Here is a 55,386-nt window from a genome sequence, read left to right as displayed (position 1 = left end):
GTCGGCGACATCGCCAATATGGGATTCGCGCGGGCGGCGGCCGTGCCGGTGATCCTCGTCGGCGACATCGACCGCGGCGGCGTCATCGCGCAGATCGTCGGCACGCGCGCCGTCGTCGATCCGCTCGACGCGGCCATGGTGCGCGGCTTCATCGTCAACCGCTTCCGCGGCGACCCGACCCTCTTCGCCGACGGGATGACCGCCATCGAGCGGCTGAGCGGCTGGCCCTCGCTCGGCCTCGTGCCGCATCTGCCCGAGGCCGCCCACCTGCCCGCCGAGGACGCGCTCTCGCTCGGCGCCAAGGCGTCCGCGACGGAGGGCGAGGTCACCGTCGCGGCGATCGTCCTGCCCTCCATCGCCAATTTCGACGATCTCGACCCGCTGGAGGCCGAGCCCGGCCTGCGCCTCGTGCTCGTGCGCCCGGGCGAGGCGATCCCGCCGGAGGCGGCCCTCGTCGTCCTGCCGGGGTCGAAGACGACGATCGCCGACCTCGGCGCCCTGCACGCCGCGGGCCTCCATCACGACCTCGCCGTGCACCACCGGCGCGGCGGCGCGATCCTGGGCGTCTGCGGCGGCTACCAGATGCTGGGCACGCGCCTCCGCGACCCGCACGGGCTGGAAGGGCCGGCGGCAAGCGTCGATGGACTCGGCTTTCTCGACGTCGAGACCATTCTCACCGCGACGAAGAGCCTGGCGCCGGTGAGCGGCCTCACCCTTCCCGGCGGCATTCCCTATCGCGGCTACGAGATGCATGTCGGCGAGACCTCCGGCCCGGGGCGCGGGCGGCCCTTCGGGACCCTCTCGGACGGGCGCGCCGAAGGCGCACGCAGCGCGGACGGGCTCGTCGCCGGCACCTATGTGCACGGCCTCTTCACGGACGACCGGCAGCGCGCAGCGCTCCTCAGGGCGCTCGGTCTCGCCCCGTCCGCGCTCGCCTTCGAGCGGCGCATCGAGGACGCGCTCGACGCGCTTGCCGACCATCTGGAACGGCATGTCGATCTCGACCGGCTTCTGACGCTGGCGGCCTGACGCGCCAGAGCGCGCAGGACCATTCCCGGCCACGCGACCCGCTCGTCAGTTCATTTCGATTTCTGGGGAAGATTGGTCGGAGCGAGAGGATTCGAACCTCCGACCCCTTGGACCCCATCCAAGTGCGCTACCAGGCTGCGCTACGCTCCGACTGCGAGAACCCCTAGAGAAAACCGAGGCGCCGCGCAAGGGATTCGATGCGCATGGCCCAGGATACTGGCAGGCCGGGAAGCGGCGCGGCTCAGCGCACCTGATCGAGCAGGCGCTTGCATTCCAGAAGCTGCAGGATCACCCGGTCCAGCGCCTCGACGCTGTCGCGCGGCAGGGCGCGCCCGGCACTCTCGGAATTGCCCTGTGCCATCGGGGGTTCGCGCCGCATCAGTCCTGCCAGTCCCTTGCTCTTGTGGTCGCCCGCCGTCTCGGGGCGCTGGGGCGCCGAGGGCGGGACGGCGTTCGGCGAGAGGCCGACGATCCTGTCGAGCTCGTCGAACTCCGGTTCGGCCTCGCGATCCGCGCCCTCGTGGAAATCCTCCGGCTCGGGGACGAAGACCTCGGGCTCGTCCGGATGGGCGGGCGCCTGGGGCAGAGAAAGGCCGTCCTCGCCGCGCCCGAGCGCCATGACCGCGCGGTTGCCGTTCTCCTTCAGGATCTTCTGCACGCCCCGGATGGTGAAACCCTTGACGTAGAGGAGGTGGCGGATGCCCTTCAGGAGCTCGACATCGTCCGGCCGGTAGTAGCGGCGACCACCGGCCCGCTTCATCGGGCGGATCTGCTGGAAGCGCGTTTCCCAGAAGCGCAGCACATGCTGCGGCAGGTCGAGATCCTCCGCCACCTCGCTGATGGTGCGGAAGGCGTCGATGCTCTTGTCGTTCACGGGCGGGCCCGGCGCGCTGGACTGCGCACCGCTACTCGGCGGCCTTCAGGGCGGAGAACTCGCGCTGCGAGGACTGCCGCTCGACATGCGCCTGCAGGATGCGGTCCTTCATCACGTTGGACGGCTTGAACACGGCGACGCGGCGCGGCGAGATCGGCACTTCCTCGCCCGTCTTCGGGTTGCGGCCGACGCGTTCGTTCTTCTCGCGCACGAGGAAGGAACCGAAGGAGGAGATCTTCACGGACTCGCCCTTGGCGATCGTCGAACAGATCTCTTCCAGGACCATCTCGACGAGGTAGGCCGATTCCGTCCGCGAAAGCCCGATCTTGCGGAAGACGGCCTCCGTCAGGTCGGCCCTCGTCAGGGTCTTGTCACCCATCGATATCCCCTAAACCAGCTGGACCGGAGGCGCTCCCCAACGCCCGCCGATCGCTCGAACGAGCGCTACATTAACGAATTGCGCATGGCAATCAAGGGACTGGCCTCACCAGCGCACCAGGACCGCCCCCCAGGTGAAGCCGCCGCCCATCGCCTCGAGCAGGACAAGGTCGCCGCGCTTCACGCGTCCGTCCCGCACGGCCGTGTCGAGCGCGAGCGGAATGGAGGCCGCGGAGGTGTTGCCGTGCCGGTCGACGGTCACGACCACCTTCTCGGGCGAAATGCCGAGCTTGCGGGCGGAGGCGTCGATGATGCGCCGGTTGGCCTGGTGCGGCACGAACCAGTCGATGTCCCCGGCGCCGAGGCCCGTGGCAGCGAAACTGTCCTCGATCACGTCGGTGATCATGCCGACGGCGTGCTTGAAGACCTCGCGGCCCTCCATGCGCAGCTTGCCGACCGTGCCCGTGGAGGACGGACCGCCGTCGACATAGAGCTTCTCGCGATGGCGCCCGTCCGAGCGCAGCTTGGAGACGAGGATGCCGGGGCGCTCCGCCCCCTCCTCCGCCTCGAACCCCTCGAGCACGAGGGCGCCGGCCCCGTCGCCGAAGAGGACGCAGGTCGTGCGGTCGTTCCAGTCGAGAAGGCGCGAGAAGGTCTCGGCGCCGATGACGAGGACGCGCCGCGCCATGCCGCCGCGAATGTAGAGGTCGGCCGTGGTCAGCGCGTAGACGAAGCCCGAGCACACGGCCTGCACGTCGAAGGCGAAGCCCGTCGTGATACCCAGCCGCTCCTGGATCTGCACGGCGGAGGCGGGAAAGGTGTTGTCGGGCGTCGAGGTGGCGAGGATGATGAGGTCGATGTCGGTCGGCACGAGGCCGCTGGCCGCGAGCGCGCGGCGCGCGGCCTCCGTGCCGAGCGAGACCGTCGTCTCCCCCTCGCCCGCGATGTGGCGCTGCTCGATGCCGGTGCGCTGGCGGATCCACTCGTCGGACGTCTCCACGACGCCCTCGAAATCGGTGTTGCGCATGATGCGCTCGGGCAGGACGGAGCCGGTGCCGAGGACGCGCGAGGCGAGGATCGTCGTCATTGCGCGGCTCCCGGCAGGATGGTGGGCGCGGCGGGCTCGGGAGCCGCCTCGTCGGAGACGCGATGGTGGAAGGTCTGGAGGTCGGCTTCGATCTTGGCGAGCAGGCCGTCGCTCGCCATCGCGTAGGCGAGGTCCATCGCGGCCGCCACGCCCTCCGCGTCGGCGCTGCCATGGCTCTTGATGACGATGCCGTTGAGGCCGAGGAACACGCCGCCGTTCACCTTGTTGGGGTCCATCTTGTCGCGCAGCCGGTCGAAGGCGCTCTTGGCGAGGAGATAGCCGAGCTTGGCCATCCAGGTGCGCGTCATCGCGGCCTTGAGATAGCCGGCGATCTGGCGAGCCGTGCCCTCGGCCGTCTTCAGCGCGATGTTGCCGGTGAAGCCTTCCGTCACGACGACGTCCACCGTGCCCTTGCCGAGGTCGTTGCCCTCCACGAAGCCGTGATACTCGATGCCGGGCATCTCGGTCTCCTTGAGGAGACGGCCGGCCTCGCGGATCTCGTCCTGGCCCTTCACCTCCTCGACGCCGATATTGAGGAGGCCGACGGTCGGGCGCTCGAGCCGGAAGAGCGCGCGCGCCATGGCGCCGCCCATCATGGAGAAGTCGATCAGCTGCTGGGCGTCCGCGCCGATCGTGGCGCCGACGTCGAGGACGATGCTCTCGCCGCGCAGGGTCGGCCAGATCGCGGCGATCGCCGGGCGCTCGATATTGGCCATGGTGCGCAGGCAGAACTTTGCCATGGCCATCAGCGCGCCGGTATTGCCGGCCGAGACGGCGACATGCGCCTCGCCCGTCTTCACCGCCTCGATCGCGCGCCACATGGAGGAGCGGTAGCGCCCCTGGCGCAGCGCCTGGCTCGGCTTGTCGTCCATGCGGATCGACACGTCGCAATGATGGAAGGTCGAGACGGCCTTCAGCGCGGGATGGCGGTCGAGCACGGGCAGCACGGCGTCGCTCTCGCCGAACAGGACGAAGCGCGCGTCGGGATGGCGCTGCTGCGTGATCGCGACGCCGGCCAGCACCACAGCCGGGCCGTGGTCGCCGCCCATCGCGTCGACGGAGATTGTGATCGGGTCTGACTTGCTCAAATGCCGCTCGCCTGAACGCGCCATCCGGTGCGGCGCCGCGGGAACATAACCGTTCGGCTGGGAACGGCAATCGAATGCGCCGCTTTCACGAGCGGCCCTCGTCGTTGGCAGGCCCGATCGAACGCAGGATATCGAAGGCCGAGCGCGCAGGGTCGGCGTCGGGATCGTCCTCGACCACGGCCTCGAAGGCCTCGCCGCTGCGGCGGGGATAGGGATCGAGCCCGAGCGAGAGGATCTCGGCGAGATAGGGGCCGAGGTCGATGCGGTCGCCGGCGAAGGGCTCGGGACTGTCGTCGCCCTCCGGATCGATGAAGAGCTCGCCGCCCTCCATCTCGGGCGGCCGCGCCAGACGCGAATTCTGCGGCACGAAGACGAGATCGACGGGCTCGTCGACGCTCTGCGTCACCGGCTCGAGCGTTACCACCGATTCCTGCACCACGACGGCCGAGAGCGAGCCGCGCACCGAGATGCCGTCGGCCCGCCAGGCCTTGACGAGGAGGCCGGCGCGCAGGCGCTCCACCGCTAGGATGCCGAGCTGGTCGGCGAGGCCCTCGCGCTCCTGCGGGCCCGCCTCGAAGTCGATGGGCATGCCGGCCTTGGGCAGCTTGACCACCGAGGCCCAGAGCGACAGGGGATTCTTGCGGTTCTTCATGGCAGGTGCTTCGTCTTCAGCGCGCCGGCGAGGATGTCCTCGTCGGACGTGGCGTTCATCGCGTCCCGTGCCTCGATCATATAGGCGGCGAGCGCCCGCGCCGCATCACCGGCCGGGTCGGTGCCGGGCGGCAGGACGCGCCCCGGCAGGGCGGCGGCGAGCGCGGGCAGCGGCTCGGGCCCGTCATAGGCGGCGTCGTAGCCGGCCACGCGCTCGTAGAACATGCCGGCGAGCTTCTTCATGCGCTTGGGCACGGACTGGTCGCCGACGCCGAGCTCGCGGATCGAGGCGTCGAGATCGGTCATGAAACGGTCGAGCACGTCCTGCGACAGGGCCTTCAGCGCGGGGTCGCCCGCACAGCGCCGCAGGAGCAGGTGCACGTGGACGCCGAGCGCCTCGAAGCGGCCGAGCGGCGTGTCCGGCACGCCCATCCGGGCGTAGAGCGGCGGCTGGCGGGCCGCCTCCACCAGGGTCGCGAACAGCGCGTCGACGATCTCGCGGTTGCGCCGGCGCAGCTTGAAGGCTTTGAACATCAATGGGTCCGGTGCGGAAGCATACGCGCCGTGCGGTGCCACAGCGCCGCTTCGATTGCAACGCCGCGGCAGGTGCTTTACCAAGGCCGCCGAGCGCAGGCGTCGGGCCGAACGCGGCCGGCGGGAGGCCGGTCCCGCCTCGGCCGGCGCCCGGGTCCGGTCGGCGAACGCCGCCGCCGGCGCCAAGCGTTCCATGCTGTGTGAGGGGCAATGACAGAAACGACCCGCCTGATCCGCCTGTCCCGTCTGGCCGCGCTGGCGCTCGGCACCGCCGGCGCCCTGACGCTGCCGGCCTGCTCGACCCAGGAAGTGATGAACCAGGGCTACGTCGTCGACGACAAGACGATCGAGCTCGTGCCGACCGGCTCCAGCCGCGAACAGGTGCTGCTCGCGCTCGGCTCGCCCTCGACCAAGGCGACCTTCGACACGGAGGTCTTCTACTACATCTCGCAGAAGCGGGTGCGCCCCGTCGCTTTCATGAACCCGCGCCTCGTCGACCAGCGCATCCTGGCCGTCTACTTCAACGAGCAGGGCACGGTGGAGCGGTTGGCCAATTACGGCCTGCAGAACGGCGTGCCCTTCGACTTCATCTCGCGCACGACGCCCACGGGCGGCAAGGATGCGAGCTTCCTCGGCCAGATCCTGGCGCCGGGCGCCCCGCCGCGCGTCGGCTCGCAGCGCCCCGGCCCGCTCGGCCAGTAGGCGTCCGCCATCCGCCAGACGAACGGAAGGGCCCCGCGACCGGCGTCGCGGGGCCCTTCTTCGTTCGGCAGAGCGCGCCCGGCACGAAGGCGCCGGGCGAGGACCGCTCACTGATGCGCGAGGATCGCCAGCAGCAGCAGCGCCACGATATTGGTGATCTTGATCGCCGGGTTCACGGCCGGCCCCGCCGTGTCCTTGTAGGGATCGCCCACCGTGTCACCGGTGACGGAGGCCTTGTGCGCGTCCGAGCCCTTCATGTGGCGCACGCCGTTCTGATCGACGAAGCCGTCCTCGAAGCTCTTCTTGGCATTGTCCCAGGCCCCGCCCCCCGAGGTCATGGAGATGGCGACGAAGACGCCGGTGACGATCACGCCGAGCAGCATGGCGCCGACGGCCGAGAAGGCCTGGCTCTTGCCGGCGATGAGAAGCACCGCGAAATAGACGACGATGGGCGCGAGCACCGGCAGGAGCGAGGGCACGACCATCTCGCGGATGGCCGCGCGCGTCAGCATGTCGACGGCGCGCGCATAGTCCGGCCGCTCGGTGCCGGCCATGATGCCCGGCTTCTCCTTGAACTGGCGCCGGACCTCCTCCACGACCGAACTCGCCGCGCGGCCGACGGCCGTCATGGCGATGCCGCCGAAGAGGAAGGGGATGAGTCCACCGAGGAGGAGGCCGACGACGACGAAGGGGTTGGTGAGCGAGAAGTCCGGCGTCACGCCCTGGAAATAGGGGTAGCCCCGGCCCGCCGCCGCTTCCGCCACGAAATACTGGAGATCGTAGTTGTAGGCGGCGAAGAGGACGAGCGCGCCGAGCCCGGCCGAGCCGATGGCGTAGCCCTTGGTGACGGCCTTGGTCGTGTTGCCGACCGCGTCCAGCGCGTCGGTCGACTTGCGCACGTCCGGCGGCAGACCCGCCATCTCCGCGATGCCGCCGGCATTGTCGGTGACGGGGCCGAAGGCGTCGAGCGCCACGATCATGCCGGCGGTGCCGAGCATGGCGGTGACGGCGATGCCGGTGCCGTAGAGGCCGGCGAGCTGGAAGGTGGAGACGATGCCGCCGACGATGACGAGCGTCGGGAGGGCGGTGGATTCCAGCGAGACGGCGAGGCCCTGGATGACGTTGGTGCCGTGCCCGGTCACCGAGGCCTGGCTGATGGAGCGCACCGGGCGGAAGCCGATGCCGGTGTAGTACTCGGTGATCCAGACGATGAGCCCGGTCACCGCGAGGCCGATGACGCCGCAGACGAAGAGGTTGAGGCCGTTCAGCACCTCGCCCGAGGCCATGGCGCCGAGATCGCCGAAGCCGATGGTGGCCTGCGTGGCGACCGCCAGCCCGACGATCGACAGGAGCGTCGTCGCCCACAGGCCCTTGTAGAGCGCGCCCATGATCGAGCCGTTGGTGCCCAGGCGCACGAAGAACGTGCCGACGATCGAGGTGAGGATGCAGGCGCCGCAGATGGCGAGCGGATAGGCCATGACGGTGCCAACCATCGCCGTGCCGCCGAAGAAGATGGCGCCGAGCACCATCGTGGCCACGACCGTCACCGCGTAGGTCTCGAAGAGATCGGCCGCCATGCCCGCGCAGTCGCCGACATTGTCGCCCACATTGTCGGCGATGGTCGCCGGGTTGCGCGGGTCGTCCTCGGGGATTCCGGCCTCGACCTTGCCGACGAGATCGCCGCCGACGTCGGCGCCCTTGGTGAAGATGCCGCCGCCGAGACGCGCGAAGATCGAGATCAGCGAGGCGCCGAAGCCGAGCGAGACGAGCGCGTCGATGACCGTGCGGTCCGACGGCGCGAAGCCGAACTGCGAGGTGAGGACGAGGAAGTAGACGGTGACGCCGAGGAGCGCGAGGCCGGCGACGAGAAGGCCGGTGATGGCGCCCGACTTGAAGGCGATGTCGAGGCCGAGGCTCAGCGACTTGGAGGCCGCCTGCGCCGTGCGCACGTTCGCCCGCACCGAGACGTTCATGCCGATGAAGCCGGCAAGCCCCGACAGGACCGCACCGACGAGGAAGCCGACGGCGGCGAAGAGCGACAGGAGGCCCCAGGTGGCGAGGAAGACCACGGCGCCGACGATGGCGATGGTCGTGTACTGGCGGGCGAGATAGGCCTGCGCGCCCTCGCGGATGGCGCCCGCGATCTCCTGCATCCGTGCGTTGCCCTGGTCGGCGGCAAGCACGGAGCGGGTGGCGAAGGCCGCATAGACGATTGCGAGCACCCCGCAGAGTGCGACTGTCATCAGGATTGTCGGCATGTATTCCCCCCGCTGATCGGCCGATACGTTGCCGGCCGCCTCGTTATCCGGGCGCATGGGGGATGGATGCCCGCCGTCCCCCCACGCCAGGCAAGGGGAGGTTATCGAAGGGGCGGGGGACGTCAAGCGAGGGTTGACCGCAGGGGGCGCGAGCGGAGCGCGGGCGCGTCGCCTCCGAAGAGCACCGCGGGGCGGCGCGTTCAGGCGCCGGTGCCGCGCCCCTCGCCGCGCGTGCGGCGCGCGATACGGTCGAGCACGGCGTTCACGAGGCCCGGCTCGTCGGCATTGTAGAAGGCGCGCGCGACGTCGAGATATTCGGTGATGACGACGGCGACCGGCACGTCGCGGCGGTTGACCACCTCGTAGGCGCCCGCCCGCAGGATGGCGCGCAGCGTCGTGTCGAGGCGCGAGAGGGGCCAGTCGTCGGGCAGCGAGGTGTGGATCAGCGGGTCGAGCGCGGTCTGCCCGCGCACGACGCCCGAGACGACGTCCCGGAACCAGGCCGCATCCGCATCGCGATAGGTCTCGCCGTCGATCTCCTGCCCGAGCCGGAAGGACTCGTATTCGGCCACCGTCTCGAGCAGCGGCGTGCCGCCGACATCCATCTGGTAGAGCGCCTGCACGGCGGCGAGCCGTGCGGCGCCGCGCTTGTTGGCGGGCTTTACGGGACGCGTGTCGTTCTGCGGATCGGCCATGGGTTCAGCCCCCGAGCTTTTCGCGCAACGCGATCATGTGCAGCGCCGTGCGCGCCGCGCCCCCGCCCTTGTCCTTGCGGCGCATGTCGGCGCGCTCGATCGCCTGCTCCTCGTTCTCCACCGTCAGGATGCCGTTGCCGATGGCCAGTCCTTCCATGGAAAGCTGCAGGATGCCGCGGCAGGACTCGTTGGCGACGATGTCGAAATGGTAGGTCTCGCCGCGGATGACGCAGCCGAGGGCGACGTAGCCGTCGTAGTTGCGCCCGCCGTCCTCGGCGCCGGTCAGCGCGAAGGAGATGGTGGCGGGAATCTCCAGCGCGCCCGGCACGGTGACGACGTCGTAGGTCGCACCGGCCGCGTCCAGCGCGGCCTTGGCGCCCTCGAGCGCGAGGTCGGCGAGGTGGTCGTAGAAGCGTGCCTCGACGATCAGGAGATGCAGGGCCATGGCCGGACGATCCTTCTTCACAACGAATGCGGAACGCGCGGCGCGCTGCGTCGCATCGTCGAGCGGGATGCGACGGAGCGATGGGCGGGCGAGACGCGCGGGAAACTCACGATGCCCGGCCTACTGCGCCGATGCGGATCGCTGCGACCCGGCCGGCGCGCCGAACAGGCGCTCCGCATAGCGCGCAATCTGATCGACCTCAAGGTTCACGCGGTCTCGCGGCTGCCGCAGGCCCCAGGTCGTGACCTCCAGCGAGTGCCGGATGAGGAGGACGTCGAAGGCGTCGTCCTCGACGGCGTTCACCGTCAGCGACGTCCCGTCGAGGCAGACCGAGCCCTTGCGGGCGATGAAGCGGGCCTCCCCCGGACCGGCGCGGAGGCGGAAGCGCACCGCCTCCCCCTCCTCCCGCCGCGACAGGATCTCGGCCTGCCCGTCGACATGGCCGGAGACGAGATGGCCGCCGATCTCGTCCCCGATCCTCAGGGAGCGTTCGAGGTTGATCGCGGTGCCCTCGGCCCAGGTCGATGCGGTCGTCAGGCGCAGCGCCTCCTCCCAGGCCTCCACCTCGAACCAGCGCGTGCCGTCCTCGGGCAGGCGCGTGACGGTGAGGCAGACGCCGGAACAGGCGATCGAGGCGCCGATGGCGATCGTGGCGGGGTCGTAGGCGGTCTCGACGCGCAGGCGACGGCCGGCCTCCAGTTCCTCGACGCGGGCGATGCGCCCGACATCGGTGACGATACCCGTGAACATCCGGTCTTCCCGTGGCTTGTCCGCCGGCCCTCCCGCTCAGCGGCGGGGGCCGCGCAGATCGAATTCGTGCCAGAGGTCTTCGCCGAAGCGGTCGTGGCGGGCAAGGCGAAAACGCGTCTTCGCCTCAGGGAGCGTCACCGGCGCGTCGACGCCGTCCGCCCCGATCGTCACCGGCCCCTCGACGAGGATGAGGCGGTCGACCAGATCCTCGGCGAGGAAGCTGCGGGCGATGGTGGCGCCGCCCTCGACGAGGACGGTCATCGTGCCGGTGGCGCCCAGATCCTCGAGAAGCTCGGGGAGCGCGACGCGGCCGGTGCCGGGCACGGTCTCGCAGGCGAGGAAGCCGAAGCCCATCGCCTCGAGCGCCTGCCGGCGCATTCCGTCGACATTCGGCAGGACGGCCAGCTGCGTCGGTAGGGATTTCGCGCCGCGCGCGAAGGCCGAAGCCGGATCGAGGCGGAGCATGGGATCGAGCACGATGCGGCGCGGCGAGCGGGCGCCGAGCCCGGGCAGCCGGCAGTCGAGGCGCGGGTCGTCCTCGGCCACCGTGCCGATCCCGACGAGGATCGCGTCGCTCTGGGCGCGCACGAGATGGGTCTGCCGGTCGGCGACGGGCCCGGTGATCTTCACCTGTCCCCCGCCCCTGCGGCCGATCTTGCCGTCGCGCGAGACGGCGATCTTGAGCGTGACCTGCGGGCGGTTGCGGGCGTGCCGGGTGAGGTAGCCGGACAGGCGCTCGGCCGCCTCGCGGGCGAGGAGGCCGGGCACGACGGTGAGGCCCGCGGCGCGCAGGATCCCGTGGCCGCGCCCGTCCACCCGCACGTCCGGATCGGCGGAGGCCGAGACGACGCGCGCGATGCCGGCGGCCACGAGCGCCTCGGCGCAAGGGGGCGTGCGGCCGTGATGAGCGCAGGGCTCGAGCGTGACATAGGCGGTCGCGCCGATGGCCAGCGCGCCGGCCTCGGCCAGCGCCGCCGTCTCCGCATGCGGGCGGCCGCCGAGCGCTGTGACGCCGCGCCCGACGATCACCGGCCCGGCCCCGTCGTCGCGCACGACGAGCGTCGCGACCGAAGGGTTCGTCGCCGTCAGTCCGCGATGGCGCTCGGCGAAGCGGATGGCGGCGGCCATAAAGCGCCGGTCCTCTTCGGTCGCGACGGCCTCGGGAACGGGCATGGGAACTATCTCCGCTGGAGCCACGAGATCAGCCCTGCGGGTCCTGCCCGTCGCCATGCGCCTTGTCGGCCCGGGCGATCTCGTCGATGAGCTGCCCGAAATCGCGGGCGCCGTGGAAATTCCGGTAGACGGAGGCGAAGCGCACATAGGCGACGTCGTCGAGGCCCTTCAGCGCCTCCATCACGCGCTCGCCGATCGTGTCGGAAGCGATCTCCGCCTCGCCGGACTGTTCGAGCTGGCGCACGATGCCGGCGATCAGCCGCTCGACGCGCTCGGGATCGACCGGACGCTTGCGCAGCGCCGTCTCGACGGAGCGCGCGAGCTTGTCGCGGTCGAAGAGAACGCGGCGGCCGGACTTCTTCAGCACCATCAGCTCGCGCAGCTGCACGCGCTCGAAGGTGGTGAAGCGGCCGCTGCAGTCCGGGCAGATCCGACGCCGCCGGATCGCCCCGCCGTCCTCGGCGGGGCGCGAGTCCTTCACCTGGCTGTCCATCGAACCGCAATAGGGACAGCGCATATGTGTCGATCAGCCGAGGTTCGGGTAGATCGGGAAGCGGCCGGTGAGCTGCAGCACCTTGTCGTGCACGCGCTTCTCGACCGCCGAATTGTCGCCGCCGGGGCCGACGGAGACGAGCCCGTCGAGCACCTCGACGATCAGCTTGCCGACCTCGCGGAACTCGGCCGTGCCGAAGCCGCGGGTGGTGGCGGCCGGGGTGCCGAGGCGGATGCCGGAGGTGATGGTCGGCTTCTGCGGGTCGTTCGGCACGCCGTTCTTGTTGCAGGTGATGGCGGCGCGGCCGAGCGCGATCTCGGACTCCTTGCCCGTCAGGTTCTTCGGGCGCAGATCGACGAGCATGAGATGGGTGTCGGTGCCGCCGGAGACGATGTCGAACCCGCCCTCCTTCACCGTCTCGGCGAGAACCTTGGCGTTCTCGGCGACGGCCGTCATGTAGGCGCGGTACTGCGGCGTCAGCGCCTCGCCGAAGGCGGCCGCCTTGCCGGCGATGACATGCATGAGCGGGCCGCCCTGGAGGCCGGGGAAGATCGCCGAGTTGATCTTCTTGGCGATGGCCTCGTCATTGGTCAGGACGAGACCGCCGCGCGGCCCGCGCAGCGTCTTGTGCGTCGTCGAGGTCGCGACATGGGCGTGCGGGAACGGGCTCGGATGCTGGCCGCCGGCGACGAGGCCGGCGAAATGGGCCATGTCCACCCAGAGGATCGCGCCGACCTTGTCGGCGATGGCGCGGAACCGGGCGAAATCGATGCGGCGCGAATAGGCCGAGCCGCCCGCGACGATGATGGTGGGCTTCGATTCCTCGGCGAGGCGCTCCACCTGATCGTAGTCGATGAGGCCGGTGGCGAGATCCAGACCGTACTGGACGGCGTTGAACCACTTGCCCGAGAGGTTCGGCTTGGCGCCGTGCGTGAGATGGCCGCCCGCGTCGAGGCTCATGCCGAGCAGCGTGTCGCCGGGCTTGGCGAGCGCCAGGAGCACCGCCTGGTTGGCCTGGCTGCCCGAGTTCGGCTGCACGTTGGCATATTCGCAGGAGAAGAGCTTCTTGGCGCGGTCGATGGCCAGATCCTCGACCACGTCCACGAACGCGCAGCCGCCGTAGTAGCGCCGCCCCGGATAGCCCTCGGCATATTTGTTGGTGAGGATCGACCCCTGCGCCTCGAGCACCGCGCGCGAGACGATGTTCTCGGAGGCGATCAGCTCGATCTCGTTCTGCTGGCGGGCCAGTTCGTCCTTCATGGCGGCGTAGAGCGCGGGATCGCGGTCGCCGAGCATGCCGGTGAAGAAGGTCTCGGTCAGAGACGTGTCGTCGGCGCGGGTCGCCTGGCTCATCGCTAAAGTCCTCGAACTGATGGTTTCGATCTCGGATACGAAGCGGGCGGGCCTCGTCCAGCGCCCTTATCACAGGCGGCACGCGGCACCAACACGCGCGTTGCCGCGGCCCGGAACGGCAAGGGCCGGCGCCTCCCGGCGCCGGCCCATCCGGATCTGTCGGCGGGAGAGGCGCGAGGGCTCAGTAGCCCTCGTCGTCGCCGCGCGCGTAGGGGTTCTGCTGGTCGGCGGCGTAGGCCGTGGTCGTCAGCTCGCTCATCGCCAGCTGCTCGACGCCGTCGCGGTGGTAGATGTCGTCGCGGAACTGCACGACGGTCGGGTCCGTCGCCCAGGCGGTGACGTAGGTGAAGAAGACCGGCACCGGATGGGTGAGGTCGATGTCCTGGCGCTGGCGCGTGGCGATGACCTGCTCGATGCGCTGGCGGTCCCAGCCCGGCTCGTCGCGGGCGAGCCAGACGATGAGGTCGCGCACGTTCTGCACGCGCACGCAGCCCGAGGAGGCGAAGCGCATCAGCTCGGAGAACAGGCCCTGCTGCGGCGTGTCGTGCATGTAGACGGCATGCGGGTTCGGGAAGTTGATCTTCACCGAGGCCATCGCGTTGTTCTTGCCGGGATTCTGGCGGAACAGGTACTTCACCGCCTCCTCGGTCTGCCAGTTGATGGACTGCGGCGGGATCTCCGTGCCGTCGGCGGCGAAGATGTGGATCTCGTTCCGCTCCAGATAGGTCGGGTCCTTCTGCATCAGCGGAATGATGTCGCGCCGCACGATGGACGCCGGCGCGTGCCAGTAGGGATTGAGGTTCAGGTTGGTGATCTGCGAGTTCAGGATCGGCGACTGGCGGTCGATCTTGCCGACGACGGCCGTGTGGCGCTGCACGACGCGGCCGTTCTCCACCGCCTCGATGGAAGCGGCCGGGATGTTGACCATGACGAAGCGCGGCGCCGGGGCCTGCACCATCGGCTCGTTCTGCAGCCGGTTCATGTTCGTCATGAGCTGGCCGAGCCGAAGATCGGCCGGCACGTTCAGCGCCTTGTAGGTGTAGGTCGAGACGACGCCGTCCGCCGGCAGTCCGTGGCGGGCCTGGAAGCGCTTGGCGGCGGCGTCGACGAAACTGTCGAAGGCGCCGGACTGGACGCGGTCCTGCGCGAGGTCGCCGGACATGGCGAGGCGCTGGCGCAGCGCGGCGACGGCCGGGCCCTCGACGCCGAGCTTCATCGGCGCCTGGTCCGGCACCATCGGCCAGCCGCCCATGGCCACGATCTGCCGGTAGCTCTCGATGGCCGCCTGGGTGGATTGCAGCGTGCTCGTCGAGAAGACCGGCGAGTTCGAGGCCACCTGCTTCACGTTCGAGCCGCGCATGTCGAACTGGTCGTCCCAGTTGCCGCGACTGGGCGCCGAGAGAAGGTCGTCGATGGCGTTCTGCGCGAGCGCCGAACCCGCGAAGGCCGTGAGCCCTGCGCCCGCCGTTCCCAGAACGAAGGCGCGGCGCGTGAGCGCGGAAGCGGCGAGCGTGGTCTTCTTGGTCTTCATCGGTCCCCCGTCGACCGGATCGATGTCCGGCGGTCGAAACTAGCCGCGCATGCTTAACCGGAGGCTAACGAAGGCGTCGTCCGCCGCAGCGCGGCATGGGGCTCAGATGACGAGGAGGTAAGCCGCGACAATGCGGCCAAAGCGTGAAGCCGGGCACAATCCGGCGTGATGCGGGCGGCCGTCGCGACGGGTCCGGCCGGGATCGGGCGCATGGCGACCGGCCTCGCGAAGCCCCTGAAACGCCGAAACCCCGCCGGCCGTCATGGCCGCGGGGCGTCGGGCGGGCGCCGTCATGGGCCCTTGCGCGCGCCATCATGGCGGCGCCCGTCCGGTCCGGGTTCTCCCGGTCAGAGACGATAGGCGATCGTGTCGTTCCAGAAGCGGTCGAGCCGCTGCAGCGAGCGGTTGAGCTTCTGGAACTCCTGTTCGTCGAGGCCGCCCACCTTGTCGATGGAGCCGATATGGCGGTCGTAGAGATCGGCGACGACCGCGGCGACCTCGCGGCCCGCATCGGTCAGCGACACGCGCACGGCGCGCCGGTCGATGCGCGACTTCTGGTGGTTGATGAAGCCGAGCTCGACGAGCTTCTTCAGATTGTAGGAGACGTTCGAGCCGAGATAGAAGCCGCGGGTGCGCAGCTCGCCCGCCGTGAGCACGGAATCGCCGATGTTGAACAGGAGCAGCGCCTGCACGGCGTTGATATCGGTGCGCTCGTTGCGGTCGAACTCGTCCTTGATCACGTCCAGGAGCCGGCGGTGCAGCCGCTCGACCAGTTGCAAGGTCTCAAGATAGAGGGACTTCAGTTCAGTCTTCGGTTCCATGGGTTGAGCACTGTCGAGATTCGACTTGGCGTTCATGGGTCGGGCTCCGCTGTTGTGCGATGGATTTTTCGAGTCACTCCATCTTGAGGCCGACACTAGGCACCCCCTCTAAAATTCGACTTAAACCACAGACTTAACAGCACCTTGCGCGTGGCCGACACCGTTGCTTGATTAACGTGAAGTGTTTCGCGTCGCTTCTACAGGGCTTGGTAACCCTCGGCCGACGAACCGGCCGCGCGTGACTTGCAGCGGCCTTGATCCGACGCCCGCGACGCCCAGTCCGGGCAGTCGGACGCCCGATCAGTAGCCGCGGGCGCGGCGCTTCTCCCGCCAGCCGATGAGGCGCAGGATCAGGAGCATGGTGAGGCCGAAGAGGTGCAGGGCCGGCAGCACGAGGCCGGGGCCGAAGAGATGCGGGAAGCCCACATGCATCATCACCTCGGTCGTGGCGATCAGAACCCAGATCACGACGCCCCAGGTCGCCGGCAGCCAGAGCCCCATCGCGGCCACGGGATAGAGGACGGCGAGCGCGGGCGTGGCGATCTTCCACCAGACGGGCATCAGGTCGAAGCGCGAGAGCGGTCCGTCGAAGATGCCGACGAGGCGGATCCAGCAGCCGATACCGATCCAGAAGAGCGCGACCGAGAAGAGACGCAGGAGCCAGATCGTCAGACGGCGGTTCAGGCGCTCCTCCGATTCGGCGCCGATCGGCTTCAAGAGGCGCCTCCCCGCATCTGTCGTCCGGGCTTCGTGCGGGCGGAACCCGGGCGGCGGCGCGCGGCGTTGCGAAGGGCGGCACGGGCTGGGACGAGGGTGGGCACCCCCGTTCCGTAGAGCATTGCGGAAAGGATCGTCAATCTTGCGGGGGGCATCCGCAGGGCTTAGAGCATCGGACCCCCGCGCTTGCGCAGCCCCGCGAAAGGCCGCCTGCCATGACGAACTCCTCCTCGCGAAAGCCAGACGTCACCGCCCGCATCGACGATGCGACCGGCGGGCGCCGGATGCGGCGGCTGCGGCGGACGGACTGGGTGCGCCGGCTGGTGCGCGAGACGCGCCTCCTGCCCGACGATCTCATCTGGCCGATCTTCGTGCGCGAGGGCGGCGGCGAGCCCGTGCCCGTCGCCTCCATGCCCGGCGTCTTCCGCCTCTCGGTCGAGGGCTGCGTGGAGGCCGCGCTGCGGGCGCGCGATCTCGGCATCCCGGTCGTGGCGCTCTTTCCCTTCACCGGCACCGAGAAGCGCGACGAGTTCGGCACCGAGGCGCTGAACGCGCACAATCTCGTGTGCCGGGCGACGCGCGCCATCAAGAAGGCGGTGCCCGACATCGGCATTCTCTGCGACGTCGCGCTCGATCCCTATACGAGCCACGGCCACGACGGCATCCTGCGCGAGGGCCGCATCGTCAACGACGAGAGCGTGGAGATCCTGTGCCGGCAGGCGGTGGTGCAGGCGGAGGCGGGCTGCGACATCATCGGGCCCTCCGACATGATGGACGGTCGCGTCGCCTGCATCCGCGCCGCCCTCGACGAGGCCGGCCACGGCGACGCGCTCATCATGAGCTACGCCGCCAAATACGCCTCCGCCTTCTACGGCCCGTTCCGCGACGCGGTCGGCTCGAACACGCTGCTGAAGGGCGACAAGCGCACCTATCAGATGGACTACGGCAATGCCGAGGAGGCGGTCCGCGAGGCCGAGCAGGACATCGCGGAAGGGGCGGACATGATCATGGTCAAGCCCGGCCTGCCCTATCTCGACATCGTCTCGCGCCTCGCGCACGAATTCGCCATGCCGACTTTCGCCTACCAGACCTCCGGCGAATACGCGATGATCATGGCGGCGGCCGGCAACGGCTGGCTGGAGGAGGAACGCGCGATGATGGAGAGCCTGTCGGCCTTCAAGCGGGCCGGCGCGGCGGGCGTGCTCAGCTACTTCTCGCCGCGGGCCGCCGCGCTTCTCGCGCGCTGACGGCGTTGCAACGGGGCGCGCCGCTTCCCATGTCCTGATCGAACGGGCCGCACCGACGCGTCCCGTCAGATGCGAAGGAGACCGCGACGTGACGCAGCAGGCCGAGATGCCCCTTTCCGGAGCGCGCGCCTCCGCCCTCGACGCGCCGCGCCTCTACCGCAGCGTGCGCACGCGCCGCATGCTCTCCTTCGTCGCCGACTACACGATCGTGCTCGCGCTGAGCGTGCCGCTGGCCGTCCTCGTCTTCGTCCTCGGCATCCTCTCCTTCGGCCTCGCCTGGGGCCTCTACGCGATCCTCCTGCCGCTGGTCGCCATCCCCTATATCGGCCTCACGATGGGCGGGGCGAAACAGGCGACGCCGGGCATGCGGCTCGCGGGCCTTCGCGTCGCGCGGCTCGACGGCGGTCGGGTCGACCCGGCGCTCGCGGTCCTGCACGGCGTCCTGTTCTGGGCCTCGACGGCCGTGCTGACGCCCTTCGTCCTCCTCGTCGGCCTCGCCACCGCGCGCAAGCAGCTCCTGCACGATCTCCTCCTCGGCACCGTCGTCGTGCGCACGGACTGAAGGTCGCATCCGGCCGGCCGGAGCCCCCCGCGCCCGGGGCTCCGGCGCAGAATCGGCAAGGCTTGCGGGCCGCTCCGCCGAGACATGACTTCCGCCGGCCGCCCGTGTTGATTTATGCTCCGACGACGCCGGACCGCACGGCGCACCCGGCAGGACGCCCGACCCGATGACCATTCATCCGCAGACGCCGCAGTTCTTCCTGACCGCACCGTCTGCCTGCCCCTATCTCGCCGGCCAGGCCGAGCGGAAGGTCTTCACCCATCTCGTGGGAGACCGGGCGCCGGCCCTCCTCGACCTCCTCACGCAGGGCGGCTTCCGGCGCAGCCAGAACATCGCCTATCGCCCGGCCTGCGAGCGCTGCCGCGCCTGCATCTCCGTGCGCATCCTCGTCGACGAGTTCACGCCCTCGCGCACGATGCGGCGGGTGACCGCGCGCAACGCCGACCTCGTCGGGCGGATGAGCGACGCCGAGCCCTCCTCCGAACAGTACGCGCTGTTCCGGCGCTATCTGGAGACGCGCCACACCCATGGCGGCATGTCGGAGATGAGCGTCCTCGACTACGCGATGATGGTGGAGGACAGCCAGGTCGACACGCGGCTCATCCAGTATCGCCGCCGCGGCCCCGATTCCGCCTTCACGCAGCGCTCGGACGGCGAACTCCTCGGCGTCGCGCTCTCCGACGTGATGGGCGACGGGCTCTCCATGGTCTACTCGTTCTACGAGCCGGACGAGATGGCCCGCAGTCTCGGCACCTACATGATCCTCGACCATATCGAACGCGCCCGCTCGCTCGGCCTGCCCTATCTCTATCTCGGCTACTGGGTGCGCGGCTCGCGCAAGATGGACTACAAGATCCGCTATCAGCCGCAGGAGCACCTGATGCCCAAGGGCTGGGAGCGCTTCGAGGGCTGAGGCCGGCGCCGCGCGGGCGGCAGGTTCTGCACCGGCAGCGGCGAAATCGCTTGCGCCGCGCGCGCCCGGGCGCTTAACCCGGGACCCTCGCGCCCGGCACCGTCGCCCCCTTCCGCCGCGGCGCGGTGCCCGTCCCGTCGCCGCGAGCTCTCGTCCCATGGCCAGCCTTCCGTCCACCGCCGCCGATGCCGATGCCGGCGCCGTCTATGCCAGAGGGCTCGGCTTCGTGACGATGGGCGGGCTTCTCCTGTCGCTCGACATCCCGATGATCCGCCTGTCGGATTCGAGCTTCTGGTCGGCCGTCCTCATCCGCAGCTCGCTCGCCGTCCTCGCCGTCCTGGCGCTCTGGGCCTTCGAGCGGCGCGGCGGCAAGGCGCCGCCGCTCGTGGCGGGGCGCGCCGGGCTTCTGGTGACGGGGCTCTATACCTGCTCCTCGCTTGGCTTCGTCACGGCGATCTTCACGACGGACGCGGCCAATGTCGTGTTCATCCTGGCGCTCAACCCGCTCTTCGCCGCGATCCTCTCCTTCCTGCTCATCGGCGAGAGGCCGAGCCTTGCCACGGTTCTGGCCGTGCCGGTGACGCTGCTCGGCATCGCTCTCATCATCGGCTCCGGCCTCGAGAGCGGCAACTGGATGGGCGACCTCGCGGCGCTGGCGACCGCCCTTTGCATCGCGCTGGCGCTGACGTTGACGCGCCGCAGCGGGCGCGACATGCGCTACGCCTCGGCGCTCGGCATGCTCCCCTGCGCGCTCCTCGCCGCGCCCTTCGCCTTCGCAGAAGGGCTGCACTCCGAAAGCGTCGGCTGGCTCGTCGCCAATGGCGGCCTCGTCCTGCCGATCTCGCTCGTCTGCCTGTCGATCGCCCCGAGCTTCGTGCCCGCGCCCGTCGTCTCCATGGGCTACCTCCTGGAAACGGTGCTCGCACCGCTCTGGGTCTGGATGGTGTTCGACGAGGTGCCCCGCACCATGGCCCTCGTCGGCGGCGCGGTGGTGATCGCGGCCCTTGTCGGCCATTCCGCGATGGAACTCGCGCAGCGCCGGCGCCCGAAACAGGCACCGGCGGCCTGAGGACCAGACGATACGCCGGGGCGCCTCCGGCACCGTCGACCAGGCCCGCCGCCCTCGCCGCCGCGCCCGGCAGGCCTCAGCCGGCGAAGCGGTTGGTCTTGGGGAAGCCGTTCGGCACGAGGCGACCGGTCGTCGCGCGGTCTCCGAGCCAGCCGACGAGTTCGGCGGCCGAGCGGTTGAACTGGCGCCCGGCCGCGTCCGTCCAGACGAGCCCGCCGCCGATCTTGAAGATCTTCACGTCCGAGACGCCGCCGTCCTTGTAGCGCTGCAGGCGCATGCCCTTGCCGCGTCCCATCTGCGGCACCTGCGACAGCGGGAACACGAGGAGCTTGCGGTTCTCGCCGACGATCGCGACATGATCGCCGTCCTCCACCGGCACGGCCGCCACGAGACGCACCCTGGCCTCGACATTGAGCACCTGCTTGCCCTTGCGCGTGCCCGACAGGAGATCGGCCTCGCTCGCCACGAAGCCGTAGCCGTCGCTGGAGACCATGAGGCGGCGGCGTTCGGGATCGGCGACGAAGCCGAGCACCACGTCCTGGTCGTCCTCGAGCTCGAAGGCGAGGCGGATCGGATCGCCCTGCCCGCGCCCGCCCGGCAGCTTGTCGGCGCCGAGCGAGAAGGCGCGCCCGCCCGTCGAGAGGAAGACGAGGCGGTCGGTGGTCATGGCGTGGAAGAAGAGCTTGAGCCCGTCGCCCTCGCGGAAGGTCAGCGTGGAGACGTCGGCCATGTGCCCGCGCAGGGCCCGGAGGAAGCCCTTCTGCGAGAGCACGACGGTGATCGGCTCGCGCTCGATCAGGGCGCCCGCGATGTCGCCCTCGGCGCGCGCGGGCGCGTCGGCGAAGAGCGTGCGGCGCTTGCCGAGCTTGGTCTTCTTCGAGAAGGTCTCGCGGACCTCGCGGATCTCGCCGTCGATCGCCTTCCACTGCAGGGCGTCGGAGCCGAGCAGCGCCTCCTTCTCGGCCTTCTCCAGCGTCAGCCCCTCGTGCTCGCGGCGCAGTTCCATCTCCTCCAGCTTGCGCAGCGAGCGCAGGCGCATGTTGAGGATGGCCTCGGCCTGCACGTCCGTCAGCTCGAACGTGCGCATCAGCTCGGCCTTGGGCTCGTCCTCCTCGCGGATGATCCGGATCACCTCGTCGAGATTGAGGAAGGCGACGAGATAGCCCGCCACGATCTCCAGCCGCCGCTCGATCTGGCCGAGCCGGTTGCGCGTGCGCCGCTGCAGCACGTCGCGGCGATGGGCGAGCCATTCGAGCAGCACCTCGCGCAGCGACAGGACGCGCGGGACCTTGCCGCCGGAGAGCACGTTCATGTTGAGCGAGACGCGCGCCTCGAGATCGGTGAGGCGGAACATCGACTCCATCAGGAGCTCGGGATCGACGGTCCGGCTCTTGGGCTCGATGACGACCCGGATGTCCTCGGCCGATTCGTCGCGGATGTCGGCGAGGAGCGGCAGCTTGCGGGCCTGGAAGAGCTCGGCGATCTTCTCGATCAGGCGCGACTTCTGCACCTGATAGGGGATCTCCGTGACGACGACGACATAGCCGCCGCGCGCCAGTTCCTCCTTGTGCCAGCGCGCCCGCACGCGGAACGAGCCGCGCCCGGTCTCGTAGGCCTCGCGGATCTGCGGCTGCTTGTCGACGATGACGCCGCCGGTCGGAAAGTCCGGACCCTGGATGAAGCGCAGCAGCGCCTCGACGTCGGCCTCGGGCCGCTCGATGAGATGCAGCGCCGCGTCGCAGATCTCGGCGGCATTGTGCGGCGGGATCGAGGTGGCCATGCCGACGGCGATGCCGGACGAGCCGTTGGCGAGGAGGTTCGGGAAGGCGCCCGGCAGGACGACCGGTTCGTCCTCCTCCTCGTTATAGGTCGGCTTGAAGTCGACCGCGTCCTCGTCGATGCCGCGCAGGAGAAGCGTCGCGACATCGGTCATGCGCGCCTCGGTATAGCGCATGGCGGCCGGGCTATCGCCGTCGATATTGCCGAAATTGCCCTGTCCGTCGATCAGCGGGTAGCGGATCGAGAAGTCCTGCGCGAGGCGGGCGAGCGCGTCGTAGATCGAGGCGTCACCGTGCGGATGGAACTTGCCCATCACGTCGCCCACGATGCGCGCGCATTTCTTGTAGCCTTGGCCGGGGTCGAGCCGCAGAACCCGCATGGCGTGGACGATGCGGCGATGGACCGGCTTGAGGCCGTCGCGCACGTCCGGCAGGGCGCGGCCCATGATCGTCGACAGCGCATAGGCGAGATAGCGCTCCTCGAGCGCCGCCTTGAGGTCGATCGGTTCGATGTCGCCGCCATCGGAAGGCGGCGTGCTCGGTTTTCCCATGCGCGTCCTCTACTGGATGGCGCCCTCGTGAACAAGAGGAGAACAAACGTCCGCGACTCGCATCGGCCGCGGCGGCGTCCCGCGCTCCCGCCTCCTTTTGCCACATTCGTCCGCCTTCTGGCTTCCTTCTTCCGGCGCAAGGCTGCTTCGTCGTAAGGTCGAGGCCGAGCCGCTTCGCGGTCGGGCCCGGGCGGCCGGTCCGCAGCGCCTGTTTTTTCGAGACGAAAGGTCATCCCCATGGTTTTCAGGACCGGTCTGCGCGCCGCCGCCGGCGCGTCCCTCCTCGTCCTCCTGTCGTCGGCCAGCGCCTTGGCGGTGGACGCGCAGGCCTTCGGCGACCGGCTGAAGGCGATCGCCGGGAATGCCGGCGTGACGCTCGCCTACGACAGTGCCGAGGCGCAGGGCGAGACCGTCGTGCTGAAGGGCCTCTCGCTCGAGGGCAATACCGAGCAGAAGATCGCGCAGGCGACCTTCGAGGGCGTGACGGGCTCGGCGAGCGAGGGGTTCCTGGTCGAGCGGGTGCCGATCCAGAACATCGACGAGATGTCGGAGGGGAGCCGCGTGCAGGCCACGGGCATGGTGCTGGAAGGCCTGCGCATCGCCGGCACGGACACGACCAAGACGCCGGTGCCGGCGCTCCTCGCCTCGGACTTCTTCTTCGACAAGCTCGAACTCGGCTCGATGAGCGTCGAGCGCGACGGGCGCCGGATCCTGTCGGTGTCGGATGCCACCGTCGAGAACGAGGTCGGCGCCGATTCGGCCCTGTCGACCGATTTCGACGTCGCGTCCTTCGACGTCGACTTTTCCGGCGATCCCGCCGCCGGGCCGACCGCGATGCGCGACATCGGCTATTCCAGCCTCAAGGGCGCGCTGAACGGGGCGGCCAACTGGGAGCCGAAGGGCGGCACCCTGACGCTGGAACCCTTCAAGCTCGACGTGGAGAATGCCGGCAGCCTCTCCTTCACCTACGCCATCTCCGGCTACACGCCCGCCTTCATCACCTCGCTGCGCCAGATGCAGCAGCAGATGGCGGCCAACCCGCAGAACTCGCAAGGAGCGGGCATGGCGATGCTGGGGCTCATCTCGCAGCTCTACATCGACAAGGCCGACATCACCTACGTCGACGATTCGCTCACGGGCAAGCTCCTCGACTACTACGCCAAGCAGAACGGGCAGACGCGCGACCAGCTCGTCGAGGCGTTGAAGGGCATGGTGCCTGCGGTGCTGGCCTCGCTGCAGAACCCGGAGTTCCAGACCAAGGTGACGAGCGCGGTCTCGGCCTTCCTCGACGCGCCGGAATCCCTCTCCGTCAGCATCGCGCCCGAGCGGCCGATCCCGGCGACGCAGGTGATGGGCGCGGCCATGGGCGCGCCGCAGACGCTGCCGGCCGTGCTCGCGCTCGACGTCACGGCCAACGAGGCCGGCACGGACCAGTAGAGCGCCCGCCCGCGGATCGCAGGCCTTTCCGAGGGTCACGTAACGCGATCGTAAGTCGAACCTTCCTATGGTGCGGCACGACGAATCCCTCGGGCCGCATCATGCGCTTTGTCCATGTGAAACTCATAGGCCCGGCGGTCGCGGGCCTCGCGCTCGTGCTCGTCGCGACGGCGACGCTGCCCTTCTACGGCGCGGCCCAGATCGACACGGCCGCGCGGCTGCGCGAGGAGACGATCGTGGCCCGCAACGTCGCGCTGTGGATCGCGGATGTCGAGATCGCCCTCTCCTCCTGGACGATCTGGGACGAGCCGATCGCCAAGATCGACAACGAGCCCGACCTGGAATGGACCGAGCGCAATATCGGCCGCTCGGTCCTCGGCACGTCCGCCCACCGCTTCGTGGCCGTGATCGACGGATCGGACGGGCTGTTCTTCGCCATGTCCGATCCCTCGGTCGCCGGGCGCCCGTTCTTCGCGCGGGGCACGCAGGCCATCCTCGCCGATGCCTGGCCGATGCTCGAAAGCGTGCGCGGGCGCGAGAGGCGGCCGCAGGACGGCGGCATTCCCAAGGCCGTCGCCTCGAGCCGCATGGAGGTGGTCGGCAACGAGGCCGTGCTCATCACCGCCAGCCTCTTCCAGCCCGATTTCCGCACGGCCATGCCCGTGGGCAAGGCGCCGATCCTCCTCACGGTCATGCCGATCGAGGGCGGTCTCGTCGGCGTCTTCGGCGACCGCTTCCTGCTCGACGATCCGCGCCTGACAACGGGCGGGGCCGTGGCGCCAGGCCGGGCGAGCGTGCCGATCGCGCGGCGGCAGAACGGCGAGCCGATGCTCCTGTCCTGGCAGGCGCCACGGCCGGCCTCGGACATGGTGATGCGCTCGCTGCCGCTCATCGTCGTCTCGGTTCTCGCCTTCACGCTCGGCGCGGTCCTCACCCTGCGCATCTCGCGCATCACGGCGCGCACGCTGGTGAACCGCGAGCGGGAGATGCGCCAGGCGGCGACGCACGATTTCCTGACCGGCCTCCCCAACCGCAGCCTCTTCGAACCCCGCTTCGGCGCGGCGACGGCCAAGGGCCGGGCGGCCGTCGCCTGCCTCGATCTCGACGGCTTCAAGCCCATCAACGACACGCTCGGCCATGCCGCCGGCGACGAGGTCCTGTGCCAGGTGGCGCAGCGCCTGCGCGCGGCGGTGCGCGCGCAGGACACGGTCTTCCGCCTGGGCGGCGACGAATTCGCCATGCTCATGCCCGGCCTCGCGGACGCGGACGCTCAGGCCGCCTGCGAGCGCCTCGTGGAGACGATCGCCGCGCCGATGCAGCTGTCGCAGGCCGAGGTCCGGGTGAGCGCCTCGGTCGGCGTCGTCGGCATTCCCGGCGAGGGATGGCCGGCCCCGGTCGCGCTCGACCGGGCGGACGCGGCGCTCTACCGGGCGAAATCCGGTCCCGAAGGCAGCGTCGCCGTGGCCGCGCCGCAGGCCCTGCCGCCCGCGGCCCGCGAACCCGATGCGAACGGTCGCCGCGGGCTCGCCCTCGCGCGGCGCTCGGCATGAGCGAAGCCGCATCCGGGGAGGCCGCGCCCCTCATCGTGACGCTCGGCTTCGAGGCTGCGAGCTTCGCGCGGCTCGACGCCATGCGCCGCCGACACTTCCCGTCGGCGCGCAATCACATTCCCGCGCATCTGACGCTGTTCCACAAGCTGCCGGGCGAGGAGGCCGAGGCGGTGGCCGCGACGCTCGTGGAGGTCTCCCGCGCCACGCCGCAGCTCCGGCTCTCCGTGAAGGGCCTGCGCTTCCTCGGCTACGGCACGGCCTATTCCATCGCCTCGCCCTCCCTCGTCGCGCTGCGCGGAGAGCTCGCCGCGCGGTTCTCATCCTGGCTGACGCCGCAGGACGCCCAGCGCTTCCAGCCGCATGTGACGATCCAGAACAAGGCGCCGGCGCCGGTCGCCAAGGCGCTGTTCTCCGAGCTCGAGGCCGAGTTCGAGCCCTTCGACCTCTCGGCCACAGGGCTCCTCCTCTGGCACTATCGCGGCGGCCCTTGGGAAGCGGCCGGCGCCTTCCCCTTCGAGGGCGTGCGCGGCGAGGACTGACGGCCGCCCGCGCCGGCCGGTCGCTCAGACCTGATCGAACCCGCCGTCGCCGAAATCCTGGTCGCCGGCGTCGATGCCGGGATCCGTGCCGAGATCGGCGGACGCCTCCTGATAATAGTCCGCGTTGCCGGGCTGGAACTCGGCCTGCTGCAGGTCGGAGCCGGCATCGGCAGCAGGCGGGGCCGCGTCCGGCTGCTCCACGAAGACATTGTCGGTGATGGTCGTCACGTCCGCCGGCATCGCGCCAAGGCCGCTGCCGAGACCGCCGAACGGATGGTGCGCGCCGAAGAGACTGCCGAGCATGGAGCCCAGCATGACGCCTCCGGCGACACCCACGGCCGTCTGCGCGGCGCCCGCGAGAAAGCCGCCGCCCGGCGCCGCGACGGAGCTCGGCGCCGCATAGGGAGCGGGCGAAACGTAGGCCGCGGGCGCCGACGCCGGGCCCGGACGCGGTGCGGAGAGGCCGGCGGACGGAACGCCGGTGCCGACACGCCGCCCCCAGGGCGCGCCCGGTTCGGCGGGTTCCTCGCGGCCGAGAAGGCCCGACAGGAAGCCGCCGCGCGTCGGAGCCGACGGCGCGGACTCGCGCTCGTCCTCCAGCGCCGCCACCCGTGCCTCCAGCGCCTCGATACGGGTCCTGGCGGCTGCGAGCGCGTGGTCCTGCACGAGGATGGTCTGCGCCATGTAATAGGGCGCCGAGGGCAGGCGCCGCACGGCGTCGCGAATGGCCGCATCCGCCTCGATGTCCGGCGGCGGCGCCGTGCGGCTCGTCTCGCCGAGCCTTGCGAAGAGGCCCTCGATCAGGCGTTTCTCGTTGGCGTCCATATCCATCTCGCTCCGCAAAGCGCCTGCGCCGCCGATCGCGGCGCGCGGGTGATATGCGGAGCGGATTGGGCCGTTTCCATCACGCGAAGCTTCACGGCTGCGTGATGGAGCGGCCTCAGGCCTTCGGGGCGACGGGGGCGAGGCGCACGCCGAGTTCGCGCAGCTGCACCGGTGTCGCTTCCGCCGGCGCGCCCATCAGAAGGTCGAAGGCCTGCTGGTTCATCGGGAAGAGCGCGATCTCGCGCAGGTTCTTCACGCCGCAGAGCAGCATCACGATGCGGTCGACGCCGGCCGCCATGCCGCCATGGGGCGGCGCGCCGTACTGGAAGGCGCGGTAGAGGCCGCCGAAGCGATCCTCCACGTCCTGGCGCGTGTAGCCGGCGATCTCGAAGGCCTTGACCATCACCTCCGGCAGCTGGTTGCGGATGCCGCCGGAAGCGATCTCGAACCCGTTGCAGACGATGTCGTACTGATAGGCCTTGAGCGACAGCGGCTCCTGCGTCTCGAGCGCCTCCATGCCGCCCTGCGGCATCGAGAACGGGTTGTGGGCGAAGTCGACCTTCTTGTTGTCCTCGTCCCATTCGTAGAAGGGGAAGTCGATGATCCAGGCGAGCTCGAACCGCTCGCGGTCGACGAGGTTCAGGTCCTCGCCGACGCGGGTGCGGGCGAGACCGGCGAAGGCCGTGAACTTCTCCGGCTTGCCGGCCACGAAGAAGCAGGCGTCGCCGGCGCCCAGGCCGAGCTGGGCGGCGATGGCCGCGGTGCGCTCCTCGCCGATGTTCTTGGCGAGCGGGCCCATGCCAAGCCCTGATAGCGAATTCCAATCAGCCAAGGTTCCGACGGACGACAGGCTGGTGTCCTCTTTCCAATATATATACCCAAGCCCTGGCTGCCCCTCCCCCTGCGCCCAAGCATTCATCCGATCGCAAAACGCGCGACCGATAGGATCCTGTCTATCCTTACGCTTGGCCGGGATCGCCCAGACCTCCACCGCCGGGTCGTTCGCGATCATGGTGGCGAAGACCTTGAAGCCGGAGCCGGCGAAATGCTCGGTCACGGCCTGCATCTCGATCGGGTTGCGCAGGTCCGGCTTGTCGGTGCCGTATTTGCGCATCGACTCGGCATAGGGGATGCGGCGGAAGGTTTCGCTCACGGGCTTGCCGTCGGCGAACTCCTCGAAGATGCCGCGGATCACCGGCTCCATCGTCTGGAAGATGTCCTCCTGCTCGACGAAGCTCATCTCCACGTCGAGCTGGTAGAACTCGCCGTAGAAGCGGTCGGCGCGCGGGTCCTCGTCGCGGAAGCACGGCGCGATCTGGAAGTAGCGGTCGAAGCCCGACATCATCAGGAGCTGCTTGTACTGCTGCGGCGCCTGCGGCAGGGCGTAGAACTTGCCGTTGTGCAGGCGCGAGGGCACGAGGAAGTCGCGCGCGCCCTCGGGCGAGGAGGCCGTCAGGATCGGCGTCTGGAACTCGTTGAAGCCGATCTCGCCCATGCGGCGGCGCATGGCGGAGACGACCTGCGTGCGGCGCATGATGTTCTTGTGCAGCGTCTCGCGGCGCAGATCGAGGAAGCGGTACTTGAGGCGGATGTCTTCCGGATAGTCGGGCTCGCCGAAGACCGGCAGCGGCAGTTCCCTGGCCGGACCCAGCACCTCGATCTCGCGGGCGAAGAGCTCGATCTCGCCGGTCGGCAGGCGCGGGTTCACGGTCTCGGCCCCGCGCGCCTTCACCTCGCCGTCGACGCGGATCACCCATTCGCCGCGCACCGTCTCGGCCGTCCTGAAGGCCGGGGAATCGGGATCGACGACGATCTGCGTCAGCCCGTAATGGTCGCGCAGGTCGATGAAGAGCAGGCCGCCATGGTCGCGCACGCGATGCACCCAGCCGGAAAGGCGGACATTGGCGCCGACGTCGGTCTTGCGAAGGGCCGCGCAGGTGTGGCTGCGATAGCGGTGCATGGCTGTCTCTCTGGCTGTCCGGCGACGCAGCGCCCGAGGGCGCGCGCGACTGCCGCCCGAAACGCGTCGGGCGCAAGGCTCTTGAATGCGCGCGGAAAAGCGCATGGCGCCCCCCGTCTGTCAAGGATGGCCCGCCGCGGCGCAGATTTCCACACGGTGCCGTGCCGCGGGGTCTTTGACCGAGAACCTTACCGTCCTAGAAGGAGCCATGGAGATCATCACGACGACTGCCGCCCTGACCGAAGCCTGCGAGCGGCTGGCCCGCGCATCCTTCGTGACCGTGGACACCGAGTTCATCCGCGAGACGACCTTCTGGCCGGAGCTCTGCCTCCTGCAGATGGCCTCCGACGACCTCGCCGTCCTGGTCGACCCGATCGCCGGCGACCTCGACCTCACGCCCTTCTTCGCGCTGATGGCGGACCCGGACGTGGTGAAGGTCTTCCACGCCGCGCGCCAGGACCTCGAGATCGTCTGGAAGCTCGGCGAGGTCATCCCCGCCCCGCTCTTCGACACGCAGATCGCGGCCATGGTCTGCGGCTTCGGCGATTCGATCGCCTACGACCAGCTCGTGGCCCGCACGACCGACGGGCAGATCGACAAGACCTCGCGCTTCACCGACTGGCGCCGCCGGCCGCTGACGCAGGAGCAGCTCGACTACGCGCTCGCCGACGTCACGCATCTGCGCGACGTCTACCGCTTCCTCCTGTCGGAGCTGGAGCGGCGCGGGCGCGACACCTGGCTCGCCGAGGAGATGGCGGTCCTTTCCGACCCCGCGACCTACGACCTCCACCCGGACGACGCCTGGCGGCGCCTCAAGATGCGCGTGCGCAAGCCGATCGAATTGCAGGCGCTGAAGGAGCTGGCGGCCTGGCGCGAGCGCGAGGCGCGCGAGACGAACCGGCCGCGCGGGCGCATCCTGAAGGACGACGCGCTCTTCGAGATCGCCCAGCAGCAGCCGCGCGACGAGGAGGCGCTGTCGCGCCTGCGCACCATCCCCAAGGGCTTCGAGCGCAGCCAGGCCGGCCGCGGCATCCTCGCCGCCATCTCCCGCGCCCATGCCGTGCCCAAGGCCGAGCTGCCGCCCGTGCCCCGCCCGCCGCAGCTGCCCGAGGGCACCGCGGCGGCGGTGGACTTCCTGAAGGTACTGCTGCGCATCATCGTGGAGGAGGAGGGCGTCGCCGCCAAGATGATCGCGTCCGGCGACGACCTGGAGCGCCTCGCCGCCAAGGGCGAGGAGGCCGATATCCCCGCCCTCTCCGGCTGGCGCCGCGAGATCTTCGGCCAGCGCGCGCTCCAGCTCCTGGAAGGGCGCACCGCGCTCGTCTTCCGCGACCGCAAGGTGGAACTGGTCGACCTGCCGGGCTGAGGAACGCGAGCGGGCGGCCTGCGCTTGCGATAGCCCGCGGGCCCGCCCGCGGCGGGCCTCAGCGCACTTCGAGGCGCAGGGTCTTCTCGACCATCCGGGCGAACTGCTGCAGGCGGGAGACCGGCTTCTCGGCGACGAGGGCGCCGAGGGCCTGCGGCACGACGAGGGTGAAGCCGCCGCGCGGGTCCTGCGCCCAGCGCAGCTGTTCGAGAATGCCGGGCATGCCGGCCGTCATCGGGAAGGTGACGCGCATCAGCGCGGCCAGAAGCTTGGCGCGCTGGGTCAGCCCCGCGTCGAGCAAAGCCTCGAGCTCTGGAATGATGCCCGGCTCGAAGCCGCCCTCGTGGCGGTAGTAGTTGGTCAGGCCCATGAAGACGCGGCCGGGATGGTCGATGCCCTGCAGCGCGGCATGGGCGATCATCGAGAAGGACTGCCTGCCGCGATAGTCCGGATGGGCGCGCCAGCCGATATCGGCGAGGAGGCAGGCGGCGGTGCGCAGGCGCTCCTCGTTCTCGCTTTCCTCGACGCCGAGCGTGGCGAAGGTGCGCGAGACGAAGGCGACGAGTTCGTCCGAATGGGCCGGCGCGCGGGCGCGCAGCCAGGAGAATTCGCGCGCCGCCTCGATCAGCGGGTCGCGCGCGCGCTCCTCCTCGCCAAGGAGCCCGTGCAGATAGCCCTCGCGCACGCCGAGCGCGGAGAGGACGATCACCGAGGGCTTCAGGTGGCGGATGGTCGAGCGCAGCGCCACGGCGCCGAAGGACAGGAGCGGCCGGCGCGACTTCGACACGGCGGCGATGCCCGGCAGCTTCTCCACGTCGCCCTTGATGACGGCGCCGAGAAACGCGTCCATCACCGGCGTGGCGATCTCGTAGCCGTGCATCACGTGCAGCGGGTAGCCGACCTGCTCCATGTGGAGGCGGGCAAGGTTGCGCCAGGTTCCGCCGACGGCGTAGAAGGCCCGCCCCTCCGCCTGCCCGCCGAGGCCGCAGGCCCCGACATGGCTGTCGGCGACGCTCTGCGCCTTGGCGATGTCGCCGTCGGAGAGATCGCGCAGGCGAAGGCCGCCGAGCGGCAGCGTCAGCCCGTCGCGAAAGCCGCCGTCGCGGATGTCCACGAGTTCGAGACTGCCGCCGCCCAGATCCCCCGCGATCCCGTCCGGCCGGTGGAAGCCGGCGATGACGCCCTCGGCGGCGAAGCGCGCCTCGTCCTGGCCGGAAAGGATGACGATGGGCTGGCCGAGGGCGGCCTGCGCGGCGGCGACGAAGTCCGGCCCGTTGGTCGCCTCGCGCGCGGCGGCCGTGGCGATGGCGTGGATCGCCTCCACCCCGGCATGTTCGGCGAGCTGGCGGAAGCGGGCGAGCGCCTGCAGCGCGCTCTCCACCGCCTGCCCGTCCAGCCGGTTGGTGCGGGCGAGCCCCTTCCCGAGGCCGCTCAGGACCTTCTCGTTGAAGAGGACCGTCAGCGCCCGGCGATTGCCCTCGTAGATGACGAGGCGGATGGAGTTCGACCCGATGTCGATGACGGCGACCGGCTTCTCGCCGGGCAGCCGTCCCGCGGGGAGTGCGTCAGTCGAAGCGCGAATGTTCGGCCCTTTGGCGTGCGATGAGTTTGGGTGCATCCGACTTCAGGGCCTTTCCCCGCCCAGACAGGCTGGGATTCGTCATGAAGTACCGCTGCGCGTTGAAGGGCTGCTCGCCCGGCAGGGGCACGATCTGTCGCGAAGTTCCGTCGGCGGAGACCGACCAACTCTGCTGGTTGTCCAGAATGTTGCCGAGCATGATCTGCGACAGAACCTGGCTGTGAACGGTGGGCGTCGTGAGCGGCACGAGCGTCTCCACCCGACGATCCAGATTCCGCGGCATCATGTCCGCCGAGCCGATGTAGACGATGGCGTGTTCGGACGGAAGCCCGTGGCCGTTGCCGAAGCAGAAGATGCGGCTGTGCTCGAGGAAGCGTCCGACGATGGACTTGACGCGGATGTTCTCGGACAGGCCGGGTACGCGCGGCTTCAGGCAGCAGATGCCGCGCACCACGAGATCGATCTCCACGCCCGCCTGGCTCGCGCGGTAGAGCGCGTCGATGATCGTCGGGTCGACCAGCGAGTTCATCTTCAACCAGATCTGGCCGGGGCGCCCGGCCCGCACGTGCTCGGCCTCCTCCTCGATATGGCCGAGAATGCGCTTGCGCAGCGTCAGCGGCGAGACGGCCAGCTTCTTCAGCTCCGTCGGCTCGGCATAGCCGGTGATGTAGTTGAAGATATGCGAGACGTCGTGCGCGATATCCGGGTCTGTCGTGAAGTAGGACAGGTCCGTGTAGATCTTCGCGGTGATCGGATGGTAGTTGCCCGTGCCCACATGCACGAAGGAGACGATCTTTCCTTCCTCGCGGCGCACGACCAGCGAGAGCTTGGCGTGGGTCTTCTTCTCGATGAAGCCGAACACCACCTGCACGCCGGCGCGCTCCAGGTCGCGCGCCCACTTGATGTTGGCCTCCTCGTCGAAACGCGCCTTCAGTTCCACGAGCGCGGTGACGGACTTGCCGGCCTCGGCGGCGTCCACCAGGGCGCGCACGATCGGGCTGTCGTTCGAGGTGCGGTAGAGCGTCTGCTTGATGGCGACGACATTCGGGTCCTGCGCGGCCTGGCGCAGGAACTGCACCACGACGTCGAAGGACTCGTAGGGATGGTGGACGATGATGTCCTTCTCGCGGATGGCGGCGAAACAGTCGCCATTGTGCTCGCGGATGCGCTCGGGAAAGCGCGGGATGTAGGGCGCGAACTTCAGCTCCTCGCGCGGGATGCGGCAGATCTGCGAGACCGAATCGAGCGCCAGCATCCCGTCCATGACGGAAACGCGGTTCTCGGGCACTTCCAGCTCGCCGGCGACGAAGTTGCGCAGCGATTCGGGCATGACCGAATCGAACTCGATGCGGATCACCGAGCCGCGCCGCCGCCGTTTTAGTGCCGATTCGTAGTGGCGCACGAGGTCCTCGGCCTCCTCCTCCACCTCGATGTCGGAATCGCGGATGATGCGGAACGTGCCGGCGCCCTTCACCCGGTAGCCCGGGAAGAGCTTGCCGATGAAGAGCGCGACCACGCTTTCCAGCGGCACGAAACGGGCGAGGCCGGCCTCGTTGGTCGGCATCTCCACGAAGCGCTGGAGCGCCGTCGGCAGGCGCAGCAGCGCGTTCATGGCCTGCGAATCGCGCTCGCGCACGAGGGCGAGCGCGATGGAGAAGCCGAGATTGGGAATGAAGGGGAACGGGTGCGCCGGATCGATCGACAGCGGCGTCAGCACCGGGAAGATCTGCTCGGCGAAGGTCTTCTCGAGCCAGGCCCGGTCGTCCTTCCGGAGTTCGCCCGCGCCCACGATGTGGATGGAGGCCTGACGCAGCTCCTTCACGAGTTCGGCCAGCGAGGCCTGCTGCTCCTCCTGCAGGCGGCCGACCTCCTCGAGGATGCGGTCGAGCTGCTCCTGCGGCGTCAGGCCGTCGGCGCTGCGCACGGCGATGCGCGCGCGCACCTGACCGGCGAGGCCGGCGACGCGCACCATGAAGAACTCGTCGAGATTGCCCGCCGAGATCGACAGGAAGCGCACGCGCTCCAGGAGCGGATGGTTGACGTTCTGCGATTCCTCCAGCACGCGTCGGTTGAACTGCAGCCAGGAGATCTCGCGGTTCACGAAACGGTCGGCCGGCAGTTCGCTGGGGCTCGGATTGGCGGCCGCCGCCGCTTCCGCCACCTCGGCGGGCGTCGTCTCCAGGATGACCGAAGCCTCGCTCATGGTCGCCGTACCGTCGTCCGTCATCGCCGCGCTCTCCACCGCAACAGGCTCCACGACCAAGGCCGGCTCACCGGGCGCCGCTTTCACCAGGGCGCGTCGCGCCGGCGCCTTGCGCGGCCGGGGGACGCGCTCGGGCTTGGGGGAAGGTGCATCCATGGTCGTTCTCCTCGGTCGGCCCTAGAGCATGCTCACGACGTTCGTGTGACGTCCGCTTCCCCTTCCTCCTCGGCCTGGAGAATGCGGCGCACCAGACGGCGGGTGACGGCGCCGCGCGTGGCCAGAGCCTCCCTGTCGAGGCGCCCGACGATCGTTCGGGCGGCCTCCAGCGAGCGCTCCATGCGCGCGGCCAGATAGTGCACCACGCCGGGGTCCACCTCCAGCTGGCGATCGGCAAAAAGCTTCATCAGGACGCCGGACAGCAGGATGTCGTCGGGTGCGCCGAGCTCCACGACGCCCGCCGCCTTCAGCCGCGACTTGAGGTCCGGGAGCGCGAAGGGAATCGCCGCGGGCGGGACGCGCGACGTCGCCAGCACGAAGCCGCGCCCGGAGCGCGCCGCGTTGACGACGCCGAAGAGTTCGGCCTCGTCGTATCCCGGCCGGTCGATGTCGTCCACCACGACGCGAAAGCCCGGCTCGGCGCAAAGCTCGGTTCCCGGCCGGAAGGGCATCGCGCCGGCTTCGGCGACGAAGGCGCTGGCCAGATGCGTCTTGCCCGAGCCCGGCGGGCCGACCACGACGAGGACGGGATGGGGCCAGTCCGGCCAGGCATCCACCGCCTCCACCGCCATCCTGTTCGAGGGCGAGACGACGAGGTCGTCGCGGGCCTGCGAATCGAGATGCGGCAGGTCGAGGGGGATCTGGGCGGGTCCCGCCATGGGATCTCTCACCGCTCCTCGCCGCGCGGCCCGCTCTCGGTGATGACGAGGCCGGACGCCGTGAGCCGGGGCTCGGCCGGCGCCGGGGAGACGAGCCGGCCGGAATACATCTCGCTGTCGAGATATTGCCCGATCGCAAAGCGCATGAGGACGCCGATGGCCGCCGCCGCGGGCACCGCGATGAGGAGGCCGACAAAGCCGAAGAGCGCGCCGAAGGCGAAGAGCGCGAACATCAGCCAGACCGGATGCAGCCCGACCGAGGCGCCCACGAGCTTGGGCTGGAGGATGTTGCCCTCGATGAACTGGCCGACGAAGAAGACCGCCGCCGTCGCCAGGATCCACGGCCATTCCGGCCAGAACTGCACGAGCGCGATGCCGACCGAGAGGACCAGCCCCAGCGCCGAGCCGATATAGGGCACGAAGGAGATGAAGCCGGCGAAGAGGCCGATGAGGAGCCCGAAATTGAGCCCGACCAGCGTCAGGCCGATGCCGTAGAAGCTGCCGAGGATGAGGCAGAGCGAGCCCTGCCCCCGCACGAAGCCGGCCACCGCCCGGTCGATGTCGCGGGCGAGGCGCCGCACCGTGTGGACATGCTGGCGCGGCACCCAGGAATCGATGCGGTCGATCATCCGGTCCCAGTCGAGGAGCAGGTAGAAGGCGACCACCGGCGTCACCACGAAGAGCGACAGGAAGTTCACCACCGCCAGCGAAGAGGTCCAGAGCGAGGCGAGGAAGGACGTCACGAAGCCCGTGCCCTGGCTCACCATGTTGGCGAAGTCCTGGCGAAGGCTCGTCTCGTCCCCTGGGGGGAACATCCAGGCGAGCGGGCCCGTGCGCGCCTGCACCGCCAGTTCCTGCAGCCGGTTCAGATAGTCCGGCACGCGCTGGGCGAAGCTCGCGATCTGCGTGCCCACCACGGGCACGACGATGAGGACGGCCGCGGTGAAGACGAAAATGAAGAGGACGAGGATGAGGAGGGTCGCGGCCACGCGCGAGAGGCCGCGCCGCACCATCCAGTCGGCGACGGGGTCGAGGAAGTAGGCGATCACCATGCCCAGGACGAAGGGCAGGAGAATGCCGGAGAAGAGCCACAGGAGCAGCGCGAAGACGATGGCCGAACCGCTCCAGAAGAGGATCTGCCGGCGAAGGAGCGCGCTGCGATCGGACATCTCTTCAAGCTTCCCCATCGCGCGGGCCGGCCGAAGCCGCACCCCGATTGCGTCCGACGAGATAGGAAGCCGCGGCGCCCCCGGTCAAGGTCGGCCGGTCCATCCATCGCACGCGGCGGGCGGCTGAGACTTGCCGCGGGCGGTCCGTCGTGGCAGTTCGTCCGGGCAAAGGACAGGCGCTCCATGACCGATCGGCAGACCCCCCTCACCTACGCACAGGCAGGCGTCGACATCGACGCCGGCAACGAGCTCGTGCGCCGCATCAAGCCGCTGGTGCGCTCCACCGCGCGGCCGGGCGCCGACGGCGAGATCGGCGGCTTCGGCGGCCTCTTCGACCTGAAGGCCGCTGGCTTCAAGGATCCCGTGCTGGTGGCCGCCAATGACGGCGTCGGCACCAAGCTGCGCATCGCCATCGAGACCGGCATCCACGACACGATCGGTATCGACCTCGTGGCCATGTGCGTCAACGACCTCGTGGTGCAGGGCGCCGAGCCCCTGTTCTTCCTCGACTATTTCGCCACCGGCAAGCTCGATCCGGCCGAGGGCGAGGCGATCGTGAAGGGCATCGCGGAAGGCTGCCGGCAGGCGGGCTGCGCGCTGATCGGCGGCGAGACCGCGGAAATGCCCGGCCTCTACGCCGACAGGGACTACGATCTGGCGGGCTTCGCCGTGGGCGCGGCCGAGCGCGACCGCCTCCTGCCCTCCGCCGAGATCGCCAAGGGCGACATGATCCTCGGCCTCGCCTCCTCGGGCGTCCATTCCAACGGCTATTCGCTGGTTCGCCGCATCGTCGAGCTCTCCGGCCTCTCCTACGACGCGCCGGCGCCCTTCGACGCGTCCCGGAGCCTCGGCGCCGCGCTGATCGAGCCGACGCGCATCTACGTGCGCCCGCTGCTCGAAGCGATCCGCGCCAGTTCCGGCATCAAGGCGCTCGCCCACATCACCGGCGGCGGCTTCGTGGAGAACATCCCGCGCGTCCTGCCCGACACGCTGCGCGCCGATATCGACCTCTTCGCCGTCACCCCGCCGCCGGTCTTCGGCTGGCTGGCCAGGACCGGCGCCATCGAGCCTCTGGAGATGCTGCGCACCTTCAATTGCGGAATCGGCATGATCGTCGTCGTCTCGGAGGCGGAGGCGGCGAGCGTCGCGGCCCTCCTGCAGTCGCAGGGCGAGAGCGTCGTGCCGCTCGGCCGCATCCTCGACCGGCACGAGGCGGCCGTCACCTTCAACGGCGACCTCAAGCTTTGAGCGCACCGTCGAAGAAACGCGTCGCCGTCCTGCTTTCGGGGCGCGGTTCGAATATGTCGGCGCTCGTCGAGGCGGCGAAGGATCCCGCCTACCCGGCCGAGATCGTCGCCGTCCTCTCGAACCGGCCGGACGCCAAGGGGCTGGAGACGGCGCGGACCGAGGGGATCGAGACCGTCGGCATCGATCACAAGCGCTTTTCCTCGCGCGAGGCGCACGAGGCGGAGATGAATGCCGCGCTCGACCGTTTCGCGCCCGATATCCTCTGCCTCGCCGGCTACATGCGCCTTCTGACGCCCGGCTTCACCGAGCGCTGGAAGGGAAGGATGATCAACATCCACCCCTCCCTCCTGCCGCTCCTGCCGGGCCTGCACACGCATGAGCGGGCGATCGCGGCAGGGATGGCGGAGCACGGCTGCACCGTGCATTTCGTCACCGAGGTGATGGACGAGGGCCCGATCATCGCGCAGGCCAGCGTGCCGATCCTGCCCGGCGACACGCCGGACACGCTGTCCGCACGGGTCCTCGTCGCCGAGCACGGGCTCTACCCGCAGGCACTCGCCATGGTGGCGAGAGGCGAGGCGAAGGCGGAGTAATCCGTCGCGGAACCACCCGGAGCGCCGCGGCTTCTGCGATGGTCGATCGCCAGGAGTTCAGCGCCCATGACCATGCCAGGCCCCGCCACGAGCGACGAGATCCAGCGCCAGGTGGCGCGGACCCGGCGCCATCTCCACGACCATTGGAAGTCCTACGCCATCCAGGGCGCGGTGATGATCGTCGCGGGCGTCCTCGCGCTCGCCGTGCCCTTGGCCGCGACGCTCGCCTCCACGATCTTCTTCGGCTGGCTCATGCTTCTCGGGGGCGTCGTCGGCCTCGTCTCGGCCTTCCGGGCCCGCAACGCGCCCGGTTTCTGGTCGAACGTGGCGCTCGCCGCGCTCGCGGTGATTCTCGGCCTCGTCATCGTCGCCGACCCGTTCGCCGGGGCGATCACGCTCACCTGGGCGCTCGCGGCCTATTTCCTTCTGATCGGCTTCGTCACCTTCTCCATCGCCAACGCGGTGCGCGTGTCCAAGGGGCGCTTCGCGCTCCTCGTCCTGTCGGGCATCCTCAACATCGCGCTGGCGCTGCTCGTCGTCCTCGGCCTGCCCGGCACCGCCGTCTGGGCGATCGGCGTCTTCCTCGGCATCTCGCTCCTGTCCTCGGGGCTCAGCCTTCTTCTCTCCGCGCTCCAGGCCCGCGGCGACCCGCCGGCCCGCTGAGGCCGCGAGCTACCCTCAGGCGGCTCTGAGCCAGACGCGATTGTCGTGGAAGGCCGCGCCGCCGAAGGGCGCGACGGGATCGGCGCCGGTGAGGACGTTGATGCCCTCGCCGTCGAGGAAGTCGGCATTCGCCCAGAGCCCCTCGTGGATCACGACGCCCGGCCGCACCGTGTCGCTGACCTCGACCACGAGCCGCACCTCGCCGCGCCGGTTGCCGACCGAGACCACCGCCCCCGTCGCCAGCCTCTCGCGGGCGGCATCCTCGGGATGGACCAGCAGGGTCGGCTGCCCCTCGCGCTTGCGCGAGCCGTCCGTCTCGGCGAAGGTCGAATTGAGGAACTGGCGCGCCGGCGAGGTGGCGAGACGGTAGGGATGTTCGGCGTCCGCGCTCTCGATCAGCTCGACATGGTCGGGAAAGGAGGGAAGCGCCGCATGCGGCCCCTGCGGGCCCATCGATTCGGGCGGACGGTTCGGCGACATCGTGCCCGTCCAGTCCGGCCGGAACCGGAAGCGGCCGCCCGGATGGGCGAAGCCGGACAGGAAATGCGCCGCTTCGAAAGGAGGCTGGCGGTCCGACCAGCGGCCTTCCTTCAGCGCGTCGAAGCCGCCCTCGTAGCCCGAGCGCGCCAGCATGTCGTCGATGAGCGCGCGCTCGCTGAGGCCGAAGCCCGGCCTGTCGGCGACGCCGAGGCGTTGGGCCAGCCCCTCGATGACGGCATGGTTCGAGCGCGGGCCCTCCGGCGCCTCCACGACCTTCGGTCCGAGGATGACGTGGCTCTGCCCGCCGCCGCGATAGATGTCGTCGTGCTCCAGGAACATCGTGGCGGGCAGGACGAGGTCGGCGAGCAGCGCCGTGTCCGTCATGAACTGCTCGTGCACGCAGACGAAGAGATCCTCGCGCAGGAGCCCCGCCTTCACCAGCCGCTGCTCCGGGCAGACATTGGCCGGGTTGGTGTTCTGCAGGATCATCGCCGTCACCGGCGGCCCGTCCATCAGCGCCGCGCGGTCGCCGGTCAGGACGGCGCCGATGCGCGACTGGTCGAGATGGCGCACGGCCGGGTCGCGCGTCGCGCTGCCCATGACGAGGCTCTTGTCGAGGCCGAAAATGTCGGAGTTCGAATGGAAGGCGCCCCCGCCCTCCTCGCGCCAATGGCCGTAGACCGCGGGAACGCTGAGCGCGGCATGCATGGCGGGCGCGCCGTTGCGCTGGCGCGTGAAGCCGTAGCCGAGGCGGAAGAAGGTGCGCCTGCGCGCGCCGATCAGCGCCGCGAAGGCCTCGATCTCCTCGGCGCCGAGGCCGGTGATGGCGGCCGCCCAGTGCGGCGTCCGCGAGGCCAGATGCGCCTCGAGCCCGGCCGGGTCGTCGGTATAGCGGGCGAGATAGTCGCGGTCGGCCGTGCCGTCGCGGAAGGCGACGTGCATCAGCGCGCAGGCGAGCGCGCCGTCGGTTCCCGGGCGCAGCTTCAAGGCGAGGTCCGCCTGCTTCATCGTGGCGTTGTCGTAGATGTCGATGACGACGATCTTCGCGCCGCGGTCCTTCCGGGCCTTCACCGCATGGGTCATCACGTTGACCTGCGTCGCCACCGCGTTGGTGCCCCAGATCACCACGCAGTCGGATTTGGCCATCTCGCGCGGATCGGCGCCGCGCAGCGCGCCCGCGCCCGCCGCCCATCCCGCCCAGGCCATGTTGGTGCAGATCGAATCGAACTGGTTGGAGTAGCGCTTGGCGTGCCGCAGGCGGTGGATGCCGTCGCGCTGCACGAGGCCCATCGTGCCGGCATACTGGTAGGGCCAGACCGATTCCGAGCCGTACCGCGCCTCGGCCTTGACGAAGGCCTCCGCCACGAGATCGAGCGCGTCGTCGAAACCGATCTCGCGCCACTCGCCCGAGCCCTTCGGCCCGACGCGCTGAAGCGGCTTCAGGAGCCTGTCCTTGTGGTGGATTCGTTCGGCGTAGCGGGCCACCTTCGCGCAGATGACGCCCGCCGTGTAGTCGTTGTCCGCCGCCCCGCGCACGCGGCCGATGGTGCGCGCGTCGAGAATCTCGACATCCAGCGCGCAGGTGGAGGGGCAATCGTGCGGGCAGGCCGTGTGCCCGACGGTGGGTCTGATCATCTCGTTCATGCCGCGATCATAGACCGAGCGCCGCCCCGCCCGCCCATTCATTTTGCGAATGGACGCCATCGACGCGCGTCCCGTCCGGACAAGCGAAAGGGCCGGGCTCCCTTCGGAACCCGGCCCCTCGATCGTCATGCAATGGCGTCGCTCCGGAAAGCGTCAGGCCGCCTTGGCGTAGCGGGCCCGCTCCTCGACGCTCAGCTTGGGATAGTCCGTGTAGCCGTGCTCGTCGCCGCCGTAGAAGGTCTTCTGGTCCCACTCGGCCAGCGGGGCGCCGATCTCCATGCGCTCCACGAGGTCGGGATTGGAGATGAAGGGCTTGCCGAAACAGACGAGGTCGATCTCGCCCGCCTCCAGCCGCTTCTCGCCGAGCGCCTCGTCATAGCCGTTATTGGCCATGTAGACGCCGTCGTAGAGGGCGCGCAGGCGCTTGTAATCGAAGCCGTCCTTGTCGCGCGGACCGCCCGTCTGGCCCTCGATGACGTGGAGATAGGCGAGCTTGCGCTTGGAAAGCTCGGCCACATAGGCCTCGAACAGCGGCTGCGGATCGGAATCGGCGAGGTCGCCGGCGCTCGTCACCGGAGAGATGCGCACGCCGACGCGGTCCGAACCCCAGACCTTCACCACCGCGTCGATCACCTCGAGCGGAAAGCGCAGGCGGTTCTCGACGGAGCCGCCATAGGCGTCGGTGCGCTTGTTGGCGCCGTCGCGCAGGAACTGGTCGAGAAGGTAGCCGTTCGCCGAATGCACCTCGACACCGTCGAACCCGGCCTTCTTGGCGTTCTCGGCGGCATGGACGTAGTCGGCGACGACGCGCGGCAGCTCGTCGGTCTCGAGCGCGCGCGGCGTCACGTGGTCCTTCATGCCCTCCTCGGTGAAGGCCTGGCCCTTGGGCGTCACGGCCGAAGGCGCCACGGGCAGCTGGCCGTTTTCCTGGAGGTCGGGATGCGAGATACGCCCGACATGCCAGAACTGCAGGAAGATCTTGCCGCCGGCGGCGTGGACGCCGTCCGTGACCTTCTTCCAGGCCTCGACCTGCTCGTCGGTATAAATGCCCGGCGTGAAGGCGTAGCCGCGGCCCTCGACGCTGATATTGGTCGCCTCGTTGATGATGAGGCCGGCGCTGGCGCGCTGGGTGTAGTAGTCGACATGCATCTGGCGCGGCACCCCGTCGGGCGTCGCGCGCGAGCGCGTCAGCGGCGCCATGACGACGCGGTTGGCGAGGCGGTTGGGGCCGAGGTCGAAGGGCTCGAAGAGCTTGGAACTGGACATGCACGGACCTTTCGTGGAGGCGAGGCTGGGCCTCGTTCGTGCAGGGCGATATAGATCGTATCGCATCGCATCAAAGGGCGTGAACGCAGTGTTGCGCGCCCGGCGAACGATCACGGCCCCGGAGCGCTCCGCTTGAACTATCGCCACGCCTACCATGCCGGAAACTTCGCGGACGTGGTGAAACATGCGCTCCTGTCGCGGCTGATCGCTTACCTGAAACGCAAGGACAAGGCCTTCCGCGTCGTCGACACCCATGCCGGCCCCGGCCTCTACGATCTCTCGGGCGAGGAGGCGACGCGCACGCGCGAGAGCGCGGAGGGGATCGAGCGCCTCCTCGGCGACGACGGGCTCGGCACGGCGGAGATCGGGACCGATCCGCTCCTGCGCCCCTATCTCGACTGCGTCCTCGCCGATCTGACCGAGCGCCGCTATCCCGGCTCGCCGCTCATCGCGCGCCGGCTCCTGCGCCCGCAGGACAGGCTCTCGGCCTACGAGCTCCATCCGCAGGACGGCGCCCGGCTGAAGGCGCTGTTTTCCGGCGACATCCAGACGAAGACCTTCGCCCTCGACGGCTGGCTGGCGCTCGGCGCCCATCTTCCGCCGAAGGAGAAGCGCGGGCTGGTGCTGATCGACCCGCCCTTCGAGCGCCCCGACGAGATCGAGGCGATCCGCGCCGGGCTCGCCGCCGCGCTGCGGCGCTGGCCGGGCGGCACCTACGCGCTGTGGTACCCGCTGAAGCGACCGGCCGCGCGCGAGGCGCTCCTGGAGGCGCTGGCGACGCTCGGAGCGGGCGAGACGGTCGTGACCGAATTCTTCGTCGAGCCCTATTCGCCGGACGAGCGCTTCGTCGGCACGGGGCTGGCCGTTCTCAACCCGCCCTTCGTCTTCGCGCAGGAGGCGGGGGAGATCCTGAAAAAGCTCCGGGCGTTGCTGGGACGCAACCCCGGCGCAACATACGACGTGTTTCCATCCCTCGATGCGGCTCGGGCGGCAGACAAGCCGGCCCGCCGTGCTAGGGTCGGCGCATGACCGTCCGCGACGACGACTAAGGCTCGACCCATGCGCACGCTTGCGACCCTCCTCTCCGCCACCGCCGTGGCGCTCGCCGCCCTCGCCGGCGCGGCTTCCGCCGCCGACATGGGGACGGGCTACCGCTCCGCGCCGGTCTATCCGGGTGCCGCCGGCGTTCCGAGTTCCACCCTGCCCTATTGCGACGACGCCCGCGTCCTCGCGCAGGTCGAGGACCAGTTCGAATACGGCGCGCCGCGCGTCTTGCAGGTGCCGCTGCAGATCTTCGAATTCAGCGGCATGATCGAGAAGGCCTATTCTCCCAAGATGGAGGACAGTCCGATCGAGCGCCGCTACTGCGAGGCGCGCGCGCTCGTCTCCGACCAGAAGGTGCGGCCGATCTATTACGTGATCGAGTATCCGATGGGCTTTGCGGCGGCTGGCGGCCATGTCGGCCTCCTGTCGCGCTGGGGCTGGCGCGCGGAGGGCTGCGTGCTCGGCCTCGACGAGTGGCATGTCTACGGCGCCGAGTGCCAGTCGCTGCGCCGCTATCCGCCGACGACGCTGGTGACGAAATAAGGCCCGGGACGATGACAGCAGCCAGCCAGCCGATGCGCCTCTTCTACTCCGCGCCCTCGCCCTTCGCCGCCAAGGCCCGCATGGCAGCCGCCCTTTGCGGCATCGCGCTCGAGACCGTCGCCACCGATACGACCCAGGAGCCGGCGGACCTTCTCGCGGCCAATCCGCTCGGCAAGATCCCGGCCCTGGTGCTCGCGACCGGCGAGACCGTCTACGACAGCCGCGTGATCTGCGACTATCTCGACCGGCTGTCGGGCCACAGGCTCGTCCCGCAGGACATGGACGGGTGGCTCGCCGCCAAGAAGCTGGAGGCCGTCGCCGACGGCGTGACCGACGCGCTCATCCTCACCGTCTACGAGGTGCGCTACCGGCCGGAGGACAAGCGCCACCAGCCCTGGGTGGACAAGCAGACCCGCAAGGCCGAGCGGGGCCTCGCCCTCCTCGCCTCGATGGTGCCGACGCTGGCGCCGACGCCCGGCATCGGCCATCTCGCGCTCGCCGGCCTGATCGGCTGGATGGATGTGCGCTTCCCCGGCCGCATCGCCGCCGATCACCCGGCGCTCGCCGCCTGGCTCGAGACGTTCAAGGCGGAGAATCCGGCCCTCGCCGAGGCGCTGCCGAAGGCGGCCTGACGACGGAAGCCGGGCGGGCGGAGGCATCGCCGCCGTCCCGCCTTCGCGCGTCGCCGGGATCAGAACTTCAGCGCGACGCCGGCACGGATCGAGTGCTCGTCGAAGCCCGACGAGACGCTCGTGTTGCCGAGGTCGTAGGTTTCCTTGCCGAAGTCGGAATAGCGGTATTCGAGGCGGGAGGTCACCGAATCGGTGATCCTGGTCTCGACGCCGGCGCCGAGCGTGTAGCCGACGCTGGTCTTGGTGTCGGAGGCGCCGTCCAGCGAGAGTTCGCTCTGCGCCGCCGCCACGCCGCCCGTGGCGAAGACCAGGAACGGATCGACCGCCACGCCCACGCGCCCGCGCAGCGAGCCGAAGACGTTGGACTGCCCGTCGATGGACGAACCGTTGCGCCCGTCCACGCCCCTGGCATCGAAATCGCCGCCGCCGATATCGCCCTCGATGCCGTAGACCAGCGCGTCGGTCTGGAGGTTGTAGCCGGCATAGACGCCGCCGACGAAGCCGTTGCCGTCGAAGCTCGCGCCGCCCGCCCTGTCGAACTCCGTGGCGTTGTAGCCGACGAAGGCCCCCGCATAGGGTCCGGACCAGACATGGATCGGCATCTGCGGACTCGCCTCGTAGGCGGGCACGGGCGCCGGCATCGGCGCCTCGGTCACGGCGTCCGCGGCGAGCGCCGGCGTCTGCAGCAGCGCCAGGAGGCCGAGGCCTGCGAGGATACGGGTGGCGGTCATGGTCATCGATCCGTCTTCACGTCGGGGCGCGGGCCGCCCGCTGCGTCGTCGACAGCGGTCATCGCGCTAACGCGAGTTCAGGCAGAAAGGATGCCGAACTTGCGGCAGACAGGTGGCTTTTGCGAGAAGACCGTTCAAGACCCGCCGTCTGGCGCAGGCCTGCGGCCCTCCTGCCACAGCGGGCGCGGCGCCGTTTCCGGGCCGGCGGTCGCGGCGAAGTGAAGCCCCTCCCCAACGGGCGCCTGCGCGATCATATAGAGGCGCGAAGGAAGAAGGAGCCTCATGAGGAGATCCCGCCCGCAACGCCATTCGCGCCATTCCGGCCGCGCCCTGATGCCCCGCAATAGCGACGAAGACCTCGATTCCATGCCCAGCCAGACCGACCCGGAATTCGACGACACGCTCGAGGAGGATCTCGACGCGGACGAGGTGGAGGAAAACGGCGCGGGGTCAGCGAACGCGGCGCTCGTCGCGGCCATCGACTGGGACCATGGCGGCGAGGAGATCGGCGAGGGTCTCGTCGGGGCCGAGCTCATCGCCGCCTTCGTCCGCCGCCTGCCGAACGGTCCCGGCGTCTACCGCATGTTCGGCGCCGACAAGGAGGTCCTCTATGTCGGCAAGGCGCGCTCCCTGAAGAAGCGGGTGACGAGCTACACCCGGCTCGGCGGCCATACCCAGCGCATCGCGCGGATGATCCGCGAGACGCGGCACATGGAATTCGTGACGACGCGCACGGAGACCGAGGCGCTTCTCCTCGAAGCCAATCTCATCAAGCGCCTGAGACCGCGATTCAACGTGCTCATGCGCGACGACAAGTCGTTTCCCTACATTTTGGTGACGCAGGACCACGCGGCGCCCGCCATCGTGAAGCATCGGGGCGCGCGCTCGCGCAAGGGCGCCTATTTCGGCCCATTCGCCTCAGCCGGCGCGGTGGGGCGCACGCTGAACGCGCTGCAGCGCGCCTTCCTCCTGCGCACCTGCACCGATTCGGTCTACGAAACGCGCACGCGGCCCTGCCTCCTCTACCAGATCAAGCGCTGCTCCGGCCCCTGCACGAACGAGGTGTCGAACGAGGACTACGCCGCGCTCGTCGGCGAGGCGAAGGCCTTCCTCTCCGGGCGCTCGGGCCAGGTGAAGCAGCATCTCTCGAGCGCCATGCAGGAGGCCTCGCAGTCGCTCGATTTCGAGCGCGCCGCCCTCTACCGCGACCGCCTCGCGGCGCTTGCCCATGTGCAGGGCCACCAGGGCATCAACCCGGCCGGCGTGGAGGAGGCGGACGTCTTCGCCATCCACCAGGAAGGCGGGCTCACCTGCATCCAGGTCTTCTTCTTCCGCACCGGGCAGAACTGGGGCAACCGGCCCTATTTTCCGAAAGCCGATTCCTCGCTGGAGCCGCAGGAGGTGCTGGGCGCCTTTCTCGCGCAGTTCTACGACGACAAGCCGGTGCCGCGCCTCGTGCTCCTGTCGGTGAAGTTGGAGGAGGAAGCGCTCCTGGGCGAGGCGCTGTCGCTGAAGGCGGGCCACAAGGTGCAGGTGACGATGCCGGCGCGCGGCGAGAAGAAGGATCTCGTCGACCACGCCGCCGGCAATGCCCGCGAGGCGCTCGGCCGCCGGCTCGCCGAGACCTCCTCGCAGGCCCGGCTGCTCGCCGGCGTGAAGGAGACGTTCGGCCTCGCCCACACGCCGCGGCGCATCGAGGTCTTCGACAACTCGCACATTTCCGGCACGGCGGCGGTCGGCGCGATGATCGTGGCGGGGCCCGAGGGCTTCACCAAGAACCAGTACCGCAAGTTCAACATCAAGGGCACGGACATCACGCCGGGCGACGATTTCGGCATGATGAAGGAGGTGATGACGCGCCGCTTCTCGCGCCTCATCAAGGAGCATTCCGAGGGTCCGCAGGCTCCCGCCCCGGCCGATCCGCAGGCAGATGCGGAGGATCTGGCGGCCGACGACGCCGCCATGCCGGCCTGGCCGGACCTCGTCTTCATCGACGGCGGCAAGGGCCAGATGTCGGCGGTGCGCGGCATACTCGCCGAGCTCGGCATCGCCGACAAGGTGACGACGATCGGCATCGCCAAGGGCGTCGACCGCGATGCCGGCCGCGAGCGCTTCGTGATGGAGGGGCGCGAGCCCTTCTCGCTGCCGCCGCGCGATCCCGTCCTCTACTTCGTCCAGCGGCTGCGCGACGAGGCGCACCGCTTCGCCATCGGCACGCATCGCGCGCGCCGCAAGAAGGAGCTGGTGAAGAACCCGCTCGACGAGATCGGCGGCATCGGCCCCTCGCGCAAGCGCGCGCTCCTGCACCATTTCGGCACGGCCAAGGCCGTCTCGCGCGCCGCGCTCGCGGACCTTCGCGCCGTGGAGGGTATTTCCGAGACCATGGCCAAGTCGATCTACGACCACTTCCACGAACGTGGCTGAGCCGCATTTTCACGGCTTTGCGCAGGCGATTGGGGAACAAACGCCCTTCTGCGGTTGACGGCGACCCGTCGCGCGCGCTTCAAGATGCCGCCGGCCGATCGTGCGCGGCCGTGCCCGTTCGAGGACACGCCGCCGCGCGAGCGGCCCATCCTTCCCGGCGCGGGCGGGGCTTCGTGCCGCGCGCGCCTCATCCGTCCATCGACGAGAACGGACCGGACTGATCCATGGCCTCCAGGGCGTTCAACCTGCCGAACATTCTGACCTATGTGCGCATCGCCTGCGTGCCGCTCGTGGTCCTGTGCTTCTTCGTCGAGGGCAAGCTCTCGGGCTCGGACGCCGCGCGCTGGTGGGCGCTCGCCATCTTCATCGCCGCGAGCGTGACGGACTTCTTCGACGGCTATCTCGCCCGCGCCTGGCAGCAGACCTCGACCATCGGCCGCATGCTGGACCCGATCGCCGACAAGCTCCTCGTGGCCGCCGTCCTCCTTCTGCTCGCCGCCGACGGCACGATCGCCGGCTGGTCGCTCTGGGCGGCGATCGTCATCCTGTGCCGCGAGATCCTCGTCTCGGGCCTTCGCGAATATCTGGCGGAACTGAAGGTCAGCGTGCCCGTGACCAATCTCGCCAAGTGGAAGACGACGATGCAGATGGTCTCGGTCGGCTTCCTCCTCGCCGGGCCCGCCGCCGACAAAATGATGCCGGCGACGACCGAGATCGGCATCGCCCTCCTGTGGCTCTCGGCCATCGTGACGCTCTATACCGGCTACGACTACTTCCGCGCCGGCCTTCGCCATATCGAGGACTGAGGCGGCGCGCCCTTTACGCGCGAAGCGCTGCGCCCCACATCCGGCCGGCACGAGGAGGTGCGCGCCATGAAGCTCGTCTATTTCGCCTGGGTCCGCGAGCGGATCGGCCTGACGGAGGAAGAGGTCGAGCTGCCCGCCGGCATCGTGACCGTGGAGGACCTCCTGCACTGGCTGAAGGGCCGCGGCCCGAACTACGACGCCGCCCTGCAGGCGCCGGAAATCGTGCGCGTGGCCATCGACCAGGAGCACGGCGACCATTCCGAGCCGATCGCGGGGGCGCGCGAGATCGCGATCTTCCCGCCGATGACCGGGGGCTGAGGCGTGACCGCGACGCCTCTCGAACCGGCCTTCTCGCCCCGCGTGCGCGTGACGGCCGAGCGGATCGACATCGCCGCCGAGATCGACTCCATGGGCGGCGGCGGGGCGGCGGGCGCGCTCGTCACCTTCTGCGGCTATTGCCGGGACGAGGGCGGGCGGCTGAAGGCGCTGGAGCTCGAGCACTATCCGGGCATGGCCGAGCGCCAGATCGCGACCATCGCCGCGCGTGCGGCCGCGCGCTGGCCGCTCCTCGGCGCCCTCGCCATCCACCGTTACGGGCTCGTGGCGCCCGGCGAGGAGATCGTCTTCGTCGCCTGTTCCAGCGTCCACCGGGGCGCGGCCTTCGAGGCCGCTTCGTTCCTCATGGATTTCATGAAGACCAGGGCGCCCTTCTGGAAGCGCGAGCATCTCGTGGACGGCACGGTGGGCGGCTGGGTCGAGGCCAAGGATACCGACGAGGCGGCCAGCGACCGCTGGCACCGCCTCTAGACCCGCGACAGTTTCATCCCCGCGATCCGCGCCGGGCGCGGACGGCCGCTCTCAGGCGAGTTCGAGGACGGCCGCCGGCTGGGCCGGAACGGGCATGGCCGCCGGCTTCAGGCTGGCCGGAATGGGCGCCATCTCGGCGGCGCCGATGCGCGCGGTCAGCTGCGCCATCAGGTCGATCGCCTCGGCCTGCGCGCGGCGAAGGCCAGGGGCCTGTTCGTCGACCAGCGTGAAGATCGTGCCGCCATAGAGGAACGGCGCCTCGTAGGCGGCGCGCTGGCAAAGGCCCGCCGCAAGGCGCTCGGTCTGGCGCAGGGCGAGGCTCCCCTCCACGATGCGCGCGATGCGGCTCGGGATCTGCGTGATCGCGCTCGCCACGAAGGCGCGCGGCAGATCGGTCTCGGCCGGGGTCTCGGGCGCCACCAGCCTGTCCGTCGCCACGGCCGCGAAGGTCGAGAGCGGGGAGAAGCGCACGGGGATCAGCAGGAAATCGGCGACGCGGCGGCTGAAGCGCAGGATCTCCGGCTTGGAGCCGGCGTCGAGGAGAATCAGCGCCCCGGCGTCGCGCCCGGCGCGGATCGCCTGCTGCAGCTGGCCGCCGGTCTCGGGCGAGACGACGTCGAGACCGTCCGGCCGGCCGGGCTTGGCGGCCCAGACCGAGAGGTCGCGGTCGCGCGAGGCGTCGACCAGGAGAACCGGCACGCCGGCGGCCGCGGCGACGCTGGCGAGCGTCAGGGCCAGCGTCGTGGAACCGGCCGTCTTGAGGGAACCTATCGCGATGACCGGCACGGCGGCGTCTCCGAAGCTGGAAGTCCGTTTCGGGCGCAACCGCTGCACCCCTGATCCCCCGAACTCTAGGGCGGCATGGTTGCCCCAAGGTTAAGATGCGGCATCCGCATCAGCCCCGGGCAAGCGTACCGCGCCTTGCACGACGGAAACGCGCGGAAAGGTCTCACGAAAAAGGCGGCTTTCGCAAGCCGCCTTTCGCATGTCATCGCGAGGATGGAACGCCGGTCAGCCGACGATCTCGGTCTCGGAGAACCAGTAGGCGATCTCCTCCTTGGCGGTCTCGGGCGCGTCCGAGCCGTGCACGGAGTTCTCGCCGATCGACAGGGCGAAGGCCTTGCGGATCGTGCCCTCGGCGGCCTGGGTCGGGTTGGTGGCGCCCATGATCTCGCGGTTCTTGGCGATGGCGTTCTCGCCCTGCAGAACCTGGATCACCGTCGGGCCCGAGGACATGGACTCCACGAGCTCGCCGAAGAAGGGGCGATCCTTGTGCACGGCGTAGAAGCCCTCGGCCTCGCGCTTGCTCATCCAGACGCGGCGCGAAGCCACGACCTGCAGGCCGGCCTCTTCCATCATCTTGATGATCGCGCCGGTCAGGTTGCGGCGGGTCGCGTCGGGCTTGATCATGGAGAAGGTGCGTTCGAGCGCCATCATGCGTCCTTTGAAACGGTTCGGGGAAGGGTCGGCGCTCTATAGACGGGCGCCTTCGGCCCGGCAAGGCTCGGCGCCGGCGTCAGCCCGCCGCCGCCGGCAGGCTGCGCCCCTCGCCGCCGTAGAGATCGAGGCAGCGCTCGAACCAGGCATGGACCGGGTCGTCCCCGGCGAGGAGGGCGACGGGCGAGACGACGCGCATCCACTGGAAGGCGCCGAAGAGGATGTGGTCCGCGAAGAGCGGCGCTTCGCCGCCGAGAAAGGCTTGCCCGGCGAGAAGCGCGCGCACCGGTTCCAGCGAGGCGCGAAGGGCCGGCAGCCCGTCGCGGCCCTCCTGCGCCACCGCCTCGAGGCTCTTGCCGTAGCGCGCCTCGCGGTTCTGCCGGAAATAGGCCTGGTCCTGCGGCGCCAGCATCGCGTGGATGTCGAGGATGGCAAGGCCGACGATCGCGGGGTGGACGGTGCGGAAGGTCCACGACTCCACGAAGCGCGACAGGCGCCGGCCGCCCTCCCCGGCAAAGAGCGTCGGCGCGTCCGGGCGCGTCGCCTCCAGATGCTCGGCGATCGCGAAACTGTCGGCGACGAGCCGGTCCCCGTCGCGCAGGAGCGGGACGATCTTCGTCGCCCCGCCCTCGATTTCCGGCACCTGCGTGAAGGCCACCGGCACGGTCGCGAAGTCGAGGCCTTTGTGGCGCAGCGCGAGGCGCGCCTTCCAGCAATGCGGAGAGAAGGGCCGGCTGGCATCGGCGCCCACGAGTTCGTAGAGTTCGATCGGCATTCAGGGCCTCGCTTCGGGAAGACAGGCTGACGATGTATCACGAAACCTTTCTCGCCTTCGCCGCCTACAACGCCTGGGCCAACCGGCGCCTCTACGAGGCCGTTTCGGCGCTCCACCCATCGCGATTCAACGAGGATCGCGGCCTCTTCTTCGGCTCGCTCGGCAAGACGCTGAACCACCTTCTGGCGACGGACCGCATCTGGATGGCGCGCTTCACCGGCACGGGCGACGCGCCGGACCGGCTCGACGCCGTGCTCTTTCCGGAATTCGAGCCCCTGCGGGCGGCGCGGACCGCCGAGGACGCGCGCATCGCGGCATGGATCGAAAGCCGCCGGGAGGCCGATTTCGCCGTGCCCTTCACCTATCGTCCGATCACCGATCCGCGCGACGTCACGCAGAGACTGGCCCCGGCGCTCTTCCACCTCTTCAATCACCAGACGCATCATCGCGGCCAGTGCCACGCGGCCCTGACGGGCCTTGGCGCCTCGGCGCCGAGCCTCGACATGATCCTGTTCCAGAGGGAGGCGGGCCGGGACGTCCCGTGAGCGCCGCGGCGCCCACCGGTCGTTTCGGCGCCCGTTCGACGTTTTGGACGGCTTAATTCGGTCCGCCGACCGCGCCGCGTCACAGATGACTTTCTTCCGTCGTCTCGCCATGCCAGAAGTCGATCCATGCTGCAGATCACAGACCTTTCCGCGCGCGTCGCCGGGCGCCTTCTCATCGACCATGCGAACCTGTCGCTGCCGGCCGGCACGAAGGCGGGGCTCGTGGGGCGCAACGGCGCGGGCAAGTCGACGCTGTTCCGCGTGATCACCGGCGATCTCGCCTCGGAGACGGGCAGCGTCTCCTATCCGAAGAACACCCGGCTCGGGCAGGTGGCGCAGGAGGCGCCGGGCACCGAGCAGACGCTGCTCGAAGTGGTGCTGGCGGCGGATCTGGAGCGCGTCGCGCTGCTGGCGGAGGCCGAGACCGCCAAGGACCCCTCGCGCATCGCCGACATCCACACGCGGCTCGCCGACATCGAGAGCCATTCGGCCGAGGCGCGCGCCGCCTCGATCCTCGACGGCCTCGGCTTCGACGCGGCCGCGCAGGCGCGGCCCGTCTCGTCCTTCTCCGGCGGCTGGCGCATGCGCGTGGCGCTCGCGGCCGTCCTCTTCTCGCGGCCCGACCTCCTCCTCCTCGACGAGCCGACGAACTATCTCGACCTCGAAGGCACGCTCTGGCTGGAGAACTTCGTCTCCCGCTATCCCTATACCGTGCTCATCATCAGCCACGACCGCGACGTCCTGAACAACGCGGTCAACTCGATCATCCATCTCGACCAGAAGAAGCTCGTTTTCTACCGCGGCTCCTACGACAGTTTCGAGCGCCAGCGCGCCGAAAAGATGGAACTGCTGCAGAAGGCCGTCGTGAAGCAGACGGCCGAGCGCAAGCATATGGAAGCCTTCGTCGAGCGATTCCGCGCCAAGGCCTCCAAGGCCCGGCAGGCGCAGTCGCGCCTGAAGGCGCTGGAGCGCATGCAACCGATCACGGCGATCGTGGAAGAGAACGTCACGCCCTTCGTCTTCCCCAAGCCCGAGAAGGCGCTCGCCTCCCCCATCATCCGGATGGAGAACGTCTCGGTCGGCTACACGCCCGAACGCTCGATCCTGCGCGGGCTGAACCTTCGCATCGACGCCGACGACCGCATCGCGCTGCTCGGCGCCAACGGCAACGGCAAGTCGACCTTCGCCAAGCTCCTGGCCGAGCGGCTCTCCGAGCAGTCGGGCAGCGTCACGCGGGCGCCGGGCATCAAGATCGCCATGTTCGCCCAGCACCAGATCGACGACCTGCGCCCCAACGAGACGGCCGTGCAGCACGTGCGCCGCTTCATGCCGGACGCGCCGGAGGCCAAGGTGCGCGCACGCGTGGCGCAGATGGGCCTGCCGACGCAGAAGATGGACACGGTGGCCGACAGCCTCTCGGGCGGCGAGAAGGCGCGCCTCCTGATGGGGCTCGCCACGATCGACGCGCCGAACGTCCTCATCCTCGACGAGCCGACGAACCACCTGGACATCGAGGCCCGCGAGAGCCTCGTGCGCGCGCTCAACGACTATCCCGGCGCCGTCATCCTCATCAGCCACGACCGCCACATGGTGGAGGCGACGATGGACCGGCTGTGGATCGTCGGCGACGGCACGGTGTCGCGCTACGACGGCGACCTGGAAGACTACAAGAAGCTGATCCTTTCGGGCGCGCGGGCCGGCGGCGGCAACCAGGGCGAGGCGGTGACCGTCTACGATGCGGGACCGAATCTCTCGAAGGTGGACCAGCGCCGCGTGGCGGCCGAGCGGCGCGAGCAGCTGAAGCCGCTGAAGAAGAAGATCGGCCAGCTCGAGATCCAGATCACGCGGCTGCAGAAGACGATCGAGGGCCTGGACGAAAAGCTCGGCGACGCCGCGCTCTACACGCGAGATCCGGCCGCCGCCGCCGCCCTCAACAAGCAGCGGGCGGACGCGGCCAAGCTCCTGGAGCGCTGCGAGGCCGATTGGCTGGAGGCGACCGAGGAGCACGACATGGCGATGGCGGCCGAATAGACCTGTCGCAAGTTTAACGGCGAAAGGCGCCCCCTCGCCCTTGCCGGGCGCCCGCGCGCTGCTACCGTTCCGGGACGCGCCGTCCTTCGTGGTCGGCGCCGAACGGAGGCATGCGATGCGGCTGGCGGCGCTTCTCCTGGCGGTCCTCCTGCCCGGCACGGCGCTGGCCGAGCCGGCGATCCACCCGCATGTCCGCGGCTTCGCCCCGGTGAACGGGATCGCGCTGTTCTACGAGATCTACGGCGCGGGCCCGCCGCTCCTCCTCATCCATGGCGGCCTGTCCAACCACAGGGTCTGGCGCGGCGAGATCGAGCGGCTCGCCGAGAATCACACGGTCATCCTTGCCGACAGCCGCGGCCAGGGGCGCTCCTCGCGCACCGCCGAGCCCATCACCTACGACCTCATGGCCGCCGACTACCTCAAGCTGCTCGACGTCCTGAACGTGGCGAGCGTCTCGCTGGTCGGCTGGAGCGACGGGGGCATCATCGGTCTCGACATCGCCATCCACCATCCCGAGCGGCTCGACGCGCTCTTCGTGCAGGCGGCGAACGCGACGCCGGACGGCGCGCTGTCGAATCTCTCGGCCGCCCGCAGGGGAATCGAGCCGCCGCCGCTGCGCCATTACGACGATGTCGGCGAGGAGATCGAGGCGCTCTGGGCGAACGAGCCGAACTTCACGGCCGAGGAACTCGCCTCGATCCGCGTGCCGACGCAGATCGCCATCGGCGCCCATGACGAGGCGATCAGCCTCTCCCACACGATCGCGCTCGCCGCCGCCATTCCGGGCGCGCGCCTGACGATCCTGCCCGGCGTCGGCCATTCGGCCCCGCTCGAGGACCCGGACGGCTATGCCAGCGCCGTCCTCGCCTTTCTCGACAAGGAAGCCGCCGGCACGAGCGCCTCGCAGGCGCCGCGGGCGACGCTGCTGCCGTGAGCCGTCTCGCCCGGGCAGGGCGCGAAACGGGTTGCCCGACGGGTCCACGACGGTTTTTTGACAGCCCTGCGCATTGAGACCGCTCGCCTTTTCGGCCATTCAGGGCGCCCGTCGCTCCTATTCGGCGCGACGCCGCCGACCTGAAGGCCGCCTGTCTTGCCCCATGCAAACCCCAACAAGCCGCCGCTGTGGCGCCTTCCGTTCCGCGCCGCCGCGCTCGCCTGGAGGGAATTGCCGCCCGGCCGCATCGCGCGGTTCGTGGCGAGCGCCGCGCTCAGCGTGCTCATCGCGGCGGCCTGCGCCCAGCTCTTCGACTGGCTCGATCCGCACGACTACCCGCCCGAGAACGGGCCGCTGGAGCTCGGCCAGGCGATCGTCCTCGCCGTCACCTCGCTCCTCCTCCTCGTGGGGATCTGGCGCCTTCGCTTCGAGCAGCGCTTCTTCTGCGCCCTTCTCGGCTACGCGCTGATCTTCGCGATCCTGCGCGAGACGCCGCGCTGCGTCAGCGAATATTACGAGGGCGGCCTGTGCATCGACACCGACTGGAAACCGGCGATCATCGCCCTCTGGACGGCGCTCTT

Annotated in this window: 52 protein-coding genes, 1 tRNA gene and 1 pseudogene (2 of these 54 cut by a window edge); 24 read left to right on the top strand and 30 right to left on the bottom strand. The window is 69.7% G+C overall.

Annotated features, from left to right (window positions below; all coding sequences use genetic code 11):
* On the top strand, nucleotides 1-1,029 hold the 3' portion of the coding sequence (locus ASG48_RS03275) for a cobyric acid synthase (RefSeq protein ID WP_055845465.1). It extends 414 nt beyond the left edge of the window; the window shows 1,029 of its 1,443 coding nt (coding positions 415-1,443); its start codon lies off the left edge, out of view; its stop codon occupies nucleotides 1,027-1,029.
* A gap of 73 nt (nucleotides 1,030-1,102) precedes the next feature.
* Here the strand turns inward: ASG48_RS03275 and ASG48_RS03270 are convergent.
* From ASG48_RS03270 to ASG48_RS03240, 7 genes are all read right to left on the bottom strand, one after another.
* Nucleotides 1,103-1,179: transfer RNA gene (locus ASG48_RS03270), tRNA-Pro, on the bottom strand.
* Between the two features lie 91 nt (nucleotides 1,180-1,270).
* On the bottom strand, nucleotides 1,271-1,903 hold the full coding sequence (locus ASG48_RS03265) for a MerR family transcriptional regulator (RefSeq protein WP_055845039.1): 633 nt from the start codon (nucleotides 1,901-1,903) through the stop codon (nucleotides 1,271-1,273).
* 31 nt (nucleotides 1,904-1,934) lie between these two features.
* On the bottom strand, nucleotides 1,935-2,282 hold the full coding sequence (locus ASG48_RS03260) for an integration host factor subunit alpha (protein ID WP_055845034.1): 348 nt from the start codon (nucleotides 2,280-2,282) through the stop codon (nucleotides 1,935-1,937).
* A 105-nt stretch (nucleotides 2,283-2,387) separates the two neighbouring features.
* Nucleotides 2,388-3,359, bottom strand: a complete 972-nt coding sequence (locus tag ASG48_RS03255) for a beta-ketoacyl-ACP synthase III (RefSeq protein WP_055845462.1) — start codon at nucleotides 3,357-3,359, stop codon at nucleotides 2,388-2,390.
* Between the two features lie 5 nt (nucleotides 3,360-3,364).
* Entirely contained in the window at nucleotides 3,365-4,456 is a 1,092-nt protein-coding gene (plsX, locus tag ASG48_RS03250; protein ID WP_280137993.1) for a phosphate acyltransferase PlsX, read from the bottom strand.
* An 85-nt stretch (nucleotides 4,457-4,541) separates the two neighbouring features.
* Nucleotides 4,542-5,108, bottom strand: a complete 567-nt coding sequence (locus ASG48_RS03245; RefSeq protein WP_055845029.1) for a DUF177 domain-containing protein — start codon at nucleotides 5,106-5,108, stop codon at nucleotides 4,542-4,544.
* Nucleotides 5,105-5,641 (bottom strand): ubiquinol-cytochrome C chaperone family protein, encoded by a 537-nt coding sequence (locus tag ASG48_RS03240; RefSeq protein ID WP_082529193.1) that lies wholly within the window; start codon nucleotides 5,639-5,641, stop codon nucleotides 5,105-5,107. Before ASG48_RS03240 ends, ASG48_RS03245 begins: the two co-directional genes overlap by 4 nt.
* Nucleotides 5,642-5,851: 210 nt before the next feature.
* Between ASG48_RS03240 and ASG48_RS03235 the strand changes: the two genes are divergently transcribed.
* Complete coding sequence (locus ASG48_RS03235; RefSeq protein WP_055845025.1) at nucleotides 5,852-6,343, top strand: outer membrane protein assembly factor BamE; 492 nt, start codon at nucleotides 5,852-5,854, stop codon at nucleotides 6,341-6,343.
* Between the two features lie 107 nt (nucleotides 6,344-6,450).
* On the opposite strand, the gene ASG48_RS03230 is transcribed toward ASG48_RS03235, so the two are convergent.
* The 10 genes from ASG48_RS03230 to ASG48_RS03185 all read right to left on the bottom strand — a co-directional run bounded on the left by ASG48_RS03230 (nucleotide 6,451) and on the right by ASG48_RS03185 (nucleotide 16,579).
* Nucleotides 6,451-8,601 (bottom strand): sodium-translocating pyrophosphatase, encoded by a 2,151-nt coding sequence (locus ASG48_RS03230; protein ID WP_055845459.1) that lies wholly within the window; start codon nucleotides 8,599-8,601, stop codon nucleotides 6,451-6,453.
* A gap of 200 nt (nucleotides 8,602-8,801) precedes the next feature.
* The gene (nusB, locus tag ASG48_RS03225; RefSeq protein WP_055845023.1) at nucleotides 8,802-9,296 is read right to left on the bottom strand and encodes a transcription antitermination factor NusB; all 495 of its coding nucleotides are present in this window, start codon (nucleotides 9,294-9,296) and stop codon (nucleotides 8,802-8,804) included.
* A 4-nt stretch (nucleotides 9,297-9,300) separates the two neighbouring features.
* The gene (locus ASG48_RS03220; protein ID WP_055845020.1) at nucleotides 9,301-9,741 is read right to left on the bottom strand and encodes a 6,7-dimethyl-8-ribityllumazine synthase; all 441 of its coding nucleotides are present in this window, start codon (nucleotides 9,739-9,741) and stop codon (nucleotides 9,301-9,303) included.
* Between the two features lie 120 nt (nucleotides 9,742-9,861).
* A complete protein-coding gene (locus ASG48_RS03215) occupies nucleotides 9,862-10,491 on the bottom strand; it encodes a riboflavin synthase (protein ID WP_055845017.1) in 630 nt (209 codons plus the stop codon).
* Nucleotides 10,492-10,527: 36 nt separating this feature from the next.
* Nucleotides 10,528-11,664, bottom strand: coding sequence for a bifunctional diaminohydroxyphosphoribosylaminopyrimidine deaminase/5-amino-6-(5-phosphoribosylamino)uracil reductase RibD (ribD, locus tag ASG48_RS03210; RefSeq protein WP_055845014.1), 1,137 nt, complete (start codon nucleotides 11,662-11,664; stop codon nucleotides 10,528-10,530).
* Between the two features lie 28 nt (nucleotides 11,665-11,692).
* Nucleotides 11,693-12,181, bottom strand: a complete 489-nt coding sequence (nrdR, locus tag ASG48_RS03205; RefSeq protein WP_055845010.1) for a transcriptional regulator NrdR — start codon at nucleotides 12,179-12,181, stop codon at nucleotides 11,693-11,695.
* 9 nt (nucleotides 12,182-12,190) lie between these two features.
* Nucleotides 12,191-13,510, bottom strand: coding sequence for a serine hydroxymethyltransferase (gene glyA, locus ASG48_RS03200; RefSeq protein ID WP_055845007.1), 1,320 nt, complete (start codon nucleotides 13,508-13,510; stop codon nucleotides 12,191-12,193).
* A 181-nt stretch (nucleotides 13,511-13,691) separates the two neighbouring features.
* Nucleotides 13,692-15,041, bottom strand: a complete 1,350-nt coding sequence (locus ASG48_RS03195) for a L,D-transpeptidase family protein (RefSeq protein WP_055845004.1) — start codon at nucleotides 15,039-15,041, stop codon at nucleotides 13,692-13,694.
* Nucleotides 15,042-15,388: 347 nt separating this feature from the next.
* A complete protein-coding gene (locus ASG48_RS03190; protein WP_055845001.1) occupies nucleotides 15,389-15,898 on the bottom strand; it encodes a MarR family winged helix-turn-helix transcriptional regulator in 510 nt (169 codons plus the stop codon).
* Nucleotides 15,899-16,162: 264 nt separating this feature from the next.
* On the bottom strand, nucleotides 16,163-16,579 hold the full coding sequence (locus ASG48_RS03185; protein ID WP_055844997.1) for a DUF6163 family protein: 417 nt from the start codon (nucleotides 16,577-16,579) through the stop codon (nucleotides 16,163-16,165).
* 284 nt (nucleotides 16,580-16,863) lie between these two features.
* Here ASG48_RS03185 and hemB point away from each other — a divergent pair, with 284 nt between their 5' ends.
* The 4 genes from hemB (at nucleotide 16,864) to ASG48_RS03165 (ending at nucleotide 20,370) form a co-directional block, all read left to right on the top strand.
* Nucleotides 16,864-17,826: a porphobilinogen synthase gene (gene hemB, locus ASG48_RS03180; protein WP_244486738.1), complete on the top strand. Its 963-nt coding sequence runs from the start codon at nucleotides 16,864-16,866 to the stop codon at nucleotides 17,824-17,826.
* An 88-nt stretch (nucleotides 17,827-17,914) separates the two neighbouring features.
* Nucleotides 17,915-18,388 (top strand): RDD family protein, encoded by a 474-nt coding sequence (locus ASG48_RS03175; RefSeq protein ID WP_348271111.1) that lies wholly within the window; start codon nucleotides 17,915-17,917, stop codon nucleotides 18,386-18,388.
* Between the two features lie 166 nt (nucleotides 18,389-18,554).
* Nucleotides 18,555-19,301, top strand: coding sequence for an arginyltransferase (locus ASG48_RS03170; RefSeq protein ID WP_055844990.1), 747 nt, complete (start codon nucleotides 18,555-18,557; stop codon nucleotides 19,299-19,301).
* A gap of 157 nt (nucleotides 19,302-19,458) precedes the next feature.
* Nucleotides 19,459-20,370 carry a DMT family transporter gene (locus tag ASG48_RS03165; RefSeq protein ID WP_055844988.1) on the top strand — a complete coding sequence of 304 codons (912 nt, stop codon included), beginning with the start codon at nucleotides 19,459-19,461 and terminating at the stop codon, nucleotides 20,368-20,370.
* A gap of 76 nt (nucleotides 20,371-20,446) precedes the next feature.
* Here ASG48_RS03165 and parC read toward each other — a convergent pair whose 3' ends face one another.
* On the bottom strand, nucleotides 20,447-22,699 hold the full coding sequence (parC, locus tag ASG48_RS03160) for a DNA topoisomerase IV subunit A (RefSeq protein WP_055844985.1): 2,253 nt from the start codon (nucleotides 22,697-22,699) through the stop codon (nucleotides 20,447-20,449).
* Nucleotides 22,700-22,936: 237 nt separating this feature from the next.
* Between parC and ASG48_RS03155 the strand changes: the two genes are divergently transcribed.
* From ASG48_RS03155 to ASG48_RS03145, 3 genes are all read left to right on the top strand, one after another.
* Nucleotides 22,937-24,136, top strand: a complete 1,200-nt coding sequence (locus ASG48_RS03155) for a hypothetical protein (protein WP_055844982.1) — start codon at nucleotides 22,937-22,939, stop codon at nucleotides 24,134-24,136.
* A 101-nt stretch (nucleotides 24,137-24,237) separates the two neighbouring features.
* Nucleotides 24,238-25,686: a diguanylate cyclase gene (locus tag ASG48_RS18910; protein WP_055844979.1), complete on the top strand. Its 1,449-nt coding sequence runs from the start codon at nucleotides 24,238-24,240 to the stop codon at nucleotides 25,684-25,686.
* Nucleotides 25,683-26,225, top strand: a complete 543-nt coding sequence (locus tag ASG48_RS03145; protein WP_055844976.1) for a 2'-5' RNA ligase family protein — start codon at nucleotides 25,683-25,685, stop codon at nucleotides 26,223-26,225. Before ASG48_RS18910 ends, ASG48_RS03145 begins: the two co-directional genes overlap by 4 nt.
* Nucleotides 26,226-26,249: 24 nt before the next feature.
* Here the strand turns inward: ASG48_RS03145 and ASG48_RS03140 are convergent, their stop codons facing one another.
* Nucleotides 26,250-27,056, bottom strand: a complete 807-nt coding sequence (locus tag ASG48_RS03140; protein ID WP_082529192.1) for a DUF2076 domain-containing protein — start codon at nucleotides 27,054-27,056, stop codon at nucleotides 26,250-26,252.
* A gap of 109 nt (nucleotides 27,057-27,165) precedes the next feature.
* A complete protein-coding gene (gene aspS, locus ASG48_RS03135) occupies nucleotides 27,166-29,010 on the bottom strand; it encodes an aspartate--tRNA ligase (protein ID WP_055844969.1) in 1,845 nt (614 codons plus the stop codon).
* Between the two features lie 214 nt (nucleotides 29,011-29,224).
* On the opposite strand from aspS, the gene rnd reads away from it, so the two are divergent.
* On the top strand, nucleotides 29,225-30,376 hold the full coding sequence (rnd, locus tag ASG48_RS03130; protein ID WP_055845454.1) for a ribonuclease D: 1,152 nt from the start codon (nucleotides 29,225-29,227) through the stop codon (nucleotides 30,374-30,376).
* A gap of 58 nt (nucleotides 30,377-30,434) precedes the next feature.
* On the opposite strand, the gene ASG48_RS03125 is transcribed toward rnd, so the two are convergent.
* From ASG48_RS03125 to ASG48_RS03110, 4 genes are read right to left on the bottom strand one after another with little or no spacing between them, the layout of a single operon-like run.
* On the bottom strand, nucleotides 30,435-31,994 hold the full coding sequence (locus ASG48_RS03125) for a Ppx/GppA phosphatase family protein (RefSeq protein ID WP_082529191.1): 1,560 nt from the start codon (nucleotides 31,992-31,994) through the stop codon (nucleotides 30,435-30,437).
* Nucleotides 31,942-34,314, bottom strand: a complete 2,373-nt coding sequence (locus tag ASG48_RS03120; protein ID WP_244486710.1) for an RNA degradosome polyphosphate kinase — start codon at nucleotides 34,312-34,314, stop codon at nucleotides 31,942-31,944. Before ASG48_RS03120 ends, ASG48_RS03125 begins: the two co-directional genes overlap by 53 nt.
* A 32-nt stretch (nucleotides 34,315-34,346) precedes the next feature.
* On the bottom strand, nucleotides 34,347-35,033 hold the full coding sequence (locus ASG48_RS03115; RefSeq protein WP_055844966.1) for a hypothetical protein: 687 nt from the start codon (nucleotides 35,031-35,033) through the stop codon (nucleotides 34,347-34,349).
* Nucleotides 35,034-35,041: 8 nt separating this feature from the next.
* A complete protein-coding gene (locus tag ASG48_RS03110; protein WP_055844963.1) occupies nucleotides 35,042-36,202 on the bottom strand; it encodes an AI-2E family transporter in 1,161 nt (386 codons plus the stop codon).
* A gap of 183 nt (nucleotides 36,203-36,385) precedes the next feature.
* Between ASG48_RS03110 and purM the strand changes: the two genes are divergently transcribed.
* From purM to ASG48_RS03095, 3 genes are all read left to right on the top strand, one after another.
* Complete coding sequence (gene purM / locus ASG48_RS03105; protein ID WP_055844960.1) at nucleotides 36,386-37,450, top strand: phosphoribosylformylglycinamidine cyclo-ligase; 1,065 nt, start codon at nucleotides 36,386-36,388, stop codon at nucleotides 37,448-37,450.
* Nucleotides 37,447-38,043: a phosphoribosylglycinamide formyltransferase gene (purN, locus tag ASG48_RS03100; RefSeq protein WP_082529190.1), complete on the top strand. Its 597-nt coding sequence runs from the start codon at nucleotides 37,447-37,449 to the stop codon at nucleotides 38,041-38,043. Before purM ends, purN begins: the two co-directional genes overlap by 4 nt.
* Nucleotides 38,044-38,109: 66 nt before the next feature.
* Nucleotides 38,110-38,706, top strand: coding sequence for a DUF308 domain-containing protein (locus ASG48_RS03095; RefSeq protein WP_244486708.1), 597 nt, complete (start codon nucleotides 38,110-38,112; stop codon nucleotides 38,704-38,706).
* A 15-nt stretch (nucleotides 38,707-38,721) separates the two neighbouring features.
* On the opposite strand, the gene ASG48_RS03090 is transcribed toward ASG48_RS03095, so the two are convergent.
* Nucleotides 38,722-40,830 carry a molybdopterin oxidoreductase family protein gene (locus ASG48_RS03090; protein WP_055845445.1) on the bottom strand — a complete coding sequence of 703 codons (2,109 nt, stop codon included), beginning with the start codon at nucleotides 40,828-40,830 and terminating at the stop codon, nucleotides 38,722-38,724.
* A 153-nt stretch (nucleotides 40,831-40,983) separates the two neighbouring features.
* Nucleotides 40,984-42,096 (bottom strand): alkene reductase, encoded by a 1,113-nt coding sequence (locus tag ASG48_RS03085; protein ID WP_055844955.1) that lies wholly within the window; start codon nucleotides 42,094-42,096, stop codon nucleotides 40,984-40,986.
* 132 nt (nucleotides 42,097-42,228) lie between these two features.
* Between ASG48_RS03085 and rlmJ the strand changes: the two genes are divergently transcribed.
* The 3 genes from rlmJ to ASG48_RS03070 are packed head-to-tail and all read left to right on the top strand — an operon-like array spanning nucleotide 42,229 to nucleotide 44,315.
* Nucleotides 42,229-43,125, top strand: a complete 897-nt coding sequence (gene rlmJ, locus ASG48_RS03080; protein WP_055844952.1) for a 23S rRNA (adenine(2030)-N(6))-methyltransferase RlmJ — start codon at nucleotides 42,229-42,231, stop codon at nucleotides 43,123-43,125.
* 30 nt (nucleotides 43,126-43,155) lie between these two features.
* A complete protein-coding gene (locus ASG48_RS03075) occupies nucleotides 43,156-43,683 on the top strand; it encodes a hypothetical protein (protein WP_055844949.1) in 528 nt (175 codons plus the stop codon).
* A gap of 11 nt (nucleotides 43,684-43,694) precedes the next feature.
* The gene (locus tag ASG48_RS03070; RefSeq protein ID WP_244486706.1) at nucleotides 43,695-44,315 is read left to right on the top strand and encodes a glutathione S-transferase family protein; all 621 of its coding nucleotides are present in this window, start codon (nucleotides 43,695-43,697) and stop codon (nucleotides 44,313-44,315) included.
* Nucleotides 44,316-44,374: 59 nt separating this feature from the next.
* On the opposite strand, the gene ASG48_RS03065 is transcribed toward ASG48_RS03070, so the two are convergent.
* Entirely contained in the window at nucleotides 44,375-45,046 is a 672-nt protein-coding gene (locus tag ASG48_RS03065) for an outer membrane protein (RefSeq protein ID WP_055845442.1), read from the bottom strand.
* A gap of 366 nt (nucleotides 45,047-45,412) precedes the next feature.
* On the opposite strand from ASG48_RS03065, the gene uvrC reads away from it, so the two are divergent.
* The 4 genes from uvrC (at nucleotide 45,413) to ASG48_RS03045 (ending at nucleotide 49,083) form a co-directional block, all read left to right on the top strand.
* The gene (uvrC, locus tag ASG48_RS03060) at nucleotides 45,413-47,470 is read left to right on the top strand and encodes an excinuclease ABC subunit UvrC (protein ID WP_055845439.1); all 2,058 of its coding nucleotides are present in this window, start codon (nucleotides 45,413-45,415) and stop codon (nucleotides 47,468-47,470) included.
* Between the two features lie 224 nt (nucleotides 47,471-47,694).
* Nucleotides 47,695-48,276 (top strand): CDP-diacylglycerol--glycerol-3-phosphate 3-phosphatidyltransferase, encoded by a 582-nt coding sequence (pgsA, locus tag ASG48_RS03055; RefSeq protein ID WP_055844942.1) that lies wholly within the window; start codon nucleotides 47,695-47,697, stop codon nucleotides 48,274-48,276.
* Between the two features lie 66 nt (nucleotides 48,277-48,342).
* A complete protein-coding gene (gene moaD / locus ASG48_RS03050; protein ID WP_055844939.1) occupies nucleotides 48,343-48,594 on the top strand; it encodes a molybdopterin converting factor subunit 1 in 252 nt (83 codons plus the stop codon).
* A 3-nt stretch (nucleotides 48,595-48,597) separates the two neighbouring features.
* Nucleotides 48,598-49,083, top strand: coding sequence for a molybdenum cofactor biosynthesis protein MoaE (locus tag ASG48_RS03045; protein WP_055844936.1), 486 nt, complete (start codon nucleotides 48,598-48,600; stop codon nucleotides 49,081-49,083).
* 51 nt (nucleotides 49,084-49,134) lie between these two features.
* Here ASG48_RS03045 and ASG48_RS03040 read toward each other — a convergent pair whose 3' ends face one another.
* From ASG48_RS03040 to ASG48_RS03030, 3 genes are all read right to left on the bottom strand, one after another.
* On the bottom strand, nucleotides 49,135-49,869 hold the full coding sequence (locus tag ASG48_RS03040; protein ID WP_156381409.1) for a chromosome partitioning protein ParA: 735 nt from the start codon (nucleotides 49,867-49,869) through the stop codon (nucleotides 49,135-49,137).
* A 225-nt stretch (nucleotides 49,870-50,094) separates the two neighbouring features.
* The gene (gene ndk / locus ASG48_RS03035) at nucleotides 50,095-50,517 is read right to left on the bottom strand and encodes a nucleoside-diphosphate kinase (protein WP_055845436.1); all 423 of its coding nucleotides are present in this window, start codon (nucleotides 50,515-50,517) and stop codon (nucleotides 50,095-50,097) included.
* Nucleotides 50,518-50,599: 82 nt separating this feature from the next.
* Nucleotides 50,600-51,295, bottom strand: a complete 696-nt coding sequence (locus tag ASG48_RS03030) for a glutathione S-transferase family protein (protein ID WP_055844933.1) — start codon at nucleotides 51,293-51,295, stop codon at nucleotides 50,600-50,602.
* Nucleotides 51,296-51,327: 32 nt separating this feature from the next.
* Here ASG48_RS03030 and ASG48_RS03025 point away from each other — a divergent pair, with 32 nt between their 5' ends.
* From ASG48_RS03025 to ASG48_RS03010, 4 genes and pseudogenes are all read left to right on the top strand, one after another.
* Nucleotides 51,328-51,840, top strand: coding sequence for a DinB family protein (locus tag ASG48_RS03025; protein WP_055844931.1), 513 nt, complete (start codon nucleotides 51,328-51,330; stop codon nucleotides 51,838-51,840).
* A 126-nt stretch (nucleotides 51,841-51,966) separates the two neighbouring features.
* Entirely contained in the window at nucleotides 51,967-53,871 is a 1,905-nt protein-coding gene (locus ASG48_RS03020) for an ABC-F family ATP-binding cassette domain-containing protein (protein WP_055844928.1), read from the top strand.
* 199 nt (nucleotides 53,872-54,070) lie between these two features.
* Nucleotides 54,071-54,805, top strand: a pseudogene (locus ASG48_RS03015) (alpha/beta fold hydrolase); the annotation flags it as partial.
* 156 nt (nucleotides 54,806-54,961) lie between these two features.
* Nucleotides 54,962-55,386: the 5' portion of a hypothetical protein gene (locus ASG48_RS03010; RefSeq protein WP_055844922.1), read on the top strand. Its footprint extends 241 nt past the window's final position; only the first 425 of its 666 coding nucleotides appear in the window; its start codon is at nucleotides 54,962-54,964; the stop codon falls past the right edge of the window.

The organism is Aurantimonas sp. Leaf443, assembly GCF_001425575.1.
Taxonomy (GTDB): domain Bacteria; phylum Pseudomonadota; class Alphaproteobacteria; order Rhizobiales; family Rhizobiaceae; genus Leaf443.
This window is presented reverse-complemented; position numbering and strand designations above follow the sequence as displayed.

What these genes read in the sequence shown, in the direction of transcription:
- ASG48_RS03260 (WP_055845034.1), bottom strand. Translation starts at nt 2,282, where the DNA reads ATGGGTGACAAGACCCTGACGAGGGCCGACCTGACGGAGGCCGTCTTC.
- ASG48_RS03245 (WP_055845029.1), bottom strand. Translation starts at nt 5,108, where the DNA reads ATGAAGAACCGCAAGAATCCCCTGTCGCTCTGGGCCTCGGTGGTCAAG.
- ASG48_RS03240 (WP_082529193.1), bottom strand. Translation starts at nt 5,641, where the DNA reads ATGTTCAAAGCCTTCAAGCTGCGCCGGCGCAACCGCGAGATCGTCGAC.
- ASG48_RS03235 (WP_055845025.1), top strand. Translation starts at nt 5,852, where the DNA reads ATGACAGAAACGACCCGCCTGATCCGCCTGTCCCGTCTGGCCGCGCTG.
- ASG48_RS03230 (WP_055845459.1), bottom strand. Translation starts at nt 8,601, where the DNA reads ATGCCGACAATCCTGATGACAGTCGCACTCTGCGGGGTGCTCGCAATC.
- nusB (WP_055845023.1), bottom strand. Translation starts at nt 9,296, where the DNA reads ATGGCCGATCCGCAGAACGACACGCGTCCCGTAAAGCCCGCCAACAAG.
- ASG48_RS03220 (WP_055845020.1), bottom strand. Translation starts at nt 9,741, where the DNA reads ATGGCCCTGCATCTCCTGATCGTCGAGGCACGCTTCTACGACCACCTC.
- ASG48_RS03215 (WP_055845017.1), bottom strand. Translation starts at nt 10,491, where the DNA reads ATGTTCACGGGTATCGTCACCGATGTCGGGCGCATCGCCCGCGTCGAG.
- ribD (WP_055845014.1), bottom strand. Translation starts at nt 11,664, where the DNA reads ATGCCCGTTCCCGAGGCCGTCGCGACCGAAGAGGACCGGCGCTTTATG.
- nrdR (WP_055845010.1), bottom strand. Translation starts at nt 12,181, where the DNA reads ATGCGCTGTCCCTATTGCGGTTCGATGGACAGCCAGGTGAAGGACTCG.
- glyA (WP_055845007.1), bottom strand. Translation starts at nt 13,510, where the DNA reads ATGAGCCAGGCGACCCGCGCCGACGACACGTCTCTGACCGAGACCTTC.
- ASG48_RS03195 (WP_055845004.1), bottom strand. Translation starts at nt 15,041, where the DNA reads ATGAAGACCAAGAAGACCACGCTCGCCGCTTCCGCGCTCACGCGCCGC.
- ASG48_RS03190 (WP_055845001.1), bottom strand. Translation starts at nt 15,898, where the DNA reads ATGAACGCCAAGTCGAATCTCGACAGTGCTCAACCCATGGAACCGAAG.
- hemB (WP_244486738.1), top strand. Translation starts at nt 16,864, where the DNA reads ATGCGGCGGCTGCGGCGGACGGACTGGGTGCGCCGGCTGGTGCGCGAG.
- ASG48_RS03170 (WP_055844990.1), top strand. Translation starts at nt 18,555, where the DNA reads ATGACCATTCATCCGCAGACGCCGCAGTTCTTCCTGACCGCACCGTCT.
- ASG48_RS03165 (WP_055844988.1), top strand. Translation starts at nt 19,459, where the DNA reads ATGGCCAGCCTTCCGTCCACCGCCGCCGATGCCGATGCCGGCGCCGTC.
- parC (WP_055844985.1), bottom strand. Translation starts at nt 22,699, where the DNA reads ATGGGAAAACCGAGCACGCCGCCTTCCGATGGCGGCGACATCGAACCG.
- ASG48_RS03155 (WP_055844982.1), top strand. Translation starts at nt 22,937, where the DNA reads ATGGTTTTCAGGACCGGTCTGCGCGCCGCCGCCGGCGCGTCCCTCCTC.
- ASG48_RS18910 (WP_055844979.1), top strand. Translation starts at nt 24,238, where the DNA reads ATGCGCTTTGTCCATGTGAAACTCATAGGCCCGGCGGTCGCGGGCCTC.
- ASG48_RS03145 (WP_055844976.1), top strand. Translation starts at nt 25,683, where the DNA reads ATGAGCGAAGCCGCATCCGGGGAGGCCGCGCCCCTCATCGTGACGCTC.
- ASG48_RS03140 (WP_082529192.1), bottom strand. Translation starts at nt 27,056, where the DNA reads ATGGATATGGACGCCAACGAGAAACGCCTGATCGAGGGCCTCTTCGCA.
- aspS (WP_055844969.1), bottom strand. Translation starts at nt 29,010, where the DNA reads ATGCACCGCTATCGCAGCCACACCTGCGCGGCCCTTCGCAAGACCGAC.
- ASG48_RS03125 (WP_082529191.1), bottom strand. Translation starts at nt 31,994, where the DNA reads ATGCACCCAAACTCATCGCACGCCAAAGGGCCGAACATTCGCGCTTCG.
- ASG48_RS03120 (WP_244486710.1), bottom strand. Translation starts at nt 34,314, where the DNA reads ATGGATGCACCTTCCCCCAAGCCCGAGCGCGTCCCCCGGCCGCGCAAG.
- ASG48_RS03115 (WP_055844966.1), bottom strand. Translation starts at nt 35,033, where the DNA reads ATGGCGGGACCCGCCCAGATCCCCCTCGACCTGCCGCATCTCGATTCG.
- ASG48_RS03110 (WP_055844963.1), bottom strand. Translation starts at nt 36,202, where the DNA reads ATGTCCGATCGCAGCGCGCTCCTTCGCCGGCAGATCCTCTTCTGGAGC.
- purM (WP_055844960.1), top strand. Translation starts at nt 36,386, where the DNA reads ATGACCGATCGGCAGACCCCCCTCACCTACGCACAGGCAGGCGTCGAC.
- ASG48_RS03095 (WP_244486708.1), top strand. Translation starts at nt 38,110, where the DNA reads ATGACCATGCCAGGCCCCGCCACGAGCGACGAGATCCAGCGCCAGGTG.
- ASG48_RS03090 (WP_055845445.1), bottom strand. Translation starts at nt 40,830, where the DNA reads ATGAACGAGATGATCAGACCCACCGTCGGGCACACGGCCTGCCCGCAC.
- ASG48_RS03085 (WP_055844955.1), bottom strand. Translation starts at nt 42,096, where the DNA reads ATGTCCAGTTCCAAGCTCTTCGAGCCCTTCGACCTCGGCCCCAACCGC.
- ASG48_RS03075 (WP_055844949.1), top strand. Translation starts at nt 43,156, where the DNA reads ATGCGCACGCTTGCGACCCTCCTCTCCGCCACCGCCGTGGCGCTCGCC.
- ASG48_RS03070 (WP_244486706.1), top strand. Translation starts at nt 43,695, where the DNA reads ATGACAGCAGCCAGCCAGCCGATGCGCCTCTTCTACTCCGCGCCCTCG.
- ASG48_RS03065 (WP_055845442.1), bottom strand. Translation starts at nt 45,046, where the DNA reads ATGACCGCCACCCGTATCCTCGCAGGCCTCGGCCTCCTGGCGCTGCTG.
- uvrC (WP_055845439.1), top strand. Translation starts at nt 45,413, where the DNA reads ATGCCCAGCCAGACCGACCCGGAATTCGACGACACGCTCGAGGAGGAT.
- pgsA (WP_055844942.1), top strand. Translation starts at nt 47,695, where the DNA reads ATGGCCTCCAGGGCGTTCAACCTGCCGAACATTCTGACCTATGTGCGC.
- moaD (WP_055844939.1), top strand. Translation starts at nt 48,343, where the DNA reads ATGAAGCTCGTCTATTTCGCCTGGGTCCGCGAGCGGATCGGCCTGACG.
- ndk (WP_055845436.1), bottom strand. Translation starts at nt 50,517, where the DNA reads ATGGCGCTCGAACGCACCTTCTCCATGATCAAGCCCGACGCGACCCGC.
- ASG48_RS03030 (WP_055844933.1), bottom strand. Translation starts at nt 51,295, where the DNA reads ATGCCGATCGAACTCTACGAACTCGTGGGCGCCGATGCCAGCCGGCCC.
- ASG48_RS03025 (WP_055844931.1), top strand. Translation starts at nt 51,328, where the DNA reads ATGTATCACGAAACCTTTCTCGCCTTCGCCGCCTACAACGCCTGGGCC.
- ASG48_RS03020 (WP_055844928.1), top strand. Translation starts at nt 51,967, where the DNA reads ATGCTGCAGATCACAGACCTTTCCGCGCGCGTCGCCGGGCGCCTTCTC.